This window comes from Pseudomonas sp. NFACC51 (assembly GCF_900103575.1).
Taxonomy (GTDB): domain Bacteria; phylum Pseudomonadota; class Gammaproteobacteria; order Pseudomonadales; family Pseudomonadaceae; genus Aquipseudomonas; species Aquipseudomonas fluorescens_Q.
The window spans coordinates 112,947-167,989 of sequence record NZ_FMXH01000005.1 but is presented as its reverse complement, the minus strand read 5'-3'; the positions used below and the strand labels follow the sequence as shown (position 1 = coordinate 167,989).

General features: G+C 61.6%; 54 protein-coding genes and 2 tRNA genes (2 of these 56 cut by a window edge). 24 read left to right on the top strand and 32 right to left on the bottom strand.

What is annotated here, in order from left to right; translation table 11 throughout:
- The 6 genes from BLT00_RS12465 to recX all read left to right on the top strand — a co-directional run.
- On the top strand, positions 1-861 hold the 3' portion of the coding sequence (locus BLT00_RS12465; protein WP_092144129.1) for a contractile injection system protein, VgrG/Pvc8 family. It extends 156 nt beyond the left edge of the window; the window shows 861 of its 1,017 coding nt (coding positions 157-1,017); its start codon lies off the left edge, out of view; its stop codon occupies positions 859-861.
- A 148-nt stretch (positions 862-1,009) separates the two neighbouring features.
- Positions 1,010-1,573, top strand: coding sequence for a glycoside hydrolase family 19 protein (locus BLT00_RS12460; protein WP_092144131.1), 564 nt, complete (start codon positions 1,010-1,012; stop codon positions 1,571-1,573).
- Positions 1,555-2,091 carry a lysis system i-spanin subunit Rz gene (locus BLT00_RS12455; RefSeq protein WP_092144133.1) on the top strand — a complete coding sequence of 179 codons (537 nt, stop codon included), beginning with the start codon at positions 1,555-1,557 and terminating at the stop codon, positions 2,089-2,091. Before BLT00_RS12460 ends, BLT00_RS12455 begins: the two co-directional genes overlap by 19 nt.
- A 71-nt stretch (positions 2,092-2,162) precedes the next feature.
- Positions 2,163-2,663, top strand: coding sequence for a CinA family protein (locus BLT00_RS12450; protein WP_092144135.1), 501 nt, complete (start codon positions 2,163-2,165; stop codon positions 2,661-2,663).
- A gap of 83 nt (positions 2,664-2,746) precedes the next feature.
- Positions 2,747-3,799: a recombinase RecA gene (recA, locus tag BLT00_RS12445; RefSeq protein WP_003198351.1), complete on the top strand. Its 1,053-nt coding sequence runs from the start codon at positions 2,747-2,749 to the stop codon at positions 3,797-3,799.
- An 8-nt stretch (positions 3,800-3,807) separates the two neighbouring features.
- Positions 3,808-4,275 (top strand): recombination regulator RecX, encoded by a 468-nt coding sequence (gene recX, locus BLT00_RS12440; RefSeq protein ID WP_003198353.1) that lies wholly within the window; start codon positions 3,808-3,810, stop codon positions 4,273-4,275.
- Between the two features lie 46 nt (positions 4,276-4,321).
- Here recX and BLT00_RS12435 read toward each other — a convergent pair whose 3' ends face one another.
- Complete coding sequence (locus tag BLT00_RS12435; RefSeq protein ID WP_063322712.1) at positions 4,322-5,440, bottom strand: LOG family protein; 1,119 nt, start codon at positions 5,438-5,440, stop codon at positions 4,322-4,324.
- A gap of 466 nt (positions 5,441-5,906) precedes the next feature.
- On the opposite strand from BLT00_RS12435, the gene BLT00_RS12430 reads away from it, so the two are divergent.
- On the top strand, positions 5,907-6,101 hold the full coding sequence (locus BLT00_RS12430) for a hypothetical protein (protein WP_063322711.1): 195 nt from the start codon (positions 5,907-5,909) through the stop codon (positions 6,099-6,101).
- Here the strand turns inward: BLT00_RS12430 and BLT00_RS12425 are convergent, their stop codons facing one another.
- Positions 6,102-6,524 carry a quorum-sensing-regulated virulence factor family protein gene (locus tag BLT00_RS12425; RefSeq protein ID WP_003198359.1) on the bottom strand — a complete coding sequence of 141 codons (423 nt, stop codon included), beginning with the start codon at positions 6,522-6,524 and terminating at the stop codon, positions 6,102-6,104.
- A gap of 184 nt (positions 6,525-6,708) precedes the next feature.
- Between BLT00_RS12425 and BLT00_RS12420 the strand changes: the two genes are divergently transcribed.
- From BLT00_RS12420 to BLT00_RS12410, 3 genes are all read left to right on the top strand, one after another.
- Entirely contained in the window at positions 6,709-7,455 is a 747-nt protein-coding gene (locus BLT00_RS12420; protein WP_092144306.1) for a tRNA-uridine aminocarboxypropyltransferase, read from the top strand.
- A gap of 213 nt (positions 7,456-7,668) precedes the next feature.
- A complete protein-coding gene (erdR, locus tag BLT00_RS12415; RefSeq protein WP_003198362.1) occupies positions 7,669-8,322 on the top strand; it encodes a response regulator transcription factor ErdR in 654 nt (217 codons plus the stop codon).
- 72 nt (positions 8,323-8,394) lie between these two features.
- Positions 8,395-8,757 (top strand): diacylglycerol kinase, encoded by a 363-nt coding sequence (locus BLT00_RS12410; RefSeq protein WP_063322710.1) that lies wholly within the window; start codon positions 8,395-8,397, stop codon positions 8,755-8,757.
- Positions 8,758-8,761: 4 nt separating this feature from the next.
- Here the strand turns inward: BLT00_RS12410 and BLT00_RS12405 are convergent, their stop codons facing one another.
- The gene (locus BLT00_RS12405; protein ID WP_063322709.1) at positions 8,762-9,688 is read right to left on the bottom strand and encodes a LysR family transcriptional regulator; all 927 of its coding nucleotides are present in this window, start codon (positions 9,686-9,688) and stop codon (positions 8,762-8,764) included.
- Positions 9,689-9,809: 121 nt separating this feature from the next.
- On the opposite strand from BLT00_RS12405, the gene fpr reads away from it, so the two are divergent.
- Entirely contained in the window at positions 9,810-10,589 is a 780-nt protein-coding gene (gene fpr, locus BLT00_RS12400) for a ferredoxin-NADP reductase (RefSeq protein WP_003198368.1), read from the top strand.
- A gap of 108 nt (positions 10,590-10,697) precedes the next feature.
- Here the strand turns inward: fpr and tsaA are convergent, their stop codons facing one another.
- The 5 genes from tsaA to rimO form a co-directional block, all read right to left on the bottom strand.
- The gene (gene tsaA / locus BLT00_RS12395) at positions 10,698-11,396 is read right to left on the bottom strand and encodes a tRNA (N6-threonylcarbamoyladenosine(37)-N6)-methyltransferase TrmO (protein WP_092144137.1); all 699 of its coding nucleotides are present in this window, start codon (positions 11,394-11,396) and stop codon (positions 10,698-10,700) included.
- A gap of 205 nt (positions 11,397-11,601) precedes the next feature.
- Entirely contained in the window at positions 11,602-12,063 is a 462-nt protein-coding gene (locus tag BLT00_RS12390; protein ID WP_092144139.1) for a YehS family protein, read from the bottom strand.
- 57 nt (positions 12,064-12,120) lie between these two features.
- Positions 12,121-12,831 (bottom strand): rRNA pseudouridine synthase, encoded by a 711-nt coding sequence (locus BLT00_RS12385; RefSeq protein WP_092144141.1) that lies wholly within the window; start codon positions 12,829-12,831, stop codon positions 12,121-12,123.
- A gap of 82 nt (positions 12,832-12,913) precedes the next feature.
- A complete protein-coding gene (locus tag BLT00_RS12380; protein WP_063322705.1) occupies positions 12,914-13,387 on the bottom strand; it encodes a GNAT family N-acetyltransferase in 474 nt (157 codons plus the stop codon).
- A 263-nt stretch (positions 13,388-13,650) separates the two neighbouring features.
- Positions 13,651-14,991: a 30S ribosomal protein S12 methylthiotransferase RimO gene (gene rimO, locus BLT00_RS12370; RefSeq protein ID WP_092144143.1), complete on the bottom strand. Its 1,341-nt coding sequence runs from the start codon at positions 14,989-14,991 to the stop codon at positions 13,651-13,653.
- Positions 14,992-15,328: 337 nt separating this feature from the next.
- Here rimO and BLT00_RS12360 point away from each other — a divergent pair, with 337 nt between their 5' ends.
- A complete protein-coding gene (locus BLT00_RS12360) occupies positions 15,329-17,170 on the top strand; it encodes a potassium transporter Kup (RefSeq protein ID WP_371856941.1) in 1,842 nt (613 codons plus the stop codon).
- A 360-nt stretch (positions 17,171-17,530) separates the two neighbouring features.
- On the opposite strand, the gene BLT00_RS12355 is transcribed toward BLT00_RS12360, so the two are convergent.
- From BLT00_RS12355 to BLT00_RS12340, 4 genes are all read right to left on the bottom strand, one after another.
- Complete coding sequence (locus tag BLT00_RS12355) at positions 17,531-18,820, bottom strand: virulence factor family protein (protein ID WP_092144149.1); 1,290 nt, start codon at positions 18,818-18,820, stop codon at positions 17,531-17,533.
- Complete coding sequence (mprF, locus tag BLT00_RS12350; protein ID WP_092144151.1) at positions 18,820-21,462, bottom strand: bifunctional lysylphosphatidylglycerol flippase/synthetase MprF; 2,643 nt, start codon at positions 21,460-21,462, stop codon at positions 18,820-18,822. The genes BLT00_RS12355 and mprF overlap by 1 nt, the downstream gene beginning before the upstream one ends.
- Positions 21,463-21,615: 153 nt before the next feature.
- Positions 21,616-21,692 (bottom strand) — tRNA-Met (locus tag BLT00_RS12345).
- Between the two features lie 219 nt (positions 21,693-21,911).
- A tRNA-Met gene (locus BLT00_RS12340) sits at positions 21,912-21,988 on the bottom strand.
- 285 nt (positions 21,989-22,273) lie between these two features.
- Here BLT00_RS12340 and dinB point away from each other — a divergent pair.
- Positions 22,274-23,335 (top strand): DNA polymerase IV, encoded by a 1,062-nt coding sequence (gene dinB, locus BLT00_RS12335; protein ID WP_092144154.1) that lies wholly within the window; start codon positions 22,274-22,276, stop codon positions 23,333-23,335.
- A gap of 204 nt (positions 23,336-23,539) precedes the next feature.
- Here dinB and BLT00_RS12330 read toward each other — a convergent pair whose 3' ends face one another.
- The 4 genes from BLT00_RS12330 to BLT00_RS12315 all read right to left on the bottom strand — a co-directional run bounded on the left by BLT00_RS12330 (position 23,540) and on the right by BLT00_RS12315 (position 28,313).
- Positions 23,540-24,493: a hypothetical protein gene (locus tag BLT00_RS12330; protein WP_092144156.1), complete on the bottom strand. Its 954-nt coding sequence runs from the start codon at positions 24,491-24,493 to the stop codon at positions 23,540-23,542.
- A gap of 17 nt (positions 24,494-24,510) precedes the next feature.
- Positions 24,511-26,226: a proline--tRNA ligase gene (locus BLT00_RS12325; RefSeq protein WP_092144158.1), complete on the bottom strand. Its 1,716-nt coding sequence runs from the start codon at positions 26,224-26,226 to the stop codon at positions 24,511-24,513.
- Between the two features lie 129 nt (positions 26,227-26,355).
- The gene (locus tag BLT00_RS12320; RefSeq protein ID WP_092144160.1) at positions 26,356-27,915 is read right to left on the bottom strand and encodes an AmpG family muropeptide MFS transporter; all 1,560 of its coding nucleotides are present in this window, start codon (positions 27,913-27,915) and stop codon (positions 26,356-26,358) included.
- Positions 27,916-27,959: 44 nt separating this feature from the next.
- On the bottom strand, positions 27,960-28,313 hold the full coding sequence (locus BLT00_RS12315; protein WP_063322696.1) for an MGMT family protein: 354 nt from the start codon (positions 28,311-28,313) through the stop codon (positions 27,960-27,962).
- Between the two features lie 157 nt (positions 28,314-28,470).
- On the opposite strand from BLT00_RS12315, the gene BLT00_RS12310 reads away from it, so the two are divergent.
- A complete protein-coding gene (locus BLT00_RS12310; RefSeq protein WP_092144162.1) occupies positions 28,471-29,478 on the top strand; it encodes a DUF481 domain-containing protein in 1,008 nt (335 codons plus the stop codon).
- A gap of 195 nt (positions 29,479-29,673) precedes the next feature.
- On the opposite strand, the gene BLT00_RS12305 is transcribed toward BLT00_RS12310, so the two are convergent.
- Entirely contained in the window at positions 29,674-29,883 is a 210-nt protein-coding gene (locus tag BLT00_RS12305; RefSeq protein ID WP_002554837.1) for a cold-shock protein, read from the bottom strand.
- 354 nt (positions 29,884-30,237) lie between these two features.
- Here BLT00_RS12305 and dcd point away from each other — a divergent pair, with 354 nt between their 5' ends.
- Together dcd and BLT00_RS12295 are read left to right on the top strand one after the other, a co-directional pair.
- Complete coding sequence (dcd, locus tag BLT00_RS12300; RefSeq protein ID WP_003184751.1) at positions 30,238-30,804, top strand: dCTP deaminase; 567 nt, start codon at positions 30,238-30,240, stop codon at positions 30,802-30,804.
- A 102-nt stretch (positions 30,805-30,906) separates the two neighbouring features.
- Positions 30,907-31,113, top strand: a complete 207-nt coding sequence (locus tag BLT00_RS12295) for a hypothetical protein (RefSeq protein WP_003184748.1) — start codon at positions 30,907-30,909, stop codon at positions 31,111-31,113.
- Positions 31,114-31,176: 63 nt separating this feature from the next.
- On the opposite strand, the gene pdeM is transcribed toward BLT00_RS12295, so the two are convergent.
- The 10 genes from pdeM to BLT00_RS12240 form a co-directional block, all read right to left on the bottom strand.
- Positions 31,177-31,833, bottom strand: coding sequence for a ligase-associated DNA damage response endonuclease PdeM (gene pdeM, locus BLT00_RS12290; protein WP_063322694.1), 657 nt, complete (start codon positions 31,831-31,833; stop codon positions 31,177-31,179).
- Positions 31,833-34,319, bottom strand: coding sequence for a ligase-associated DNA damage response DEXH box helicase (locus BLT00_RS12285; RefSeq protein ID WP_092144164.1), 2,487 nt, complete (start codon positions 34,317-34,319; stop codon positions 31,833-31,835). The genes pdeM and BLT00_RS12285 overlap by 1 nt, the downstream gene beginning before the upstream one ends.
- 220 nt (positions 34,320-34,539) lie before the next feature.
- A complete protein-coding gene (locus BLT00_RS12280; protein ID WP_053118987.1) occupies positions 34,540-35,304 on the bottom strand; it encodes an ABC transporter ATP-binding protein in 765 nt (254 codons plus the stop codon).
- Positions 35,305-35,317: 13 nt separating this feature from the next.
- Positions 35,318-36,436 (bottom strand): succinylglutamate desuccinylase/aspartoacylase family protein, encoded by a 1,119-nt coding sequence (locus BLT00_RS12275; RefSeq protein WP_092144166.1) that lies wholly within the window; start codon positions 36,434-36,436, stop codon positions 35,318-35,320.
- Positions 36,437-36,463: 27 nt separating this feature from the next.
- Positions 36,464-37,174: an ABC transporter permease gene (locus BLT00_RS12270; protein WP_092144168.1), complete on the bottom strand. Its 711-nt coding sequence runs from the start codon at positions 37,172-37,174 to the stop codon at positions 36,464-36,466.
- Positions 37,171-37,899 carry an ABC transporter permease gene (locus BLT00_RS12265; protein WP_063322690.1) on the bottom strand — a complete coding sequence of 243 codons (729 nt, stop codon included), beginning with the start codon at positions 37,897-37,899 and terminating at the stop codon, positions 37,171-37,173. The genes BLT00_RS12270 and BLT00_RS12265 overlap by 4 nt, the downstream gene beginning before the upstream one ends.
- 58 nt (positions 37,900-37,957) lie before the next feature.
- On the bottom strand, positions 37,958-38,740 hold the full coding sequence (locus tag BLT00_RS12260) for a transporter substrate-binding domain-containing protein (protein WP_092144170.1): 783 nt from the start codon (positions 38,738-38,740) through the stop codon (positions 37,958-37,960).
- Between the two features lie 360 nt (positions 38,741-39,100).
- Positions 39,101-40,789, bottom strand: a complete 1,689-nt coding sequence (locus BLT00_RS12250) for an ATP-dependent DNA ligase (protein WP_092144173.1) — start codon at positions 40,787-40,789, stop codon at positions 39,101-39,103.
- Positions 40,786-41,817, bottom strand: coding sequence for a ligase-associated DNA damage response exonuclease (locus tag BLT00_RS12245; protein WP_092144175.1), 1,032 nt, complete (start codon positions 41,815-41,817; stop codon positions 40,786-40,788). The genes BLT00_RS12250 and BLT00_RS12245 overlap by 4 nt, the downstream gene beginning before the upstream one ends.
- A 234-nt stretch (positions 41,818-42,051) precedes the next feature.
- Positions 42,052-44,502: a penicillin acylase family protein gene (locus BLT00_RS12240; protein WP_092144177.1), complete on the bottom strand. Its 2,451-nt coding sequence runs from the start codon at positions 44,500-44,502 to the stop codon at positions 42,052-42,054.
- A gap of 205 nt (positions 44,503-44,707) precedes the next feature.
- Here BLT00_RS12240 and BLT00_RS12235 point away from each other — a divergent pair, with 205 nt between their 5' ends.
- Complete coding sequence (locus BLT00_RS12235; RefSeq protein WP_092144179.1) at positions 44,708-45,265, top strand: cysteine hydrolase family protein; 558 nt, start codon at positions 44,708-44,710, stop codon at positions 45,263-45,265.
- A 287-nt stretch (positions 45,266-45,552) separates the two neighbouring features.
- Here BLT00_RS12235 and BLT00_RS12230 read toward each other — a convergent pair whose 3' ends face one another.
- The 4 genes from BLT00_RS12230 to BLT00_RS12215 form a co-directional block, all read right to left on the bottom strand.
- The gene (locus BLT00_RS12230) at positions 45,553-45,756 is read right to left on the bottom strand and encodes an SEC-C metal-binding domain-containing protein (protein WP_003198420.1); all 204 of its coding nucleotides are present in this window, start codon (positions 45,754-45,756) and stop codon (positions 45,553-45,555) included.
- 5 nt (positions 45,757-45,761) lie between these two features.
- On the bottom strand, positions 45,762-46,247 hold the full coding sequence (locus BLT00_RS12225; protein WP_063322685.1) for an LEA/WHy family protein: 486 nt from the start codon (positions 46,245-46,247) through the stop codon (positions 45,762-45,764).
- A gap of 70 nt (positions 46,248-46,317) precedes the next feature.
- Complete coding sequence (locus BLT00_RS12220) at positions 46,318-46,806, bottom strand: YchJ family protein (protein ID WP_063325155.1); 489 nt, start codon at positions 46,804-46,806, stop codon at positions 46,318-46,320.
- Positions 46,807-46,808: 2 nt separating this feature from the next.
- The gene (locus BLT00_RS12215) at positions 46,809-47,306 is read right to left on the bottom strand and encodes a DUF6231 family protein (RefSeq protein ID WP_063322684.1); all 498 of its coding nucleotides are present in this window, start codon (positions 47,304-47,306) and stop codon (positions 46,809-46,811) included.
- A 191-nt stretch (positions 47,307-47,497) separates the two neighbouring features.
- On the opposite strand from BLT00_RS12215, the gene BLT00_RS12210 reads away from it, so the two are divergent.
- From BLT00_RS12210 to BLT00_RS12195, 4 genes are all read left to right on the top strand, one after another.
- Positions 47,498-48,193, top strand: a complete 696-nt coding sequence (locus tag BLT00_RS12210) for a PA1041 family peptidoglycan-binding anchor lipoprotein (RefSeq protein ID WP_063322683.1) — start codon at positions 47,498-47,500, stop codon at positions 48,191-48,193.
- A 90-nt stretch (positions 48,194-48,283) separates the two neighbouring features.
- Positions 48,284-49,009: a PA1041 family peptidoglycan-binding anchor lipoprotein gene (locus BLT00_RS12205; RefSeq protein ID WP_063322682.1), complete on the top strand. Its 726-nt coding sequence runs from the start codon at positions 48,284-48,286 to the stop codon at positions 49,007-49,009.
- A gap of 138 nt (positions 49,010-49,147) precedes the next feature.
- Positions 49,148-49,420, top strand: coding sequence for a DUF1145 domain-containing protein (locus tag BLT00_RS12200; RefSeq protein ID WP_063322681.1), 273 nt, complete (start codon positions 49,148-49,150; stop codon positions 49,418-49,420).
- Positions 49,413-50,171, top strand: coding sequence for a collagen-like triple helix repeat-containing protein (locus BLT00_RS12195; RefSeq protein ID WP_092144181.1), 759 nt, complete (start codon positions 49,413-49,415; stop codon positions 50,169-50,171). The genes BLT00_RS12200 and BLT00_RS12195 overlap by 8 nt, the downstream gene beginning before the upstream one ends.
- 123 nt (positions 50,172-50,294) lie before the next feature.
- Here BLT00_RS12195 and BLT00_RS12190 read toward each other — a convergent pair whose 3' ends face one another.
- On the bottom strand, positions 50,295-50,759 hold the full coding sequence (locus BLT00_RS12190) for a CopD family protein (RefSeq protein ID WP_092144183.1): 465 nt from the start codon (positions 50,757-50,759) through the stop codon (positions 50,295-50,297).
- A 99-nt stretch (positions 50,760-50,858) separates the two neighbouring features.
- On the opposite strand from BLT00_RS12190, the gene dinG reads away from it, so the two are divergent.
- The 3 genes from dinG to BLT00_RS12175 all read left to right on the top strand — a co-directional run.
- A complete protein-coding gene (gene dinG / locus BLT00_RS12185; protein ID WP_063322679.1) occupies positions 50,859-53,003 on the top strand; it encodes an ATP-dependent DNA helicase DinG in 2,145 nt (714 codons plus the stop codon).
- A 271-nt stretch (positions 53,004-53,274) separates the two neighbouring features.
- Positions 53,275-54,420: a serine hydrolase domain-containing protein gene (locus BLT00_RS12180; RefSeq protein WP_072343212.1), complete on the top strand. Its 1,146-nt coding sequence runs from the start codon at positions 53,275-53,277 to the stop codon at positions 54,418-54,420.
- Between the two features lie 116 nt (positions 54,421-54,536).
- Positions 54,537-55,043, top strand: the start of a protein-coding gene (locus tag BLT00_RS12175; RefSeq protein ID WP_092144185.1) for an OmpA family protein. Its footprint extends 606 nt past the window's final position; only the first 507 of its 1,113 coding nucleotides appear in the window; its start codon is at positions 54,537-54,539; its stop codon lies beyond the right edge, outside the window.

The window sequence follows — 55,043 nt, the reverse complement described above, 5'->3', positions numbered from 1 at the left end:
AGCCTGGGCGGGAAAATCGGTTTGCGGGTCGGCTACGTGGAGTCGGGGCTGGTGGACAAGGGCGAGTTCGTCATTACCCGGCGCACGCCGACGCTGTTCCCGTTGCGCCTGACCTTGGTGGCCATGGCCGCGCCGTTCAGTGCGGCGGACCAGACCGGGTTCAAGCAGCGCCGATCCGTCAGCCATGGACCGACGACCCTGGGGGCGCTGTTTCGTCAACTGACGTCCAGGCACGGTTTTTCTCCCCGGGTGGCGCCAGACCTGGCGCTGATCAAGATCGAGCACATCGACCAGTCCAACGAAACCGACATGGGGTTCCTGACGCGCCTGGCCCATCGTTATGACGCCGTCGCCAAGCCGATCAACGAGCTGTATGTGCTGGCGCGGCGCGGCCAGGCGAAGTCGCTGTCGGGCAAGGTCCTGCCCGAGATAAAACTGTCGGTGACGACCAACAATCGTCCTGGCGACCAGGCTTTTATTTCGGCCAAGCTGGATGAAACCGCCCGGGCGAAATACCAAGGCTGCAAGACCCGTTGGTGGGACGCGACGGCCGGCAAGTTGCAGGTCGAAGAGAGCGGCCTCGCGCCGTTCAAGACCCTGCGCCAGCGCTTCCAGAGCGCAGATGACGCCCGCGCTGCCGGTGAAGGCGAGGTGCGCAGGATGATGCGCGAAGCCCTCAAGGTGGCGATCGAGTGCCCTGGCAACCCGGGGCTGTCCGCCGAGGGCATCGTACTGCTGGACGCCACCTGGCCGGATTTCATGCGCGGTCGCTGGTCGATCGACAAGGTCACCGCCAGTGGCGACCGGGAAAAAAGCTATCGCTGCCTGATTGATGCGACCTGCCTGGATGCCAAGGCCTGACGCCATTCCTGTGGGGCTGGTGACTGCACTTTCTCTCGACATGCCTTGGGAGCGTGGCCGTAGGATGAGTGGTTCCCCGCGGCCAGGCATCGTCGCGCCGCCCTGGCTGGCAACGCAACTTCAGTAATGTTTTTTCGAGGGACGGTCTATGGACGTCACCCAAGCACAACTTATCAGCATCATGCCCAACGCCCGCGCCCAAGCGGGCGTTTTTGTTTCAGCCCTTAACATCGCCATGTCCCGCCACCGTATCGTCACGCCTAAACGCATCGCTGCGTTCCTGGCGCAAATCGGCCACGAGTCGGGGCAGCTACGGTATGTGCGCGAGCTGGGCAGCGAAGCCTATCTAAGCAAATACGACACCGGCGCGTTGGCCGTTCGCCTGGGCAACTCGCCCCAGGCTGACGGCGACGGCCAGAAGTATCGCGGCCGAGGACTGATCCAGATTACCGGCCATGACAATTATCGTCGCTGTAGTCTTGGCTTGTTCGGTGATGAACGGCTGCTGGCGCTGCCTGAGCTTCTTGAGCAGCCGCAATGGGCATCCGAATCCTCCGCTTGGTTCTGGGAGCAGAGCGGCTTGAACGAGCTGGCCGATCGTGATCAGTTCAACAGCATCACCCGACGCATCAATGGCGGTTTGAACGGCTTGGAGGATCGCCTGCAACTCTGGGCGCGGGCGAGGGCGGTGTTATGCCAGCCTTTGGCCTGATGCCTTTCTCTACTCGTACCCTGGGTATCATCGTTTTACTGGCATTGTTGGCGGGTGGCCCGGCGATGCTGGCGTGGCGAATCCAGGATTGGCGTTATGGCCAGCAGTTGGCGCAGTTGGCCCAAGCCCAGAGCGAGACGTTGAATCAGATAACCCAAGCGGCCGCGACGCAGCAAAAGACCGAGCAAGACAAACGTCTGGCCCTTGAGCAGCAGCTGTCCGCCAGCGAACAAACCCATTACCGAGCCTTGAGCGATGCCCAACGTGACCAGGATCGCCTGCGCGATCGCCTTGCTACTGCCGATGTCCGGCTGTCAGTCCTCCTCGACGCCAACGATGTTGCCGCCGGTTGTGCAGTGCCTGCCGCCACCGGCGCCGGCGGCCTGGATCATGGCGCCCCACGCGCCCGACTTGACCCGGCGCATGCTCAACGAATTATCGCCATCACCGACGCCGGTGATCGCGGATTGATTGCCTTGCAGGCCTGTCAGGCCTATATCAGAGCGCTGGATCGGTAATCCGCCAAGCCTTGCAAGCTTCTATTGCTCGTGTACGGTAGGCCTCAATTGTGTGGAATCAGGAGAGCACCATGGACGACATCACCGAACTGGCCGCTGAGCTGGGCAGGCGCCTGCAGTTGCTCAATGCCCACGTCACCACGGCTGAGTCCTGCACGGGCGGCGGGATTGCCGAGGCGATTACCCGGATTCCCGGGAGTTCGGCCTGGTTCGAGGCGGGTTACGTCACCTATTCCAATCGCCAGAAGACCCAGCAGTTGGACGTACCGGCCGAGTTGTTCGGCACGGTAGGGGCGGTCAGCCGCGAGGTGGTCGAGGCCATGGTGCGAGGCGCCCAGCATAAAAGCCTGGCGCGTTTTGCCGTGGCGGTCAGCGGTGTAGCGGGGCCGGATGGTGGTTCGCCGAACAAGCCGGTGGGCACGGTGTGGCTGGCCTGGGGCGTTGGCGAAGCGGTGATCAGCGAGCAGCGATTCTTTCCGGGCAACCGCGACGAGGTCCGCCGACAAACGGTGAAGGCCGCGCTAGAGGGGCTGCTGCAACATGCCGCTGTAGAAATCTCAAATCAGGGGTAGGCGATCCTCAATCGCTGTGGAATAATACTGGCTACTTATACAGGTGTTGGCCGTCAGGCCTTATTGATTACGTGAGGACTTTAATGGACGACAACAAGAAGAAAGCCTTGGCTGCGGCCTTGGGTCAGATCGAACGTCAATTCGGCAAGGGTGCCGTAATGCGTATGGGCGATCAGGACCGTCAGGCTATTCCTTCCATCTCCACCGGCTCCCTGGGCCTGGACATCGCGCTTGGCATCGGCGGCCTGCCAAAAGGCCGAATCGTTGAAATCTACGGTCCTGAGTCGTCCGGTAAAACCACCCTGACGCTGTCCGTGATCGCCCAGGCCCAAAAAGCCGGTGCAACCTGCGCCTTCGTCGACGCCGAACACGCCCTGGACCCGGAATACGCCGGCAAACTGGGTGTCAACGTCGACGACCTGCTGGTTTCCCAGCCGGATACCGGCGAACAGGCCCTGGAAATCACCGACATGCTGGTACGTTCCAACGCGGTTGACGTGATCATCGTCGACTCCGTGGCGGCACTGGTACCCAAAGCTGAAATCGAAGGTGAAATGGGCGACATGCACGTGGGCCTCCAGGCTCGCCTGATGTCCCAGGCCCTGCGCAAGATCACCGGTAACATCAAGAACGCCAACTGCCTGGTGATCTTCATCAACCAGATCCGTATGAAGATTGGCGTGATGTTCGGCAGTCCGGAAACCACCACCGGTGGTAACGCGCTGAAGTTCTACGCCTCGGTTCGCCTCGATATCCGCCGTACTGGCGCGGTGAAGGAAGGTGACGAGGTGGTCGGCAGCGAAACCCGCGTCAAGGTCGTGAAGAACAAGGTGGCTTCGCCGTTCCGTCAGGCCGAGTTCCAGATTCTTTACGGCAAGGGCATCTACCTTAATGGCGAGATGATCGACCTGGGTGTGCTGCACGGTTTCGTCGAGAAGTCGGGCGCCTGGTATGCCTACAACGGCACCAAGATCGGTCAGGGCAAGGCCAACTCGGCCAAGTTCCTGGCGGATAACCCGGAAGTCGCCGCTGCTCTCGAGAAGCAATTGCGTGACAAGCTGTTGAGCCCGGTGGCAGACGTCAAGTCCGTGGCTAATCGCGAGACCGCTGACGACCTGGCTGACGCTGACATCTGATCGAATCGATGACCGTCGTCCTCGATACCCTCGTCGCGGTGCGACGAACCGCGATGGACCTGCTCGCCAGGCGCGAGCATGGTCGAGTCGAGCTGACGCGTAAGCTGCGTCAGCGCGGCGCTCCCGATGAGTTGATCGACACAGCCCTCGACCGTTTGACCGAAGAGGGCTTGCTGTCGGAGTCCCGTTACCTGGAAAGCTTTGTCTCTTATCGCGCTCGCTCCGGTTATGGTCCTTTGCGAATTCGTGAGGAACTGGGTCAGCGTGGTTTGCAACGTCCGGATATCGAACTTGCCTTGCGCGAAAGCGGTATCGATTGGCAGGAGCAACTGACGGACACCTGGCGCCGCAAGTTCTCAGGACATTTACCCATCGATGCGCGGGAACGAGCCAAACAAGGGCGTTTCCTGGCGTATCGAGGTTACTCCATGGAAATGATCAACCGCTTGTTCAGCGGTCGCGGTATGGATGACTAAACAAAAACGGCCTGCTATTTCGATAGCAGGCCGTTTTTTTATGGGCTCAGGTTACCTTGATCGGCTCCCATGTGAGGGGGTGGGGTTTTGAGGCGGGCTGGGCCCAGTTTTGCGGCAGGTTGATGTAATCCACCAGTTCCCTCAAGCGACCGTGATCCCGGGCGTTGAAGGCAAACGCCAGTCGGGTCAGATGACTGAACTGGGCTTCGTCGTGCTCTTCACCGCTGTAGTCATGTTGATGAAAACAGTCGTTGAGGCACAAATCGGCGAATTCTCCCTGCATCTGCTGCAACGCCTGTTCGTTTAGCTTGTGATTCATGCGGATCACGAACTGATGCTTGAGCCAGCGACTGGAGTGAAAGTTGCGGTAGAACTGGTTGATTTCTTCCACGGCCTCTTCGGCGTTGTACACCAGGCGCATCAGCTTCATGTCGGTGGGCAGGATGTAGCGGTTTTCCTCCAATTGCTCGCGGATAAAGTTCAGGGCTCCTTGCCAGAACTTGCCCCCTGGCACATCCAGCAGGACCACCGGTACCAAAGGGCTCTTGCCTGTCTGTACCAGCGTCAGGACTTCCAGCGCTTCATCAAGCGTGCCGAAACCGCCGGGGCAGAGCACCAGTGCGTCGGCCTCTTTGACGAAAAACAGTTTACGGGTGAAGAAGAAGTGGAACGGCAGCAGGTTCGGCGTGCCCTCGACGGTCGGGTTTGCGTGTTGCTCGAAAGGCAGGGTGATGTTGAATCCCAGGCTGTGGTCGCGCCCTGCGCCTTCATGGGCGGCGGCCATGATGCCACCGCCGGCGCCGGTGATGACCATCATGTCCGAGCGGGCCAGCGCCGCCCCCAGCTCTCGGGCCAGGCCATACAGCGGATGTTCGATGGGTGTTCGGGCCGAGCCGAAGACCGTGACCTTGCGTCGGCCCTTGAACTGCTCGAGGGTACGGAAGGCGTGTTCCAGTTCCCTCAGGGCTTGTAGTGTGATCTTGGCATTCCAGCGGTTGTGATCTTCCTGGGCCATGCGCAGCACGGTCAGGATCATGTCTCGGTAAATGGGGAGGTTGGGGCTGTTGGGGGAGACCAGGTTGAGTTGCTCTTCGACCTTGCGGGTGAGGTCGTGGCCATGGTTCTCAAAATGACGACTGAGCAGGTCATTCGGTTTGTAAGGCATTCAGCTTCTCCTTCTTAACAGGACCCCGGCCCGGACGAGAGATTCATCGAGGCCACGACACTCCATGTGTCGTTGTCAGCCCAAGCATCGGCCTGGAGGGTGACCTGGCTTGACGCGGTCTGCAGCAAGGCGACCAAGCCATCCAGCGGGTTCTGCTTTTCCCTTTGATAAAAAACAATCACACACCAAGGTGTTGGCCAGGCAGCCTCTTTCTGCCCGATGAAAATACTATGGATACTTTGAATCTAGACCGTCATGCCGATCTTTGCTGCCCTGATCATGGCGCGCAAAAGTGACCGTTGGCAACCGCTGATACATGCCGTGAACGATTGCACCGCTCGTCAGATCGCCGGCCGGGTGCGTGTCGCTCTGATTTACTGATAACAAGCGTGCCAATGCAATTTGACGCCCAGGGTTGGGTGCCACGTGATGGATTGAAGCGAATCGGGGCAGGGAGGCGGGAGAAATGACCAGGGTCACTCTGGAGCTCGACAGGCAGTTGTACTTGATGTTGTTGGAGTCGGCACAGGCCAATCGGGTGAGTCTTGAGGACGAATGCTGTCGTCGGCTGGGAGGGCGAGCATGGCGCTCGCGTTACTTGCAGGCGCTGGTGGCGGAGTTGCGCGCCGACGATGAGCAGCGGCGCGCAAGTTCAGGTTGACTACTTCTTCGTCTTGGCCGGTTTCGGGCAATCCGATTCCTGGAAGCGCTCGGTCGCGACCGGGCGGTTGGTCTTAACCTCGGTGAACTCGTAGCGCATGGTGGCGCCCTTGGCCATCAACTTGCGGAAACCTGGATTGGTGCACACCGTGGAGCCCAACTGGAAATACACAGCCTTGGGGTCTGCGCGCATTTTCTGGGCGTGGCTGCTTTGCACACTGAGATGGTTGATCAGCTCGGTGCCTTCGACGGTATAACCCTGGTCGAGAATGTCTTCGTTGATCGCCCGCGGCGTACCGACGCTGCTTTCCTTGGCGACGTTCTGCAGCATCTTGTTCAGTTCGAGTTCTTTCAGCGAAGCAGCCTGAGCGCTGAAGGACGTCGCCAGCAGAACGGCAACGGTAGGGACGATAAGGCGCAGCATGAAACTCTCCTGGTTCAGTGACTGGTGGTTCGACCGATCACATGACTGTGCGTTCAGTGGCCGGGAATTATAGGGGAGCCAGGGTGGACGGTACAGGCTCGTGCGCTCTGGTAGACTGCCGGCCTTTATTGCCCTGCCGAGTGTTGTTCGTGTCGAGTTTTCCTTTCTGCCGGCGTTGCCCATGATGAATCACGCCCCTAACGCCGTAGCTCGCCTGCGCGACCAACGCATTGATGAAGGGATCAGGCCGATCCAGGCCCGTGGCTGGCGCGCGCCCCGTTGCAGCGCCTGCCGAGTGATCGAGAGCCATTGCCTGTGCGCTTGGCGTCCGAGTGTCGAGACCCGCTCCGGGGTCTGCCTGATCATGACCAACAAGGAAGTGTTCAAACCGAGCAACACTGGTTGGCTGATTGCCGACGTCGTGCGCGACAATCACGCGTTCATCTGGTCGCGCACCGACGTCGACGAGCAACTGCTGGCGCTGCTGAACGATCCGCAATGGCAACCGTACCTGGTGTTTCCGGGCGAATACGTCGAGCCATCACGGGTGACCCATGCGGTTGATCTTGATCATTCCAAGCGCCCGCTGTTCATTCTGCTGGATGCGACCTGGACCGAGGCGCGGAAGATTTTTCGTAAAAGCCCGTATTTCGACCGACTGCCGATCCTGAGCCTGCTGCCTGACAGACTGTCGCGTTACCGCCTGCGCCGTTCGACCCGCAGCGAGCACCTGTGCACCGCCGAAGTGGCGGCATTGTGTCTGGAGCTGGCGGGGGACAGCGATGCTGCTTCGGCCCTGGACGCCTATTTCGATGTGTTCAGCCAGCATTACCTGGGCGCCAAGGGCCAGCAGGAGGTGAACGTCTCGACCCCGGCCCACGCCGAGTTGCAACCCTTTATCCGTACGCCGCAAGCAGTATTGGACCAATAGTGGCGCATACTCGACACTGTGATGGCTGTGCTGCTTGACCACCCCGGCTTCGCTGGGCATGCTTGGCGCCGACCGGGGCGCCGCCAATGTTTGAAACGCCGTGTTTGGCGTTGAATGTGCCCCTGTGGATGCCGCTGCATGGCGGTGTCTTGAGTTGTCTTGGCGAGGCGCGAATGCATCGGGCCTGCCATTAAAAACAGGATCATCTGAAAAATGGCCACATACGAAATCCTGATTGCCGATGACCATCCGCTCTTTCGCAGCGCGTTGCATCAGGCTGTGACCCTGGGCCTCGGCCCAGCTGTCCGGTTGACGGAGGTGGCCAGTATCGCGGAACTGGAGGTCCAGTTGACGGCGAAGGCCGATTGGGACCTGGTGCTGCTAGACCTGAACATGCCCGGTGCCTATGGTTTTTCAGGGCTGGTGCTGTTGCGGGGCCAATACCCGCAGATCCCCGTGGTCATGGTCTCGGCCCAGGAAGAAGCCTCGGTGATGGTCAAGGCCCGGGAGTTCGGCGCCAGCGGATTCATACCCAAGTCCAGTTCCCTTGAGATGATTCAGAAGGCCGTGAAGGCGGTCCTGGACGGCGATGTCTGTTGGCCGCCCCAGGCGTTCGAGGCGGTGAGCGTGTCCGAGGAAGCCAAGGCCGCCAGCGAGGGGCTGGCCAGTCTCACGCCGCAGCAGTTCCGGGTGTTGACCATGGTCTGCGAAGGCTTACTGAACAAACAGATTGCCTACGAACTGAACGTTTCGGAGGCCACCATCAAGGCTCACGTCACGGCGATCTTTCGTAAACTGAACGTGCGCACTCGGACCCAGGCGGCCTTGCTGCTGCAACAACTTGAGTCAATTTCACCGCAGGCTTAGTGTTCCGGTTCACGCTTTTTTGACCGGGTTTGAATTAGCTTCTCCACTCCTTTTCGATCAGTTGCCCACTCTATGTCACCTTTTAAAGGCCAGACCGGCCTGAAACGCATCCTCAACGCCTCCGGCTATTCCTTGGACGGGCTGCGTGCAGCTTTTGTCGGTGAAGCGGCTTTCCGTCAGTTGGTGTTGCTCAATGTCGTGTTGATTCCGTTGTCATTCTTCCTGAACGTCAGTCGTGTCGAGCAGGCGCTACTGATTGCCGTGTGCCTGTTGGCATTGATCGTGGAATTGCTCAACTCGGCGGTGGAGGCGGCCATCGACCGCATCTCCCTGGAACTGCACCCATTGTCAAAAAATGCCAAGGACATGGGCAGCGCGGCCCAGTTAGTCGCCCTGACGATGATCGCGTTGGTGTGGGGCGTGGTGCTGTTGTAACGGTTCAGGCAATGGTCGGCAGCACGATTTCGTCGCTGCGCTGGGCCCCGGCGGTGAAAGCCCGGCACAGCTCGAGGAATTCGCGCATGGCCGAGGTCTGGTACTTCTGTTTATGCCAGATGAAATAAAACTGCCGCGCCAGGTCCATGTCCGGGGTTTCCACTGCGACAAGGCTGCCCCGGCGGAAGGCGTCGCGCAGGGCCAGGCGTGAGATGCAGCCAATGCCCAGGCCGGATTCCACGGCGCGCTTGATGGCTTCGGTGTGTTCCAGCTCCAGGCGGATATTCAGCGCGCTACGGTGATGACGCATGGCCTGGTCGAAGGTCAGGCGTGTGCCGGAACCCTGTTCCCGTAGAATCCACGCCTCATGGGTCAGTTCCTCCATCGTCGCCTGGCCGCGCTTGGCCAGCGGGTGTTGAGGGGCGCAGAACACCACCAGTTCGTCCTCGACCCAGCTCTGCACCTCAATGTCCGGATGGCTGCAGTCACCTTCGATTAGACCCAGATCAATTTCATAGTGAGCAACCTGGTGCACGATATTGGCAGTGTTCTGCACGTGCAGCTTCACCTGGCTTTCTGGATGGCGCTGCATGAAACCGCCGATCAACAAGGTCGCCAGGTAATTGCCGATGGTCAGCGTTGCGCCGACCGCCAGTGAGCCGAAACCGGACTTGCCGTTGAGCAGGTCTTCGATTTCCTTGGCCTGGTCCAGCAGCGCCACTGCCTGGGGCAGCAGTTGTTTGCCCAGGGCATTGAGGCTCAGGCGCTTGCCGGCACGGTCGAACAATTGGCAGCTCGATTGCCGCTCCAGTTCGGTGATGGAGGTGCTGGCCGCCGACTGCGACAGATTGAGTTGGCCCGCAGCGCGAGACACGCTTTCCTGCTGGGCCACGGCGACGAAGACTTGAAGTTGACGGAGAGTAAATCGCATATCGATATAACCGATAACCCTTATCTTAATAATCCATTTAACAGATATTGTCGCCGCCATTAGAATGCGATGCAATTGCGCAGATTATCGGCGCAGGCATTATTCCCAGGAGTCCCCGTACATGAGCAACATGAACCACGAGCGTGTCCTCAGTGTTCATCACTGGAACGACACTCTGTTCAGCTTCAAGTGCACCCGCGATCCGGGCCTGCGCTTCGAGAACGGTCAGTTCGTGATGATCGGCCTGCAACAGCCCAATGGCCGCCCGCTTATGCGCGCTTACTCGATTGCCAGCCCGAACTGGGAAGAGCATCTCGAATTCTTCAGCATCAAGGTGCCTGATGGTCCGCTGACCTCCCAGTTGCAGCACCTGAAGGAAGGCGACGAGATCATCATCAGCAAGAAACCAACCGGCACCCTCGTGCTGGACGATCTCAAGCCTGGCAAGCATTTGTACCTGCTCAGCACCGGTACTGGCCTGGCGCCGTTCATGAGCGTCATCCAGGATCCGGAAACCTATGAGCGCTTCGAAAAAGTGATCCTGTGCCACGGCGTGCGTTACGTCAATGAAGTCGCTTACCGCGAGTTCATCACCGAACACTTGCCGCAGAACGAGTTCTTCGGCGAAGCGCTGCGTGAAAAGCTGATCTACTACCCGACCGTGACGCGCGAGCCGTTCGAGAACGAAGGCCGCCTGACCGACCTGATGCGCAGCGGCAAGCTGTTCCGCGACATCGGCCTGCCACCGATCAACCCGCAGGACGACCGCGCCATGTTGTGCGGCAGCCCGAGCATGCTCGACGAGACCAGCGAAGTGCTCAACAGCTTCGGCCTGACCGTTTCGCCGCGTATGCGCGAGCCGGGTGATTACCTGATCGAGCGGGCGTTTGTAGAGAAGTAAGCTGCAGTCTGTGGAGTGGCTGATGACCGCGACTCGGTCCAACAGTTGTCCACAAAAAAAGCCCGCGCCGCCTGAATAAGGCCGCGCGGGCTTTTTCGTTCCTGGCGATCACTGCTTAGCTGGAATCACTTCCAACACCCGGATCAACCCCGGCTGCGGGTAATGCCAGCGAACGTCCACATCCCAGAACTGCGCACCATATTCCCGCTCCGCTGTAGGAACCTGGTATGCCGGGCGTGGGTCTTGGGCCAGACATTGTTCGATCAGCGCCACCAAGGGCTCTGCCAGGCGCGTGGCGTGATCCTGGGCTTGTAGCAGGGCTGTGTCCGCCCATTGCACGGGGATGAGCTCAGGTGCTGCACTGGCGATGTTGTTGGACGCCGCGCCTATGATGTCGGCGTAAGGCACGTAGGGCTTGATGTCCAGCACCGGCGTGCCGTCCAGCAAGTCGATACCCGAGATCCACAGGCGCCCGGCTTCGACCCGCTCCAGCTTCACCACCGATTGGCCGATGCCATTGGGACGGTGGGTGGCGCGGGTGGCGAACACGCCCATGGACTTGTTACCACCCAGGCGCGGCGGCCTTACTTTCAACCGCGGCTTGTCTTCCAGGGCCTGGTGGAACAGGAACAGCAGCCAGACATGGCTGACCTGCTCCAACCCCTGCACCGCTTCGCCTTGATCGAACGGCGCCACCAGCTCCAGCACTCCGCGCGCGGCGGGGGCCAGTTGCGGTTGGCGGGGAATGGCGAACTTCTCCTTGAAACAGGAGCGGACGAAGCCGATGGGGGAGACGCTGTAGGTCATGGGTTGAAATCGAGGCGAGATGGAGAGGGCATGATAACGCGAGAGCTGAAATCGACACGGTCCTCTGTGGCGAGGGAGCTTGCTCCCGCTGGGCTGCGAAGCGGCCCCCTGGTGCTGTCTGACACACCGCGAGGGGCCGCTGCGCGTCCAGCGGGAGCAAGCTCCCTCGCCACAAAAGCCCCCAGGATTCAGCTGTCCTTCAACGTCAGCCGCGCACGCGCAGCGTCAGCCCCTTGAGGAAGTTGCGCAGCAACTGGTCGCCACATGGGCGGTAGTTGGTATGGCCGAACTTGCGGAACAGCGCGCTCAGTTCCGGCTTGGACACCGGGAACTCGGCGGCCTTGAGGATGGCGTGCATGTCGTCTTCCTTCAGCTCGAAGGCCACCCGCAGCTTCTTGAGGATGATGTTGTTGGTCACCGGGATTTCGATCGGTTGCGGCGGACGGCTTTCGTCCTTGCCGCGCTTGAAGATCACCAGGCCGTCGAGAAAGTGTGCCATGACGTCATCGGGGCAAAACACGAAGCCTTCTTCCTCGTCTTTCTTGAGGTAGCCCGCCAGGTCAGCCAGGGACACGTCCAGGCCGCCCAGCTTGATGATCTCGATGACTTTCTTGTCGCTGATGTCGAGCATGTAGCGCACGCTGCGCAATACGTCGTTGTGAACCATGTGTGCAATCCTGATCAATCGACAGTGGGCGCCCCAGCTCGGTGCGGCGCCGGAAAATTAGAATTTCTCTTTGGTAGCCAGGTAGCGCCACTGGCCCAGCGGCACCTTGCCGATGGACACGCCGCCGATGCGAATGCGGCGGATGGCGATCACCTTGAGGCCGACCGCCTGGCAGAACAGTGCAATCACACCCGGTTGCGGGTTTTTCATGGCAAAGCGCAAGCGGTTCTCGTTTTGCCAGCTGGCCTTGACCGCTGGCAGCTCCTTGCCCTTGTAGGTCAGTCCATGGTTCAAGCGATTGAGGCCATGGGCGACCATCTCGCCTTCGACTTCCACCACGTATTCCTGTTCGATCTTGGCGGCATCGGCGGTGAGTTTGCGCAGGATCTTCCAGTCCTGGGTAAACACCAGCAGCCCACTGGCATTGGCCTGCAGGTCGGCGCTGGCGGTCAGGCGCAGGAAGTGGCCCTTGAGCGGCCGCTTGCCGAAGCGGTGTTCCTCGCTCAGGGTCTGTGGCCCGAGGGAGGCCATCGCGGTGTCCACATCCATGCCCACCGGGGCGTTCAGCAGAAGAGTCACCGGTTCCGGCGCGGTGGCCTTGGCCTCGGGGTCGAGTTCAACTTTCTGGGTGGTGACCTTGAATTGCGGCTCGTCGATCACTTCGCCATCCACGGTGACCCAGCCGCCCTCGATGAACAGCTCAGCCTCCCGACGGGAACAGCCGACGAGTTCGATGAGGCGTTTGGAGAGACGAATCGGGTCAGTCATGACAGGGCCGTAACAAAAAGAGGGTGGGCATTGTACCTGCCTGGCGCCGGTTAATCGCGGGTCCATTTGCCTCATGCCGTTTTTAGCCGCGTCCAGCCTTCAGGTCGGGCTGCTTGTAGCGCATGTGCAACAGCGGGTAGGGTTGGTTCATGCCATCTTTCGCCGAGCGCCCGACCACTTCGAAGCCTTGCTTGAGGTAAAAGCCCAGGGCTTGCGGGTTCTGCTCGTTGACGTCCAGTTGATCGGCGTTCAGCTGTTCCATGGCGTAGTGCAGCAGTTGCTTGCCCAGGCCCTGGCCACGGTGTTGCGGGTCGATGAAGAGCATCTCGATCTTGCCGGCCGCGACGCCGGCGAAACCGGTGATCCGCTGGCGCGAGTCCCGGGTGCAAATGAGCATCACCGCATCCAGGTAACGGGTGAGCACCAGGTTTTTCAGCAGCTCGATGTAGCTGTCCGGCAGGAAGTCGTGGGTGGCTCGTACCGATGCCTCCCACACCTGGGTCAGTTCCTGGTAGTCGCTCGGTTTCGGTGTGTGGATGACCGAATGCTGACGCATGCCCGCCTGTTCCTTGTGCTGGATGTTCGGTGTTTCTCCATACGATAGCCGTAAAAAAGCCCCGCATCTTGTCGCAAGGGCAGGGCTTTTCAGTTTTTTCGAGGTGGCCGAGCAATGGCTGGAGGCACAGAACCTGTGGCGAGGGAGCTTGCTCCCGCTGGGCAGCGCAGCGGCCCCCGGTTTTTTGCGATTGCTGCGCAATCGAGCGGGAGCAAGCTCCCTCGCCACAAAAGCCGGCTCGGCTTGAGCCCAAGAAGCCTGGATCAACCGATCTGCTCAGCCCACAAATCGTACTCGTCGGCATCAGTCACCTTGCACCAGACTTTGTCGCCCGGCTTGAGGTTGCTGCCATTGTCGATGAAGACGTTGCCGTCGATTTCCGGGGCGTCGAAGAAGCAGCGGCCCACGGCGCCTTGTTCGTCCACTTCATCTACCAGCACTTCGATTTCACGGCCGATGCGCATTTGCAGGCGCGCCGAGCTGATGGCCTGTTGGTGCGCCATGAAGCGTTCCCAACGGTCCTGCTTGACGTCGTCCGGCACCACGTCCAGGTCCAGGTCGTTGGCCGGTGCGCCTTCGACGGGGGAATACTGGAAGCAGCCGACGCGGTCGAGCTGGGCTTCGGTCAGCCAGTCCAGCAGGTACTGGAAGTCTTCTTCGGTCTCGCCGGGAAAGCCGACGATGAAGGTCGAGCGGATGATCAGGTCCGGGCAGATTTCGCGCCAGTTCTTGATGCGGGCCAGGGTCTTGTCTTCGAAAGCCGGGCGCTTCATGGCCTTGAGGACTTTCGGGCTGGCGTGCTGGAACGGGATGTCCAGGTACGGCAGGATCTTGCCGGCGGCCATCAGCGGGATCAGTTCGTCGACATGCGGATACGGATAAACGTAATGCAGGCGGACCCAGACACCTAGGGTGCTGAGGGCTTCGCACAGTTCGGTCATGCGGGTTTTCACCGGCGCGCCGTTCCAGAAGCCGGTGCGGTATTTCACGTCGACGCCGTAGGCGCTGGTGTCCTGGGAAATCACCAGCAGCTCTTTGACGCCAGCCTTGACCAGGCGCTGGGCCTCGTCGAGCACATCGCCCACCGGACGGCTCACCAGTTTGCCGCGCATCGACGGGATGATGCAGAAGCTGCAACTGTGGTTGCAGCCTTCGGAAATCTTCAGGTAAGCGTAGTGGCGCGGGGTCAGCTTGATGCCTTGTGGCGGCACCAGGTCGATCAGCGGGTTATGGTCCTGGCGTGGCGGCACTGCGTCGTGCACGGCGTTGACCACCTGCTCGTACTGCTGCGGACCGGTCACGGCCAACACGCTCGGGTGCACACTGCGGATATTGCCTTCTTCCACGCCCATGCAGCCGGTGACGATGACCTTGCCGTTTTCCTTGATGGCTTCGCCGATCACTTCCAGGGATTCGGCCTTGGCCGAGTCGATGAAGCCGCAGGTGTTGACCACCACCACGTCGGCGTCCTGGTAGGTGGACACAACGTCATAGCCTTCCATGCGCAGTTGGGTCAGGATGCGCTCGGAGTCGACCAGAGCCTTCGGGCAACCCAGGGATACGAAGCCAACCTTCGGATTGGCGGGCGCGGTAGTGGTGGACATGTCTAACCTCGGTGTAGGGGGGATCGTCTCTTGCCGAGACAGGGCGCCTGGCGCGCCTCTGATCAAAAAGTGCGCAATTCTATCCATGGTCGACGCACTTGACCAGCTTTATACCGGGAAATACGACGAGTGCTGCGCTATGCTTCGCGCCTTTGCGTTTCTTCGGTTTTTACAGTCAATAAAACATCTGTAACGACATGTAAAAAACAGCGCATGCTGCATCACACAGCATAGTGCTTCGTTGAAGCAGACAGGTCTGGGCAATCAGGAGTGTTGGATGGGTCATGCAAGTAGTCAGGCGGCGGGTGCCGAGCATTCGGCAGCGAAGCCGGTGAGCATGCTGGTCGCGGCGGTCGGAGTGGTTTATGGCGACATCGGCACGAGCCCGTTGTACACCCTCAAGGAAGTGTTTTCCGGTGGCTATGGCGTGCCCGTCAATCACGACGGGGTGCTGGGGATTCTGTCACTGATTTTCTGGTCGCTGATCTGGGTTGTGTCGATCAAGTACATGATGTTCGTCCTGCGCGCCGACAACCAGGGCGAGGGCGGGATCATGGCGCTTACCGCCCTGGCGCGGCGGGCAGCGGCGGGACGGGCGAGGTTGCGCAAATTGCTGGTGGTCTGCGGCTTGATCGGGGCGGCGTTGTTCTACGGCGACAGCATGATCACGCCAGCGATTTCCGTGCTTTCGGCGATCGAAGGTGTTGGCCTGGCGTTCGAGGGCATCGATCATTGGGTCGTGCCACTGTCCTTGGTCGTGCTGGTAGGGCTCTTTATCATCCAGCGCCACGGTACTGCACGGATCGGCATCCTGTTCGGCCCGATCATGGTCACCTGGTTCCTGGTGCTCGGCGCCCTCGGTGTCTACGGCATCAGCCAACACCCGGAAGTGTTGCAGGCGTTGAACCCTGTCTGGGCCGTGCGTTTCTTCGTCGTCCATTCGGGCATGGGCGTGGCGATCCTCGGCGCCGTGGTGCTGGCGCTGACCGGTGCCGAAGCGTTGTACGCCGACATGGGCCACTTTGGCCGCAAGCCGATCGCTCGCGCCTGGTTCATCCTGGTGTTGCCGGCGCTGGTGCTCAACTATTTCGGTCAGGGTGCGTTGTTGCTGGGCGACCCGGAGGCGGCGCGCAACCCGTTCTATCTGCTGGCACCGAGCTGGGCGCTGATCCCGCTGGTGGGCCTGTCGACCCTGGCCACGGTGATCGCTTCGCAAGCGGTGATTTCCGGGGCGTTCTCCCTGACGCGCCAGGCGATCCAGCTCGGTTACATCCCGCGCATGTACATCCAGCACACCTCCAGCGCCGAGCAGGGCCAGATCTATATCGGTGCGGTGAACTGGTCGCTGATGGTCGGCGTGGTACTGCTGGTGCTGGGGTTCGAATCTTCCGGCGCGTTGGCTTCGGCCTATGGCGTGGCGGTGACCGGTACCATGCTGATGACCACGATCCTGGTGTCCGCCGTGATACTGCTGTTGTGGAAGTGGCCGCCGCTGCTGGCTGTTCCGTTGCTCCTCGGTTTCCTTTTGGTGGACGGCCTGTACTTCGCCGCCAACGTGCCGAAAATCATCCAGGGCGGTGCGTTCCCGGTCATCGCCGGTATTGCCTTGTTCGTGCTGATGACCACGTGGAAGCGCGGCAAACAATTGCTGGTGGAGCGCCTGGATGAAGGGGCGCTGCCTCTGCCGATCTTCATCAGCAGCATCCGCGTACAACCCCCTCATCGCGTCCAGGGCACCGCGGTATTCCTGACCGCGCGTTCGGACGCTGTGCCTCACGCCCTATTGCACAATCTATTGCACAACCAGGTGCTGCATGAGCAGGTGGTGCTGCTGACAGTGGTGTACGAAGACATTCCCCGGGTGCCGCCGCAGCGGCGTTTCGAGGTCGATGCCTATGGCGAAGGGTTCTTCCGGGTGATCCTGCACTTTGGTTTTACCGACGAGCCGGACGTCCCGCTGGCGCTCAAGCTCTGCCATTTGGATGACCTGGACTTCAGCCCGATGCGTACCACTTACTTCCTCAGCCGCGAAACGGTCATCGCGTCGAAACTCGAAGGCATGGCCCGCTGGCGCGAGGCGTTGTTCGCCTTCATGTTGAAGAACGCCAACGGCAATCTGCGCTTCTTCAATCTGCCGTTGAACCGGGTGATTGAACTGGGGACGCAGGTGGAGATGTAGCATCAGGAAAACAAAAGCCCTCGTTGCCTTGCGGCGGCGGGGGCTTTTTTGTAGGCGACACAAAAGCTGATGCCAAGGTAATGCTGTCCACTTAAGGCAATCGACAAGCCCGTGGCGAGGGAGCTTGCTCCCGCTGGGCCGCGAAGCGGCGCCAAAACCTGCCAAATGCGGGGAGTCAGGCACACCGCACCCGCCGGTTTTCGACTGCTTCGCAGTCGAGCGGGAGCAAGCTCCCTCGCCACGGGTCCATCATTTTTCTTGAATGAACGGTAATAGCTCCCATAGAGATGGGGCAGTCGAGCACAAAAAAGCCCCGGCAACCTTGAGGCTGCCGGGGCTTTTTGTCAGGCGTGTGTCGACTTACTGTTCGGCGACCTTGTTCTGCCGCTCGTTGATCTCATCGATCAAGCGCTTGGCCAGGGCCGGGTAGTTTTCGTCGAAGTGATGGCCGCCGGGCAGCTTGATGGCTTCACCCACGGCAGTCTTGTCGGTGCAGCCGCTTTCGTCGGCTTCTTCACCGCCGTAGATGCACACCACTTTCTCGGCTGGCAGCTTGGCCATTTCCGGGCCGGTGGCGGCTTCGGTGCCGGCGTTGCCGAGCCAGCCTTCGACTTCGATCTCGAAGCTGCCGGTGCGGGCGAAAGCCAGCAGGATGATCGCATCGACCCGCTGTTGTTCGGTGGCTGGCAGGCGATTGTAGATGGCTGGCAACACGTCGGCACCGAAGGAGTAGCCGGTCAGGATGAAGCGCTTGGTGCCCCAGACCTGACGGTAGTGCTGCATCAGTTCGGTCAGATCCGCCGCGCTTTGCTCCGGGCTCTTGTGCTGCCAGTAGTAGCGCAGGGTGTCGATACCGACCACTGGGTAGCCAATCTTGGCCATTTCATCGGCCACGTCGCGGTCCAGGTCACGCCAGCCGCCGTCTCCGGAGAGAAACAGGGTCACGGTATCCCGCGTCTGGCTGGCTGGGACTTCCACCACCGGGATGCTCAGGCCGCCCTTGGCCTTGTCGGTGCCGACCAGGATCTTGCGCAGTTCGTTGTTCAGGACTTGTGGCAGATTGATGTCGTAGTCGCTGATGCTGGTCTCGGCATTCGACTGATCGCGTACGAAGCCGGCGCTGGTGTCGTCGGGATTATCGTTCCAGGCCACCAGCCAGTGGCCGTGGGCTGCGCTTTTGGGCAGCAAGTGTGTGCAGCCGGGTTTTTCCAGGGCCAGGTCCACCGACACGGCCTTGGCCTTGTCATCCTTCTGCTCGGCCAGCCAGCGCCAGGCCAGCACAGCGCCAGGGCCGATGCCGCTGACCAGCGTGGCTGGCCCTTGGAGCTGCCGCAGACCCGTCTGCAGGGCGCGACCTTGCAACAGGCAGTCCTTGGGCAGGATCACCTGGACGATCTGTGCCGAGCCGCTGCGGCTGAGGGTCGTCAACTGCGTGTCGCTGAGCTTCTGGTCTTCATTGACCGCCACCAGCACCTGGGCGCGCGGCTTGGTGCCGGGGATGACCCGAGTCATCGCGACGCCATCGGTGGGCGCCAGTTGTTCCAGGGTCGGTTGCGGGGCCGGGCGGTTCCAGTACCAGTAACCACCACCGAGAATCACCGCCAGCACCAGCAGGGCGGCCACTACGTATCGCCAGGAGCGTTGCATCATCAGCGTTTCACCAATCCAGTCAGGCCGCCTGCAATCAGGGCGGCGGTATCAGCCAGCGCCACCAGCGGATCGAGTCCGGCGGGCACGGCCATGTAGCGAGGTTCCCAGTCAGGCTGGAATTTGTCTTTGAAGCGGCGCAGCCCCTGGAAGTTATAGAGCTGCTCGCCACGGCGGAACACCATCGAACCCAGGCGTTGGGTCAATGGTGCGCCGCGACGCGGTTGCAGGCCTGACAGCGGGACCATGCCGAGGCTGAAGCGGGCGTAGTCATGATTTTTATAATGCTGGATGAGACCGACCATCATGAATTCCATGGTCAGTTTCGGGGCCTCGGGGTGGGCGCGCATCAGGTCGAGGCTGGCCAGTTCGTGGCTGTGGGTTTCCAGCAGGTTGGCGAACGCCACCGGCCGGCCCTCGAAACGAATCACGGCGATGCGGAAATGCTTGAGGTAGTCATCACTGAAACGGCCCAGGGAGAAACCTTTCTCACGCACGTTCTTGCCGGTCAGCCAGGCATCTGAAATGACCTTGAGCTCATCCATCGGCGCCTGGCCCGGTTCGTGGATCTCCAGCGACAGGCCGTCACGGGTGCCGCGGTTCCAGGTGTAGCGCAAATCCTTCATCTCTTTGCCCTTGGCTTCGAGATCGAAACGCTTGAGGTCGACCCGTGCTTCCTCGCCCAGCTTGATGGCTGTCAGGCCGATGTCCATGTAGTACGGCAGGTTCTCGGCACGTACCTGATAGAACACGGGGCGGGCGTGGTGGATGTCACACAGGTCGCGGAACTGCCAGATCATTTCAGCCCGTTGCTGGGTAGGACCGATCGGATCGTACAACGCCACCAGGCTGCGACCACGGCGGGCATACATCAGGAACGCTTCGTCGTTGGGGTGAAACAGCAAGGCCTTGTCGCCGGTCAGGGCCAGTCCGCCATCAGGTTGCGAGGAGGTCATGAGAATCGTCTTGGCCCGCTCCAGTTCTTCTGTCGTCGGCAAATGGATCACCGGTCGTGCGGTGCGCAGCAACCAGGTCAGGGACACCACCACCAGCAACACCGCGGCCCCCAGCAGGGAGCGCAGGCCGCGAGGGGCGTCGGCATCAAGCGTGAACTGCCACCAGAGTTGATGGCTGTAGGGCACATCCTGGTAAGCAAACAGCAGCAGCCAGATCGACGCGCCCAGCACGCAGATACTGGCGATCAGGAACAGTGGGGAAAAGGGCAGTTCAGTCAGGCGGCTGGGACGATAAAAGGAACGCCGGAACACCGCCAGCAGGGCGGCCGTCAGGGTCAGTAACGTGGCTTCTTCCCAGTCGAAGCCCTTGAGCAGCGAGAGCAGGGCGCCCACCAGGAGCAAGACCGTGGTCAGCATCCAGGCGGCTGACAGGCGACGGCGCAAGCCTTGGGCGAGCAACAGGCACAACACGCCCACCAGGCTGGCGCCGAAGTGCGAAGCGTCGACCAGTCGATGAGGGATCAGGAAGCCGATGTGCTCCAGGCGGGTGTCGATTTCCGGTGTCACCCCGGAAAACAGCAGCACCACGCCCGAAAGAAACACCAGCACCGCCAGGATCGGCGCAGCGAAACCCGATGCCGCCCGCAGGCTCTGGCGCGTCTGGAACAGCCGTTGCGCTTCGTTGATCAGCAACAGTACGCAGGCCACCAGCATCGGCAACAGCACATAGATCAAGCGATACAGCAACAGCGCGGCGGCCAGTGGCGCGGCCCCGAGTTTGTCGGCGAACGCGGCCAGCAGGATCGCTTCGAACACGCCGACACCGCCCGGTACATGGCTGAGCACCCCGGCAGCCAACGCCAGCAGGTACACCAGCAGGAAGGCGCCAAACGGCGGCGCTTCGGGCAGCAACAGATACAACACGGTGGCGGCGGCGGCGACATCCAGCGCGGTGATCACCAGTTGCAGGAAGGTCAGGCGTCGGCCCGGCAGGCGCAGTGTGCGGCGCCCGGCTTTTACCAGCAGGCTGTCACGATGAGGCTGTTCCGGCAGGCGTCTGCGGTAAATGCCGATGGCCAACACGCTGGTGAGCAGCAGCACCGCCACGGAAATGGCCCCCAGCAAAGTCGCAGGCAGGTGCAGCGCGGCGGACGCGGCGGGCAGGTTGCTGAGCGTCGCCAGGGCCGCCAACGGCGGCAACGCGCAGCCCAGGGACAGGCTGGCGAACAGCGTCATGTGGGCGACATCCGAGGCCCCCAGGCCATGACGCGCGTACAGACGGTAGCGAACAGAGCCGCCCGACAGCAGTGACAGGCCAATGGCATTGCCGATGGCGAACGCGGTGAACCCACCCAGGACCATGGTTTGTGGCGGCAGTGTCACCCCGGCATAACGGCTGGCGGACCATTCGTAGCCCAAAAGAATGATGAAGCCGGCTACCGTGGCGGCGATCGCGCCCAGCAGGGCCGGTCGTGGCACTTCCAGAATTGAATCGTGCAGGGCGTAAAGATCGAGCTCGCTCAGCAAGTGGCGACAGGCAATCAAGGCAATCGCAAACAGTAGCAACGTGACCGCGAGACCAATAGGCTGACGGTATTGACTGATCCGATCCAGCCAGCGCAATCGTTCGGCTTTGATCGGTTGTGTTGCAGTAACAGGGTCTTGCGGGTCAGACGAGTGGGCGCGCATCAATCACCTCTTGAGCTATGCGCGACAGGATGGGGGTATCCAGCCAAGTTACCAATCCCCGCGAAGGAAAATAATTACAAAATATTTGTAATGTAGAGCTTTTTCTGCCAGGCACAAAAAAGGCCACTCTTTCGAGCAGCCTTTCTTGATGTTTGGTTGCGGGAGCCGGATTTGAACCGACGACCTTCGGGTTATGAGCCCGACGAGCTACCAGACTGCTCCATCCCGCGTCTGTGTGGCGGCATTCTACAGGCGAACGCCCGAGTGTCAACCGTTAAAAGGTAATGGGCTCAAATAAACGCTCGATCCGCCCTTGTCTTCCTAAATACTCGGAATTTAAAGGAAATTGTCCTACAACTGTTGCATGCAGGCGGCGACTCTCTGACCAGGCAGTCAAAAATGGACACGCACAAAAAAGGCCACTCTTTCGAGTAGCCTTTCTTGATGTTTGGTTGCGGGAGCCGGATTTGAACCGACGACCTTCGGGTTATGAGCCCGACGAGCTACCAGACTGCTCCATCCCGCGTCTGTGTGGCGGCATTCTACAGAGGATCGCGCTGCTGTCAACCCTGGCCTTACAAAAAACTGTTCCGCTTCAAGCGGTTAGCCTTGGAGAAAGGCATTGTGACAGCGCTGTGACGCAGGCCCGGCAAGGGCTGAGCTCTATTGGAGGCTTGGTTGCGATTGATGAAGTAAATTTGTGTGGGCACTTTCGGCTCTCAACGAAGGATCTTTCAAACTACTGGTGCTATATACAGGTGTCGGTGCGATACTGGTGGCCCGATTCGTCGCATACTCTGCTTCTTTATTTATGACGCAACGTAAGATCATTCATGTCGACTGTGACTGTTTCTATGCCGCTATCGAAATGCGCGATGACCCGCGGCTGGCCGGCAAGCCCTTGGCGGTGGGAGGCTCGGCGGATCGGCGGGGCGTGATTGCCACCTGTAACTACGAAGCGCGGGCCTATGGGGTGCGCTCGGCCATGTCCTCCGGCCACGCCTTGAAGCTTTGCCCGGACCTCACCATCGTCAAGCCACGAATGGATGCCTATCGGGAAGCGTCGAAGGAAATTCATACGATTTTCAGCGATTACACTGACCTGATCGAGCCGCTGTCGCTGGACGAGGCCTACCTGGACGTCTCCGCCAGCGCCCATTTCGGTGGCAGCGCCACGCGCATCGCCCAGGACATTCGCCGGCGGGTTTCCAACCAGTTGCACATCACGGTGTCGGCAGGCGTCGCGCCGAACAAGTTCCTGGCCAAGATCGCCAGCGACTGGAAGAAGCCCAACGGGTTGTTCGTCATCACCCCCGACCAAGTCGAGGATTTTGTCTCGGCCCTGCCGGTCAGCAAGCTTCACGGTGTTGGAAAGGTCACCGCCGATAAGCTGAACCGGCTTGGCATCGTCGATTGCCTGCAGTTGCGCCAATGGGACAAGTTGGCGCTGGTGCGCGAATTCGGCAGTTTCGGTGAGCGGCTCTGGAGCCTGGCTCGTGGGATCGATGAGCGGCTGGTGCACAACGACAGCCGACGGCAGTCCATCAGTGTGGAAAATACTTACGATGTAGACCTGCCTGACCTGGTGAGTTGCCTCGACAAACTGCCGGAACTGATGGAAGCCCTCAGCGGACGCATGGCGCGGATCGACAGCAGTTATCGACCGGGCAAGCCGTTCGTCAAAGTGAAATTCCACGACTTCACCCAGACCACACTGGAACAGGCCGGGGCAGGGCGGGACCTGGGCAGCTACCAGTTGCTGTTGACCCAGGCGTTCAACCGGGGCGGCAAGCCGGTGCGGTTATTGGGGATCGGGGTGCGGCTGGAGGATTTGCGCGGTGGGTTTGAGCAGTTGGAGTTGTTTGAGCGGTGAGGCTGTCGGTTGGCTGAATTCCTTGCCTTGCCTTGCCTTGCTCTTGTGGCGAGGGAGCTTGCTCCCGCTGGGCTGCGAAGCGGCCCTTGAATCTGCCGCCTCGGTGTGTCAGGTTCATTGAGTCAACCGCTATTGGGTCTGCTGCGCAGCCCAGCGGGAGCAAGCTCCCTCGCCACAAGAGAGGTTGACCAATCCAAGCTGGACTCAGTTGGCGCCTGGATCCGCCACCAACCGCCCACCATCCTTGGTCAGTGCTTTCAAAAACTCGGTTTGCAACTCCGGATCATTGCGGGTCAGTTCGATCAGGCTCTGTTCCAGTTCGCTGGCCTCTTCTTCAAGCCCCAGCTCCGACAGGCGCTTGACTCGATGCACCCATTGGCTCACCTCGTCATCTTCCAGGTCGTCGTAGATCAACGCGTGGGCTTCCAGCAGCTTGCTGCGCAGGGTGCTGCTGATGCTCAGGGATGAATCGGTGTGCACTTCGTCCTGGGCATCCGTCACGCTGATCTGCAATTTGCCGAATTGGCTCAGGTCCTGCTCGGCGAACGGGCTTTCCAGCAGGTTCAGGCGCAGCACGCCGTTACGGTCGGTGCTCAGCTCGAAGGTTTGCCGGGCGGCCTTGACCTCCACCGGGCGTTCGCTCCAAGGCAGGCTCGAGTGTTCCGTACGCTTGTCGCGCTGGACTTCGTCGATGCCCGCCAGGTTCTGCTGGGCGCGGCCATGGGAGGGGACGTTCATGAACGGGTTGAGCCCGGCGAAGCCATAGCTGATCCAGTCACGGGTCGCCGAGTCCGGCAGGTTGCCAAGGGCGAACACATTGACCACGTTCGCACCGACGCCGGCCACCACGGCCACCGCGCCCAGGGGAATCTCGTAGATCTCCCGCCAGGGTTGGTACGGCGTGTAGCGATCGTAATGACGAGTGACCTCGAACTCGGTGACTTCGAAGGTCTTCTGCTCATTGATGCGCACCCGACGCTGCGGCAGGTCGAGCACCTTGGGTTCGCCCACGTCGATTAGCAGGCTGTGGTCGAGCAATTTGCGCTCGATCCGCTCTTCGTGCTCGCTGCGTTGCGACATTTGGTTGGCACAGCCGCTGACCAGCAGGGCGCCGCACAGGGCGGCGCCACCGAGGCCTAAGGTGTTTCGCTTGAACATGACGTCTCTATCTGGTGTCAGCGGCGGATACGGGCCTGGAGGAACGACAGCACGTCGGCGACCGGCAGCGCTTGCGGCTCGGCTTCGGTGCGGCTCTTGTATTCCAGGTTGCCTTCGGCCAGGCCACGGTCACTGACGACGATCCGGTGGGGGATGCCGATCAGTTCCATGTCCGCGAACTTGATGCCGGGGCTGGTTTTCTTGTCGCGGTCGTCCAGCAGCACTTCAAAGCCGGCGGCCGTCAGTTCGGCGTAGAGCTTGTCGGTGGCTTCGCGCACCAGGTCGGTTTCATAGCGCAGCGGCACCAGGGCAATCTGGAAAGGCGCCAGCGTGTCGCTCCAGATGATGCCTTTCTCGTCGTTGTTCTGCTCGATGGCGGCAGCCACCACGCGGGAAACACCGATGCCGTAGCAACCCATTTCCAGGGTGACCGGCTTGCCGTTCTCGCCCAGTACTTCGCACTTCATCGCCTTGCTGTACTTGTTGCCCAGCTGGAAGATGTGCCCGACTTCGATACCGCGCTTGATTTCCAGGGTGCCCTTGCCGTCCGGGCTCGGGTCGCCGGCCACGACGTTGCGCAGGTCCGCGATGGTAGGAACCGGCAGGTCGCGTTCCCAGTTCACGCCGAAGTAGTGTTTGTCGTCGATGTTGGCGCCGATGGCGAAGTCGCTCATCAATGCCACCGAACGGTCGATGATGATCGGCAGTGGCAGGTTCAATGGGCCGAGGGAGCCGGCGCCGGCGCCAATGGCGTCGCGCAGATCGGCTTCGGTGGCCATGACCAGCGGGCTGGCGACGCCTGGCTGGTTGGCGGCCTTGATTTCGTTCAGCTCGTGGTCGCCACGGACGATCAGGGCAATCAGCTTGCCTTCCTCTTCGGCCCGCACGATCAGGGTCTTGATGGTGCGTTCAATTGGCAGGTCGTAGCCTTCCACCAGTTGGGCAATGGTCTTGGCGTTCGGCGTGTCCACCAGGCGCAGCTCTTCGGTCGGCGCGGCGCGGGAGGTTTCCCGTGGCACGGCTTCGGCTTTCTCGATGTTGGCGGCGTAGTCGGAGCCATTGCTGAAGACGATGTCGTCTTCGCCGGACTCGGCCAGTACGTGGAACTCGTGGGAGCCGGCACCGCCGATGGAGCCGTTGTCGGCTTCAACCGGACGGAATTTCAGGCCCAGGCGGGTGAATACGTTGCAATATGCCTGGTGCATGCGGTCGTAGGTGACTTGCAGCGAGGCCAGGTCGGTATGGAACGAGTAGGCGTCCTTCATGATGAATTCGCGACCGCGCATCAGGCCGAAGCGTGGACGGATTTCGTCACGGAATTTGGTCTGGATCTGATACAGGTTGATCGGCAGTTGCTTGTAGCTGCTCAACTCGTTGCGCATCAGGTCGGTGATCACTTCTTCGTGAGTCGGGCCTGCACAGAAGTCGCGACCGTGACGGTCTTTGATGCGCAGCAGCTCAGGGCCGTATTCTTCCCAGCGCCCCGATTCCTGCCACAGCTCGGCCGGTTGGGTGCCCGGCATCAACACTTCCAGGGAGCCGGCAGCGTCCATCTCTTCGCGAACGATGGCTTCAACCTTGCGCATGACCCGCAGGCCCATTGGCAGCCAGGTGTACAGGCCCGAGGCGAGTTTGCGGATCATGCCGGCACGCAGCATCAACTGATGGCTGATCACGACGGCGTCGGAAGGCGTTTCTTTCTGTGTGGCGAGCAAATATTGACTGGTGCGCATGGTTGGCCGTTGTCGGTTGCTGATGACGAGAAGTGACGGGGCATTGTACGGGCGAGATGCCCTGGCGTACAGGCGCGTGGCCGGTCGCCCGATGCGAACGCCGGTTTCCCCGGCGTTTTCTGACGTTTCCTACGACTCTTCCGCAGGTCGGGTAGGCGTCGGTTCGGCGGTGGGCGTCGAGCCCTGGCGACGGTTCTCCTGGAACCAGTGCAAGGCGATCAGCAGCAGGGTCGGAACGCCCAGCAACGCGGTGATCAGGAAGAAATTGTGATAGCCGAACTTCTCCACCATCACCCCTGAATAACCACCGATCAGGCGCGGCAGCAACAGCATGATCGAGCTGAGCAGGGCGTATTGGGTGGCGGAGAATTTCAGGTTGGTCAGGCTCGACAGGTAGGCGACGAACGCCGAAGTGGCCAGGCCGGAGCTGAAGTTGTCCAGGGAGATAGTGACAATCAGCATCTTCAGGTTGGCGCCCATGTCGGTGAGCATCAGGAAGAGGATGTTGGTGCCCGCCGAGGCGACACCGCCGATGAACAGGATGGGCAGGATGCCGAAACGTACGATCAGCAGGCCGCCCATGCCGGCGCCGACGAGGGTCATGATCAGCCCGAAAATTTTGCTGACGCTGGCGATCTGGTCCTTGGTGAACCCTTGGTCGATGTAGAACACGTTGGCCATGACACCCATGACGGTGTCAGACATGCGATAGGTTGCGATCAGTCCGAGCAGCAGCAGGGCCTGCCAGCGGTAACGCAGAATGAAATCGTTTACCGGCGTCAGCACCGGCGCTAATCCGCGGCGGCCCACGGCCGACAGGCACAGGGCGGTCAGGATGATATAGAGGATGGCCCGCAGGAACGCGCGGTCTTCGAGCAGCAGGTCAAGCAGGCTGACGCCCTCGAACAGCACGCTGGCGAAGTCGGTGTTGTAGAGCTGGGTGAACATCGCCGGGACAGACACCAGCAGCACGATCAGTACGAACACCGACGCCAGTTGATGGGCGAACGAGTAGCGTCCGGCCTGCAGTTGGGTGCGCAGAGGCACCGGCGGTTCGCGCATGAACAGCGAGGTAAGCAACGCCGGGACCATCAATACGCCGAACAGCAGGTAAGTGCCGGCCCAGGCCGAGTGTTTGTAGCTGAAGCCAGTGGAGCCAAACCCTTCGGCGAAAAACAGCGCGCCAGCAGTGGCCAGCAGTGCCGCGATGCGGTAGCCGGACATGTAGCTGGCGGCGAGGGCGGCCTGGCGGGTGTCGTCGGCGATCTCCAGGCGATAGGCGTCGACGGCGATGTCCTGCGTTGCAGAGGCGAAGGCCACGATGACGGCGATGGCGATCAACCATGACAGGTGTTTCTGTGGGTCGCAGAACCCCATGCCGATCAGGCCGAGGATTACCAGGCCTTGGGAGAGCACCAGCCATGAACGCCGACGCCCGAGTTTACCCAGCAACGGCAGGCGCCATTGGTCGAGCAGCGGCGACCAGACCCATTTAAAGGCATACGCCAGGCCGATCAGGCTCGCGTAGCCGATGGTTTCGCGGGCCACACCGGCTTCGCGCAACCAGACCGAAAGTGTGGAAAACACTAGCATGTACGGCAAGCCGGCGGCGAAGCCAAGCAGCAACAGCACGAGCGTCGAGGGACTGGCATAGGCGGCGAGGGCGGCGCGCCAGGTTTTACGGGGCATGGGCTGGAGTCTGCCTCAAAAATTGCGAAAACAAAGCGCGCACTCTAACCGCTGTGCTCTACCGGGCGCCAGCCATGGCGCTGAATATCAACACGATTGTTCAGGACACTGATGCCTTCCATGCGCAGGCGTGCGCGCTGTTCATCCCCTGAGGCGCTGCCCGCCGGTAGGCTGATCCGACCGCCGGCACCCAATACCCGATGCCAGGGCAGCTTCGTGTCGTTCGGCAACTGGCTGAGCGTCCGCCCGACCCAGCGCGCCGCGCGGCCCAGGCCGGCCATTTCAGCCAGTTGGCCATAGGTGACGACCTTGCCCGCCGGCACTTGTGCCAGGGTCAGGTAAAGGGTCGTGCGGCGGATCTGGGCGGCGTTCTCGGTGTCCGTTGGGGTGTCAGTCACGTAAAGGTTCCTGAATGAGGTGTCCGTCTGTAGATTAATTCCTACGAGGCGGGTTGAGAAATGAACTCATCCGCCCTACATGGGTCAGTCCTTGCTGAGGTGTCATCCTGGGGGATAATGCCGCCTTTTCACTGAAAACTTGAGCCCATTATCGCTTATGTTGTCTAGAACCCTGTTGTGCCTAGCTGTTACCAGCGCCTCCATGCCCTTGCTTGCCGATACCGTCTGGTTGAAGAACGGTGACAAGCTGACCGGTAAAATCACCGTTTTCGATGGCGGCAAGTTGCTGATCCAGACTGATTACGCTGGCGCGATTCCCATCGACTGGAAGCAGGTCAAGACCCTCGAAAGCGACCAGCAATTGCTGGTCAAGCAGGATGCCTACACCGGCGAGAAAGCCAAGGCGCTCCAGGCCGCCGAGGATGGCAAGGTCACCTTGGCCAACGGTGATGCGCCCAAGACCGTTGATCTGGCCAGCATCCAGCAGATCCTCAAGCCCAAGCCGGTGGTCGAGGACCTGGTGTGGAAAGGCAACATCGATGCCGCGCTGGATTACCAGCGTGCGGAAAACGATACCGACGATTACGACATCGACTTCAAGACCTCGGCTCGCCACGGCAGATGGCGGCACACCGCCGAGGGTGAATACAACCGTGAGTTCCAGGACGATGTGGTTTCCGCCGATAACTGGCGCCTGGAATATTCCCTCGACCGGTTCCTGACGGACAAATGGTTCTGGCAAGGCCGCCTGAACTACAAGCGTGACAAAGTCGAAGACCTGGCGCGCCAGCGCGTGGTGGGTACCGGTCCGGGTTATCAGTTCTGGGATGACGAGCTGGGCGCGTTCTCGCTGGGTTCGCTGTTGAACCGCACCGACTATGAATACCGCGACGGCGGTAAGGACAACTTCTATTCCGTCGCCATGAAATGGGACTACAACCGCTACCTGATTGGCAAGCGCGTCGAGTTCTTCACCAATGGCGAAGTGGGCAAGCCGCTGTCCGACGTGGCGGATTATGCCTACGACGCCGAGGTGGGGCTGCGCTACAAGGTCACCGATTGGGCGTCGCTCAACCTCAAGGCTGAGAAGGATGTCATCGAGGGCACTGAAGACAGTGACTTGAGCAAGACGCGGTACACGGCAGGGTTTGGCGTGACCTGGTAATTCGGGCTCACCCACACACACCTGTGGGAGCGAGCTTGCTCGCGATAGCGGTCTGTCAGCCAACGTTGATGTTGCTGATCCACCGCTATCGCGAGCAAGCTCGCTCCCACAGTTTTTTTGTGCCCTGGGAAAAACACCCAGGCACAAAAAAGCCCCGCTTTTGAGGGCGGGGCCTTTTACTAAAGCAAGGACAAGTTAGATAACTTGAACTTCTTCAGCTTGCATGCCTTTCTGACCGCGGGTAGCGATGAAAGAAACCTGTTGGCCTTCTTTCAGGCTTTTGAAGCCGTCGGATTGGATAGCTTTGAAGTGAACGAACAGATCGTCACCGGATTGTGGGGTGATGAAGCCGAAGCCTTTTTCATCGTTGAACCACTTAACGGTACCGGTTTGGCGATTAGACATGGTGTAACTCCTTGAACAAAGATAACTGCGACTCAGGAAGAACCCTGGCCGAGACTGAGTGCAAAGAGCAGGAAAAATTCTTGTAGATGGTTGGATCGAAATTCAACATATCGTGTAGAGATTCTCAGTGACACAAGCAGCACAGTGGCGCCACCTTAACCCTTTTTCCAGAATGTGCCAATGGTCTTTGCGAAGGTTTCTCTTATTTGGTGACTGACGGCGCGGGCGATGGCCGGCAGGACCCGGAAATCAAGGCGGATCGGCGAGATTTGCGTGCCGCGCTTTGAACTCGGACCCGTGCCCCAGTAAGATGCCGGACGTATTTTTTCCACCTCGCTATTTCAGGAAACCGCCATGAGCATCAAATCGGACAAGTGGATTCGCCGCATGGCGCAAGAGCACGGCATGATCGAGCCCTTCGTCGAACGCCAGATGCGTGGCGAAGGCGCCGACCGGCTGATCTCCTTCGGTGTCTCCAGCTACGGCTACGACGTGCGCTGCGCCGACGAATTCAAGGTGTTCACCAATATCAACTCGGCCACCGTCGACCCGAAGAACTTCGACGAAAAGAGCTTCGTCGACGTTAAAAGCGACGTTTGCATCATCCCGCCGAACTCCTTCGCCCTGGCCCGTACCGTCGAGTACTTCCGCATCCCGCGCAATGTGCTGACCATCTGCCTGGGCAAGAGCACCTACGCCCGTTGCGGCATCATCGTCAACGTCACGCCGCTGGAACCCGAGTGGGAAGGTCACGTGACCCTGGAGTTCTCCAACACCACGACCTTGCCGGCGAAAATCTACGCCAACGAAGGTGTGGCGCAGATGCTGTTCCTGGAATCCGATGAAGAGTGCGAAGTGTCCTACAAGGATCGTGGCGGCAAATACCAGGGCCAGCGCGGTGTGACCCTGCCGCGTACCTGAATCTGACGAGCTGTTGGAATTCCTGGGCGGGCAGACACTCTATTGCGTGTACTGCCCGTTTTTGTGTGTCAGCGCAGCGGGCCTTCGCTCAGGAGTTGCTCTATGAAGATCGATCCGCGAATCAGTGCCGAACTGGCAAGGCTTGAGCCCAATCAGATCGGCGTCATGGCCTGGTCATTGCTGGCCCATCCTGTCGAAGCGGCGGGCGGCATCCCTGGCCAGCCTGATCCCGACACCCCCAACGAACAACCTACCGAACCCGGCGAGCCTACGCTGCCGGATGAGCCGCCTCCTGCGCCTGTGGCATGACATCAGCTGCAAGTTGCGAGCTGCAAGTTGAGACACCTAGCCTTGGCTTGAAGCTTGAAGCTTTCAACTGACAGGCCATATTTCGTTATCGCCGATGACAAAAATCCTGCAATCGCTGCCCTGCTCGACCCGGTAACCGCCCGTGAACGCACCGAAGGCCGGCAGCAGGCTGATCTCGCTGCCCAGCCGAAAGCAGGCCAGGCGAAGGCGTTGCCGGCCCTTGCCGCTCAGGTGGTAGACCGGGTGCACGTGACCGGCCAGCACATGGCGGCTGGGATGTGGGGCAGGCTCGTGTTGCACGGCGAAAGGGCCCAGAAGCAACGGCTCCGGTACGACGCGAATGTTCAGCGCTGGCGGTGGGTCACCGGCGCGTTTGTCGTGGTTGCCACGAATCAGTGTCATGGCCAGGTGCGGATGTCGCACACGCCAATCGGAAAGTGCCTTCAAGGTGCCGGGCGCATGAGAGCCGGGGCCGTGGAGAAAATCCCCGAGAAAAATCAACTGTCGGCATGGCAGGCTGGCCAGCAATGCATCCAGTACGGCGATGTTGCTGGCGGTGGTGCCGTGGGGCACCGGTTGCCCGAGGCTGCGATAGGCGGCGGCCTTGCCGAAATGAACATCGGCCACCATCAGGGTTTCCTGGGCGGGCCAGTACACGGCTTTTTCCGGGAGCAACCAGAGTTCTTCGCCGGCCAGGCTGACGGGGTAAGGCGCTGGCATCAGGTGTCACCGCGATCGGCAGTCTTTTCCAGTTCGCTGACCATCCGCCGGATGCGGTCGGCGAGCTTTTCCGAACTCATGCTTTCCCGGAATCGCTCCACCAGCAGCGGAAACCCGAGCGGGGTGGGGCGCTTGATCACGTGCAGGTCCAGCTTCAAGGTATTGAGGCGTTGCAAGGTCTGCTCCAGTCGACGGATATCCAATTCTTCGCGCAAGACTTCCTCCCCGGCCTGGGCCAGCAAGAGATTGTCGGCGTCGTATTGCTTGAACACCTGGAAGAACAATCCGCTGGACGCCTGGACTTGCCGGGTGCTTTTCGGCGCGCCGGGATAGCCGGCAAAGACCAGTCCGGCGATCCGGGCGATTTCGCGAAAGCGCCTCAGGGCCAGTTCCCCGGCGTTCAGGCTCGCAAGTACGTCGGTCAGCAGATGATCGACGCTCAGCAGGCCCGGGGTCAGGTATTGCGACCAATCCACTGCCGTGGCGCTGAGCAGTTCCAGGCCGTAATCGTTGACCGCAATGGAAAACGTCAGCGGCTGTTGCTGGCTGACACGCCAGGCCAGCAGGCTGGCCAGGCCCAGATGAACCTGGCGACCGGCAAACGGGTAGAGGAACAGGTGCCAGCCCTCCCGGGACTTGAGGGCTTCGGCCAGCAATGTGCTCTGCGTGGGCAAACCGGACCAGCGTTGTTGAGTCAAGAGCAGGGGCTGCACGGCGTGCATCTCCGGGCCCTCGAAGCGGCCCGCGGCGGCTTCGCTCAACCGGGCCACGACGGCGGCGGCCAATTCGCTGGAGAGCGGCATGCGCCCGCCGTTCCAGCGCGGCACAGCGGCCTTCTTGGCCTGGCTGCGTCGCACGTAGGCGGTCATGTCCTCGACCCGGACCAATTCCAGCAAACGCCCGGCGAACAGGAAACCGTCACCGGGGCGCAGGCGGGCGATGAAGCCTTCCTCTACGCTGCCCAGGGTCTTGCCGCCCCCGCCTTTGCTCCAGAACTTCAATTGCAGGCTGGCATCGCTGACGATGGTGCCGATGCTCATGCGGTGACGCCGGGCCAGGCGTGCGTCAGGCACTCGCCAGATCCCGTGTTCGTCCGGTTCGACGCGTCGATAATCGGGGTAGGCGGTCAATGACAGGCCGCCATGACGCACAAACGCCAGGGCCCAGGCCCATTCGGCCGGGTTGAGGTCGCGGTAGGCCCAGGCACCTCGCACTTCCTCGAACAATTCGGCGGGAACGAAGCCACCACCCAGGGCCATGCTCACCAAGTGCTGCACCAGGACATCCAGCGGCTTGCGGGGCGATTCGCGCGGTTCGATGCGCCGTTGGGCCACGGCGTCCTGCGCGGCGGCGGCCTCGATCAATTCCAGGCTGTGGGTCGGCACCAGCGTCACCCGCGAGGTCCGGCCCGGTGCGTGGCCGGAGCGCCCGGCCCGTTGCATCAGCCGGGCTACGCCCTTGGCCGAGCCAATCTGCAGCACCCGTTCCACTGGCAGGAAGTCCACCCCCAGGTCCAGGCTGGACGTGCAGACCACCGCTTTGAGCTGGCCGTCCTTCAATGCCTGTTCCACCCAATCCCGGGTGTCACGCGACAGCGAGCTATGGTGCAGGGCGATCAACCCGGCCCAATCGGGCCGCGTCTCAAGCAGCGCCTGATACCAGATTTCCGACTGTGCCCGGGTGTTGGTGAAGACCAGGCAGCTGCTGCTGGCGTCGATTTCGGCCACGACCCGGGGCAGCATTTTCAGGCCGATGTGCCCGGCCCAGGGGAAACGTTCGAGGGTCGGGGGTAGCAGTGTGTCGACCCGCAGCGCCTTGCCATCGACTCCCTGCACGCTGATTCCGTTGCCTTGCGGGATCAATACCTGTCCGGCGTGGGCCTGGTTGCCCAGGGTCGCGGACACGCCCCAGACGATGAGTTCGGGATGCCAGTGCCGCAAGCGCGCCAGGGCCAGTTGCAATTGCACGCCACGTTTGTTGCCGAGCAACTCGTGCCATTCATCCACCACGACCATGCGCAGGGTCGAGACGGCGGTATGCGCATCGGCCCGGGCGAGGATCAGGGTCAGGCTTTCGGGGGTGGTGATCAGCGCGGTTGGCAGGCGCCGGCCCTGGCGGGCGCGTTCGTTGGCGCTGGTATCGCCGGTGCGCAGGCCGACACTCCAGGGCACTTGCAGGTCTGCCTGGGGCGCTTCGAGGGCTTTGCCGGTGTCGGCCGCCAATGCGCGCATCGGCGTGATCCACAGGACGGTCAGCGGTTCGGCCGGCGGTTTGCGTTTGCGCGGTTTATCCAGCGGCGGTGCCGGTCGAGCGAAACGGTTGAGGGCGGCTAACCACACGGCATAGGTTTTGCCGGCACCGGTACTGGCATGCAGCAGCCCGGACTCCCCCCGCTTGACCGCGGCCCAGACCTGCTTCTGAAAGACGAACGGCTTCCAGCCGCGGGCATCGAACCACTGTTTCGCGAAATTGTTGGATGTCGCCATGCCTGCCGCGTGCGCCCTGAAAGTCCTTCTTCAGTGACCACGGTGGGAGGTGAAAGGTTTTATGCCCAAGGGGATCGTCTGGCCGGAAGGCTCTTGTGGCGAGGGAGCTTGCTCCCGCTGGGCTGCGAAGCGGCCCTCTGGTTCTGGCTGACACACCGCAGGGGGCCGCTTCGCGCCCCAGCGGGAGCAAGCTCCCTCGCCACGGGGCTTGCCAGGGAGTTTATTTCAGGTTGCCACTGAGAAACTGCTTGAGCCGTTCACTGGTGGGATTGCCCAGCACGTCTTCCGGTGCGCCTTCTTCTTCCACCAGGCCCTGGTGCAGGAACAGCACCTGGTTCGAGACCTTGCGGGCGAAGCTCATTTCGTGGGTCACCATGATCATGGTCCGGCCCTCTTCGGCCAGGCCCTGGATCACCTTCAGCACTTCACCCACCAGCTCCGGATCCAGGGCCGAGGTGGGTTCGTCGAACAGCATCACCTCCGGCTCCATTGCCAGGGCGCGGGCAATGGCCACGCGCTGTTGCTGGCCGCCGGAGAGGAAAGCCGGGTACTGCTCGGCAACCCGCGCCGGCAGGCCGACCTTGTCGAGATAACGACGCGCACGGTCGTCGGCTTCCTGCTTGCTCACGCCCAACACCCGGCGCGGCGCCATGGTGATGTTTTCCAGCACGGTCATGTGGCTCCACAGGTTGAAGTGTTGGAACACCATGGCCAGGCGCGTGCGGATACGTTGCAGTTCGTCGGCGTCGGCCACGTGCATGCCGTGGCGGTCCTTGATCATCTGGATCGGCTGGCCGTCCAGGCTCATGGCGCCGTCGTTGGGTTGTTCCAGGAAGTTGATGCAGCGCAAAAAGGTACTTTTGCCTGAGCCGCTGGCGCCAATGAGGCTGATGACGTCGCCGGTCTTGGCCTTGAGCGAAACGCCCTTGAGCACTTCATGTTCGCCATAGCTTTTATGCAGGCCTTCGATGGTCAGTTTGTACATGGAGCATGCATCCTCAAGGCGAAAGTAGGTAGCCGCTGCGATAGGCTTCGGTGCCGGCGACATGGGCGATCACCATGCCGGCCGTGGCCATGCGGCGCAGCGAACGGGCGTACAGCAGCCCGGCGTTACGGCAATGAACGGGGGTGACGGTGTCGTTGACCGGATCGATGACTTCCGCGATCAACTGCCCTGCCTCCAGGTATTCGCCGGGCAGGGCGCTGTAGACCAGCAACCCACCCACGGGCGTCGCCACCGGCTCGACAGCGGCCAGCGGCGTGGCCGGGTAGGGCAGCTCGGGCATGGGCATCGGTTCGCCGTCGATGGCGCCGAAACGGATCAGGTATTCGATCAAGGCCTGGCAGTCCAGGCTCGCCAGCCCGTGGTTGACATCACCCTGGCCACGCAACTCCACGGTGACCGAAAAACTGCCCAGGGGAATCTCGAAGCGTTCGCCGAAGCGTTCTTTGAGTTGCCACCAGAGCAGGGTGAAGCATTCATCGAACGACTGGCCGCCCGAATCGGTCGCCAGCAGGCAGGCTTCGGCGCCGATGTAGCGGGCCAGCGGTTCGACTTGTGGCCAGGCTTCGGGTGTGGTGTAGAGGTGGGCCACGGCTTCGAAGTCGCAATGCAGGTCCAGCACCATGTCGGCGTCGCAGGCCAGCCGTTGCAGGGCCAGGCGCAGGGATTGCAATTGCGTGCCTGGGGACTGCCGGGCGAGGGCGTCGCGCAGGCGGGTGCGGATCAGCATCAGGTTGTGCTGCGGATCGTCGGTGAGCAGGTCCTGGATTTCGTTGCCGATCTCTTCGCTCAGGTCGACGAAGCGGCGGTTGAAGTTCTGCCCGCTCTCGGTTTCGTAGCGGCCCAGGGGCACGTCCATCAGCACTTGTTCGAGGCCGATGGGGTTGGCGACGGGCACCAGCACGATCTCGTGGCGCAGGTGGCCCGACGCTTCGAGTTCGGCCAGGCGCTGCTTGAGGTGCCAGGCGACCAGCATGCCCGGCAGTTCATCGGCGTGCAGGGACGACTGGATATAGATTTTGCCGACGGCTTTTTCCGGGCCGAAGTGGAAGCTGTGGATCTTGCGTGCGGTCCCCGGTACCGGGGCCAGCAGGTCATGGATCTGGTGGCGCATTTGCGTGTGTGTCCTGGAACGGAAGCCCTAGTGAGTCGGCCCGAGAAAGGCCAACCAGCGGCGTTCGGCGAGGCGGAAGAGGCCCACCAGTGCAAAGGTGACGGTCAGGTAGATCAACGCGGCGATCCCGAACGACTGGAACGTCAGGAACGTCGCCGAGTTGGCGTCCCGGGCCACTTTCAGCACGTCTGGAACGGTAGCGGTGAACGCCACGGTCGTCGAGTGCAGCATCAAGATGACTTCGTTGCTGTAATACGGCAGCGAGCGCCGCAGCGCCGACGGCATGATCACGTAGGTGTACAGCTTCCAACCGGTCAGGCCGTAGGCCTTGGCCGCCTCGACTTCGCCATGGTTCATGCTGCGAATCGCCCCGGCGAAAATTTCCGTGGTGTAGGCGCAGGTGTTCAAGGCGAAGGCCAGGATCGTGCAGTTCATCGCATCGCGAAAGAAACTGTCGAGCAGCGGCTGGGCGCGCACCGCCGCGATGCTGTAGATGCCGGTATAGCAGATCAGCAGTTGGATATAGAGCGGTGTGCCACGGAACAGGTAGGTGTAGAACTGCACCGGCCAGCGGACGTAGAACTTGGGTGAAACCCGGGCGATGGACAGCGGGATCGATACCAGGAAACCGATCAGCAGCGAGGCGCTGAGCAGCCACAGGGTCATGGCCAGGCCCGTGACGTTGACACCATCGCTGTAAAGGAATGGCCGCCAGTATTCTTGCAGAAGTTCGATCATCGCACCGCCTCCCGGGCTCCAGCGGCGTAGCGGCGTTCAAGCCAGCGCAGGATGAAATTGGACGCGCTGGTGATCAGCAGATAAATCAGCGCCGCCAGCACCAGGAAGTAGAACAACTGGTAGGTGCTCTTGCCCGCATCCTGGGCCGCCTTGACCAGGTCGGCCAGGCCGATGATCGACACCAGCGCGGTAGCCTTGAGCATCACCATCCAGTTGTTGCCGATACCCGGCAGGGCAAAGCGCATCATTTGCGGAAACACCACGAAGCGAAAGCGCTGGCCACGCTTGAGGCCATACGCAGTGGCGGCTTCGACCTGGCCTCGGGGGACCGAGAGGATCGCACCGCGAAAGGTTTCGGTGAAGTACGCGCCATAGATGAAGCCCAGGGTGATCACCCCGGCGCCGAATGGGTCGATCTCGATGTATTCCCATTCCATGAAGTCGGTAAGCGAGGTCAGCCAGGTTTGCAGGCTGTAGAAGATCAGCAGCATCAGCACCAGGTCCGGCACGCCGCGGATCAGCGTGGTGTAGAGCTGGGCAGGGATTCGCAGCAGTTTGACGCTGGACAGCTTGGCACTGGCGCCCAGCAGGCCGAGCAAGACGCTCAACAACAAAGACAGGGCCGATAGCTTGATGGTCATCCAGGTGCCTTGCATCAGCAGCGGGCCAAAGCCCTGCAGGCTGAAGGCGGAGAGCCCCAGATTTTGTAGGAGTTGTTCGAACATGGAAGAAAGCCTTTGGCAGGAGAAAAGCGCCCATCCGAGACCGGATGGGCGCAGCGCATTATTTGCCGCTGTACAGATTCAGATCGCCAAAGTGTTTTTTCTGGATCTCGGCGTATTTGCCGTCGTCGTGTAACGCTTTGATACCTTTATCCAAAAGTGCCTTCAGCTCACTGTTACCTTTCTTGATACCAATCGCGGTCTTGGAGGGCAGCAATTCGCTGTCCACTGGCTTGCTGACTTCATAACCTTCGCCTTTTGGCGACTTCAGGAAGCCCAGCTCGGCCTGGAGCATGTCCTGGATCGCCGCGTCGAGGCGACCCGAGGTCAGGTCGGCGTAGACCTGGTCCTGGTTCTGGTAGGCCTGGGTCTTGACGCCGGCCTTGTCCAGCACGGCCTTGGCGTAGGCTTCCTGGATGGTGCCTTGCTCGTAGCCGACGGTCTTGCCTTTGAGCGAGGCAACGTCTTCGCTCAGGCCCGAGCCTTTCTTGAAGACATAGGCCGTTGGGCCGGAGAACAGCTCGCTGGAAAAGTCGATGGCTTTTTCGCGGGCCGGGGTAACGGTCATGGAGGAGATCACGCCGTCGAATTTATTAGCCTTGAGGCCCGGGATCATGCCGTCGAAATCACTTTCGACCCATTTGCATTTGACCTTCAGCTCTGCGCAGATCGCGTTGCCCAGATCGATGTCGAAACCGACCAGGCTGCCGTCGGCGGCTTTGGACTCAAACGGGGCGTAGGAAGGGTCGACACCAAAACGCAGTTCCTTGTATTCCTTGGCCGTGGCGACGCCAGCAGCCATGCACAACGCCAGTGCAGAAAGGGTCAGCAGTGCTTTTTTCATTATTCAATCCCTAAAACCAATATGAGCGCTTGTGGCGCGTAAGTATTGTTACCGGTGAAGGCGAGAACGGTATGACGGCATAAAGGTAGCAATTTCCGAACCAGAGTGCCGAACAAGTGTTTTAAAAGCTTCGGCGACGGGTGACGGAATGCGATGGTGCGCGGGGATGAGCGTACATCAAAAAGTGCACCGGGATGGAGCGCTCTTCGGTGGCGAGGGAGCTTGCTCCCGCTGGGGCGCGAAGCGGCCCCCTGCGGTGTGTCAGTCAGAACCAGGGGGCCGCTTCGCAGCCCAGCGGGAGCAAGCTCCCTCGCCACATGTGTTTGTGCAAACTTGACGACCCCGGACATGCAGAGGGGGCTATTTCAGCAGGTCCTGAAGCGTTGCCAAGGTATCTGCCTCTTCGACGGTTTTGTCCTGGCGCCAACGCAACATCCGTGGAAAGCGCACCGCGATCCCACTCTTGTGGCGATTGGACAGGGCGATGCCTTCGAAACCCAGTTCGAACACCAGGGTGGGCGTGACGCTGCTCACCGGGCCGAACTTCTCCACGGTGGTCTTGCGCACGATGTTGTCGACCTGGCGCATTTCTGCATCGGTCAGCCCTGAATAAGCCTTGGCAAATGGCACCAGTGTGCGCTCGCGACTGTCCGGCGGGTTGTCCCATACGGCGAAGGTGTAGTCGCTGTACAGGCTGGCGCGCCGGCCATGGCCGCGCTGGGCATAGATCAGCACCGCGTCGACGCTGAAGGGGTCGATCTTCCATTTCCACCACACGCCCATGTCCTTGGTACGGCCGACGCCGTACAGCGCGTTGCGGGCCTTGAGCATCATGCCTTCGACACCGAGGCGGCGAGAGCCTTCGCGTTGCCGGGCGAGGTCGAACCAGTCTTGGCCGGTGACCGTTGGCGACGGCAACAATACCGGACTGCGAACACGGGCGATCAGCGCCTCCAGCTGTTCGCGGCGCTCGGCCTGGGGACGGCTGCGCCAGTCCTCGCCTTGCCATTCCAGCAGGTCGTAGGCCATCACCACCACCGGGGCATCGTCGAGGATTTTCTTGCCAAGGGTCTTGCGACCGATGCGCTGTTGCAGCAGAGCGAAGGGTTGCACCGCAGGCTGCAACGGTGCGTCCGGGTCGAAGGCGTCTTCGGTAACCGACTGGGGGGCTTTCCAGACCACAATTTCACCGTCGATCACCGTGCCGTCGGGCAGCGCCTGGGCCAGTGAATGCAGTTCCGGAAATCGCTCAGTGACCAAGTCCTCGCCTCGCGACCAGACCCACAAATGGCCGTCGCGCTTGATCACCTGGGCGCGGATCCCATCCCATTTCCATTCCACCTGCCAGTCGCTGGCGGGCCCCAGCAGCGTGTCGAATTGCTCCACGGGTGCAGACAGCGCATGGGCCAGGAAAAACGGATAAGGCTGGCCGCCGCGCTGGGCATGTTCATCGTCGGATTCGGCCGCGATCAGCTTGAGGTAACTGGCCGCCGTCGGCCGATGGGACAGGTCGGTGTAGCCCACCAGGCGCTGGGCCACCCGTTTGCTGTCCAGCCCGGCCATGCCCGCCAGGGCCCGGGTCACCAGCAGTTTGGATACGCCGACGCGGAAACTGCCGGTGATGAGCTTGATGCAGAGCATCAGGCTGGGCCGGTCGAGTTGCGCCCACAACGCCGGTAAGCGTTGCGCCAATACCTCGGGCGACTCACCGCGCAAGGGCAGCAGTTTCTCCTCGATCCACAGCGCCAGGCCTTCGTCGGAGCTGTGGGGCGATTCGGGTAATACCAGCGAAATGGTTTCGGCCAGGTCGCCCACGGCCTGATAACTTTCTTCGAATAGCCAGAGCGACAACCCGGATATCTGGACCGCCAACTCCCGCAGGATTTTTACCGGCACCAGTTGCCGTGGGCGCCCGCCGGAAAGGAAATACACGGCCCACGCCGCGTCCTGGGGTGGGGCTTTGCTGAAATAGTCCTGCATGGCGGCGAGCTTGGCATTGCTGGAGGTGGTGGCGTCCAGTTCGGCGTACAACTCGGCGAAGGCTTTCATGGCGCCTCCTCCCCGCTGTTGGTGGCCATGGCGAGGTCTTCTTCATCGTCACCGTATTCGGTGCTGAACGCTTGGGCGTCGAGGCCTTGCTCGCAGAGATGGCGCACCAGCACGCTGACCGAACCGTGCGTGACCATCACCCGTTCGGCGCCGGTCTGTTCGATGGCCCAGAGCAGGCCAGGCCAGTCGGCGTGGTCTGACAGCACAAAACCCCGGTCCACGCCACGCCGCCGACGCGTACCGCGCAGGCGCATCCAGCCGCTGGCGAAGGCGTCGCTGTAGTCGCCAAAGCGGCGCATCCAGCTGCTGCCTCCGGCAGAGGGCGGGGCGATGACCAGCGCCTGGCCCATGATCGGGTCGTTCTTCTTGACATCGCCGGCGTAGATCGTTGGCGGGAGATGGACCCCGGCCTCGCGGTAGACCCGATTCAGCGGTTCCACCGCGCCATGGGCCAGGATCGGGCCGAGGCTTTCGTCGATGCCGTGGAGAATTCGCTGAGCCTTGCCGAAGGAATAGCAGAACAACACGCTGGCCCGGCCGGCGGCGATGTTCCCGTGCCACCACTGGTTGATCTCGTCGAAAATCTGCGCCTGGGGCTGCCAGCGGTAGATCGGCAGGCCGAAGGTGGATTCCGTGATGAAGGTATGGCATTTCACCGGCTCGAATGGGGTGCAGGTGCCGTCAGGCTCGACTTTGTAATCCCCCGACGCCACCCAGACCTCGCCTTGATATTCCAGCCGCACCTGGGCCGAGCCCAGCACATGGCCGGCGGGGTGAAAGCTCAAGGTCACGCCATGGTGCGACAGGCGTTCGCCGTAAGGCAGCGTTTGCAGGTTGATGTCCTGGCCCAGGCGTGATCGCAGGATGCCTTCGCCGGGTGCCGCTGCCAGGTAGTGTTGGTTGCCACTGCGGGCATGGTCGCCGTGGGCGTGGGTGATGACCGAGCGTTCCACCGCCCGCCACGGGTCGATGTAGAAATCCCCGGGCGGGCAGTACAAGCCTTCGGGGCGGGCAATGACAAGATCCATGCGGTCACCGGAGCGATGGGCTTGTCAGGTAGAGGCGCAGGCGAGGGGGGAAGTTCTATCGGGTTTAGTGGGGGATGGACTGGACCCGTGGCGAGGGAGCTTGCTCCCGCTCGGCTGCGCAGCAGTCGTAAACCGGCTGATGCGGTCTGCCTGTAGACATGCAGGGGACTGCTTCGCAGCCCAGCGGGAGCAAGCTCCCTCGCCACAAATACTATCTCCAGTCCCGGGCTGCAGTTACTTGCCAGGCACCAGGGTCAACCGCGTCTTGCCATACGCCCGATCGAAGTTCTGTGACTGCAGCGGCAGGCTCTGGTACTGCCCCTTGATCCACGGATCGATGCCATTGGCATAGTTCGGGCTGACCGGGTTGCCAGACTGGCCGGCGCCGTCCTGGATCATCAACGGTTCAGGCTGGCCGAAGTCAACGATAAAGCGCATGGCCGGCGCCAGGGTGGTGGTGAAATCCTGGCCCCAGGCGAACGCCGCCGAGTTGAGCGTGCTGGCGTCGCCACCAGCCGGTAGCGGGCCGCGTACGATCTGGCCGTTGCTGTTTTTCCACGCGTAGCGATGCAACTGGCCCCACTGCCAAGCCTTGTGGTCACCGCCCAACTGGCTGTCACCGGCGTTGATGGTGGCGACCAGGCTGCGGGCGAGGATGACGGCCTTGTCTTCTTTCTGAGGGGTGCGTACATCGTCCCAGAACGGGCTGTCTTCACGTCCCAGCAGATGATCGGCCTGGGCCGAGTAGGACAATTGGCCGTTGGCGACCAGCGCCTTCCACGCCGGGCTGCTGTCCGGGCCCAGTTCGTCGAGGAAAATCTGCTTCATGCTTTCCTGCAGGAACAGCTCATAGATCGCCGCGTCGGCGGAGGTCGGGTTGAGCCGGCCATCGAATGCCATCAAGCGAGTGTAGGCCTCGCGGGCCTTGGCCCGGTCAGCCACCGGCAGGGCTTCGATCGCCTGTTTGAGCGGATGGGTCATGCCCGGTGCTTCGAAGACTTGCTTGAGCTTGGCGGCGAACGTTGTGCCCTGGTCGTATTGCATGGCGGTCAGGCTGCGGGTGTCGTGCTTGCCCGCGCCGGCCAGTTCGGCCATGCGTTCGCCACGCTCCGGTGCGGCCCACGAGTTGGACAGTTGCATGCCGTAGCCGTGGGGGATGACCCGTTGGTTGGCTGTGCCAAGCCAGCCCTGGGGCGGGTCCTGATCGTAGGGGTGCAGCATCGGGTCGGCGTAACCGTCCCAATCGTAGCGACCGTCCCAGCCCGGCGACGGCAACAGACCCTCGCCTTCACGGCGGTTCGGGTAGCGACCGGTGACTTGCCAGCCGACATGGCTGGCGTCGGCAAAGACCAGGTTCACCGCCATGGCGCGGATTTCCCGGCTGGCGTCGGAGGCTTTCTCGACGTTCTGCGCCCGGGACAGGTCGAAGAAGGCATCCAGGGTCTTGTCGTCGCTCAAGCTCGGCGTCTGCAAGGCCAGGCCAAAGCCGTTGGCCATGGCCGGGCCCTGGGCGCTGTTGAGCAACGGGCCGTGGCGGGTTTCGAACACCGCTTCACGAATCGGCCGCTGGCCTTTGATGAAGTAGGTTTCGTTGCGCACGATCGCCGGTTGCCATTTGCCGTTGACCTCGTAGGACAGGCCATTGCCCTGACGGCGGATTTTTTCCAGGAACAGGTCCTGGTTGTCCCCCAGCACGCTGGTCATGCTCCAGGCCACTTTGCCGTTGAACCCGGCCAGGATCATCGGGATGCCCGCCACGGAAACCCCGGCCGCCTGGTACTTGGGCGCACGGATCTGTACCGGGCTCCACAGCCCCGGCATGCCCAGCGGCCCGTGGCTGTCGCTGGCCAGCAGGCTCTTGCCGCTGCGGCTGCGTTGTGGCGCGATGGCCCAGTTGCTTGAAGACGCAGCACCCAACAGGTTCAACCCGGCCAATTGCTGGGTGGCCTTGCTGATTTCGCTCAGGCCCGGGATCTGGCCATTGAGGCGCAGGCCCTGGAGCTTGTCGGCCTCGGCCACGGGGAGTTGCTCGTCCGGATAGGACGGGCTCAGCCAGGCGAGCTTGTCGTTGGTGACGGTCTGGGCCAGCACCAGGCTGGCGATCTCTTCCGGGAGGTTGGCTGACTGGCTGAAATTCAGCAGGCAGAACATCAGCGCCGAGTCTTCCGGTTTCCAGTACTCGGGTTTGTAACCAGTGGCGGCCAGGTCCGACGGCAACTTGTCGCGGTAGCGGAACAGGTAGGCGTTGACGCCGCGGGCATAGACTTCAAAGAAACGCTTGAGCCTTGGCGAAGACGCCTTGTACAGCTCGTCGGCGTTTTTCTTCAGGTTGACGGCGCGCATGTAGCGGTCGACGTCCAGCCGTTCGGCGCCGGACATTTCTGCCAATCGTCCTTGGGCCAGCAGGCGCAGGGTGACCATTTGGGTGATGCGATCGCTGGCGTGGACGTAGCCGAGGGTGAACAGGGCGTCATGGAAGCTGTTGCTTTCGATCAGCGGCATGCCGGTGGCATTGCGCCGGACCGAGACGTTCTGCGCCAGCCCCTTGAGCGGTTGCACACCGGAAGTCGGCGGGACAGTGTCCTGGGCGTTCCAGGTCTGGCATCCGCTCAAACCGAGCACACTGGCCATTGCGGCGGCAACGCCGAGCCGGGGGATAAGGGAAATAGAGGCTGGCGAGGCCATGGCAAAGCTCCTGCGGGAGGGGGTGGCACCAATAAAGGCGCTACGTTAGTGAGCAGGAGGGGGCCGCGCAAGCGGGGGCGAGGGTTATTTGTTGGTTTGGCGATAAAACTCCGGGGCCGGGTCATCGCTTTGCTCGAAGGCTTGCCTATAGGAAAAGGTGATGATCAAGTGTGGAACATTCAAAGACCAAGCAAGAGAAACTGGCATGGAGCTACAGAACGACGCGGCGCTGATTCTCATCGATCAACAAAAAGGCATCCTTCACCCCAGGCTCGGCCCTCGCAACAATCCCGAGGCAGAGCTGCGCATGCTGGAGCTACTGGCTTTATGGCGACGGACGGCGCGTCCGGTGATTCACGTCCACCACCTGTCCCGCTCGCCGGACTCGGTGTTCTGGCCGGGGCAGTCGGGGGTGGAAGTCCAGCCACGGTTCGAGCCGCAGGCAGGGGAACGGTTGGTGCAAAAGCAGGTGCCGGATGCGTTCAGTGGCACCCACCTGGAGCAAGACCTGCGCAACGCCGGAATCAGGCAATTGGTGATCGTCGGGGTGGCAACGCACAACTCGGTGGAGTCCACGGCGCGTACGGCCGGCAACCTGGGATTCGACACGTGGGTGGTCGAAGATGCCTGCTTTACCTTCGACAAGAGCGATTACTTCGGCAACGCCCGTTCGGCTGCCGAGGTGCATGCCATGTCCCTGGGCAATTTGCATGGCGAGTATGCGACGGTGGTCGCTGTGAAGCGGATTCTGCAGGCGGGCTGATAGATCGGTGTTGACAGTGCCGGCCTCATTGTTGGATCGCCGCCCGGAGCAAGCTCCCACAGGGTGTTGAAAGCGGCACGGTCCCGTGGCGAGGGAGCTTGCTCCCGCTGGGGCGCGCAGCGGCCCCAAAAAAGCGATGAGCGCTTCGCACTCAAGCGGGAGCAAGCTCCCTCGCCACAAAAAGCTTCCAAGCCATCACACCCTGGATTGGTTAATGGCAAACTCTGTGGGAGCGAGCTTGCTCGCGATGACGCTCTAACAGGCGAAAAAGTTTTTCGCCCGGACCCTCAAGCCCCGTGGCACTTCTTGAATTTCTTGCCATTGCCGCACGGGCAAGGGTCGTTGCGGCCGACATCCTTCAGGGCGTTGCGCACCGGTTCCTGGTGGGCGTGGCCGCAGTTCGGACCGTGGACATGGCCGTGGTCATGATCGTGATGATGGTCGTGATCGTGGTTGCAATCAGGGCCATGGACGTGGGGTTGTTGGGTCATCGGGGTTACTCCGCAATAAAATCGGCGGCGATTATCACGCCATTACGTTCCAGGTGCACGTAGTGAGCGATGAATAATCCGGTTTCCAGCTCACCTTCCAGACGATAGGGGATCTGTTCCCGGGGTTTCTCCAGCAGCTTCACCACTTCCCGCACCTGTGGCCACAGGTTGGTGCGCACCGGCACCTTGAAGTAGGCGCTGTGCTTGGGACGCACGGTGAACCAGTGCTCATGCTCGCCTTCGGTCAGCAACAGGTCGCCCAGGTGGATGCGGTAGGTCAGGCCGCGAACGGTGAGGTCGCTGTCGCCGGGGTTGTCGACGCGAAAGTGCAGCGTGAACCTCTGTTCCACCAGCCGAGCCCGCACCACCTCGACTTTGACCAGATGTACCTGTGGTTCCGGAGCTTCTTCACCTCGCCAGGATGCACAGCCGCCGAATCCAACGAACAGCAGCAGGCAGGTGATGCGCAGCAAGAATGATGGAGGGGTCATGTCCGTGCCTCTGGTTTATCCCCAGTCTAGCCCTATGGGCCGATGGACGAGCGTCGGACGTTTCCTAAATTCAGCGATTGAAGTAGCCGGCGCAGCACTTCTTGAATTTGTGCCCGCTGCCACACGGACAGCTGTCGTTGCGTCCTGTCTTGACCGGCACGGTCGGATCGATGAAATACCAGCGCCCGTCGTTCTGCACGAACGAGGATTGCTCACGGTGGCTATGCTCGCCCTGGCCGTCGTGCCAGCGTGCCGTGAACGTGACAAAGGCGTGTTCCGGTTGACCACCTAGCACTTCGCTGCTTTCCACTTCCAGCCCCAACCAGGTGCTGTTGGCGCTCCACTCGCTGATCGACTGGCGATCGAGGCCTGGCTGCTGGGCGGGCAGGGTGGTGGCGACCAGATAATCCACCAGGCCCAATACATAGGCGCTATAGCGCGAGCGCATCAAGGCTTCGGCGCAGGGCGCCGGGTGACCGTCGTGGTAATGGCCGCAGCAGGCGTCCAGTGGATTGCCACTGCCGCAGGGGCAGATGGGCGTGTGTGGGCTTGTGTTCACGGTTACCACCAATATTTTCCAAAATTTTCCGGGTTGGCCCAAAAGCGCGAGTTGAGCCAGTCGGGGACTTGTTTGTATTCAAGCAGATCGTAGGTAAACAGGGTCAGCACCTGATCTTCGCGCTGGAATCGCTCGCTGGCTTGCAGGGCCAGTGAAAAAAAGTCTGTCTCTTGCCAGCCGCAGGCGTTGAGATCTGCCAGCACGGCAATGCGACTGGCATTGAGATTGCGGATGCCACCCAACAGGTTCAGACCTTCGCGCTTGGGCAAATGCTCCAGGCAATCGAGCGCCAGGGCCAGGTCAAAACGCCGCGCCGCCACGTCCGCCGGCAGCGCGCCGGGGCCGGCGTGGACCACTTCGGTGCCGGGATGGGCCTGCTGGAATGCTTCAAGCGCTGGAAAGCCGCTGGCACCGATCAGCAGCAGTTTTTGCGGGGCATAACGGTCAAGCACGGCCGCCAGGGCTTGCTGGGGCGTACGCGCAGAAATGGCAACAGTCATCGAAGCTCCTCAGTCAGAACCACCACGATAGCCTGCCCGGACATCGTGGCCTAGAGCGGTTTGTCCCTGAACGTGCGGAATCTTCGTAAACACGGGGCGAAAACCCGCGATTGCTCAGGCTGGCGCAGATTCGAAGACGGGTCTTTACTCCCCTGAATCGGCGACAAGCCGATCCCTCAAGGAGAAACCCGATGAGCATAGTTCGGACAGCGTTACCCCTGGTTCTGCTAACCAGTGTGTTGACTGGTTGCGCAGGTTTGCAGAAAACCGACTGGCCGACCTGTGCGGCCGTCGGCGGTGCGATCGGTGCGGGATTAGGCGCCATAGAAAGCACTTCCTGGGCTGGCGGCGGCGCGCTGTACGTTGGCGGCATGGCGGCAGCTTATTGCTGGGTGCACGGCGACGGCGACGAAGATGGCGATGGCGTGCCGGACAGCCGCGACAAGTGCCCGGGCACACCGAAGGGTGTGCAGGTCGATGCCGACGGTTGCCCACCACCTGCACCACCGCCAATGGCTGAAGAGCCTCCAGTGGTCAAGGAAGAAACCATCGTGATCCGCGACGTGCACTTTGAGTTCAACAAAGCCACGCTGACCCCAGCCGACAAGGATGTGCTGAGCACGGTCGCCACCCGACTGAAACAGGAAACGTCCACCGCGCAACTGCGGGTCACCGGCCATACGGACAGTGTCGGCAGCGATGCCTATAACCAACGGTTGTCGGAGAAACGGGCCAACTCGGTGGTGCAATACCTGGTCGAAAACGGCGTACCGCGTGCCAGTTTCGTCTCGGTGTCCGGCGCCGGTGAGAGTCAGCCGGTGGCCGATAACAAGACCGCCGACGGCCGCGCGATGAACCGTCGCACGGAAATCAAGATAAGCCGCTGAAACCCTTGCGAATCGCGGCTTGTAGAGTTGCGGATGCGGGTCTTTACTCCTGTGTGACCGGTATGGGCCGGTGACACAGGAGCCTTCACCATGAACGTTCTAATCAGGGCCGCCTTACCGGTACTGCTGGCGAGCAGTCTGTTGTCCGGTTGCGCCACTCACAGCGATGGCAGCGCACCTCTCAATCAACGCACCTGGCCAATCTGTAGCCTGATCGGCGGCTTGGTTGGCGGCGGGTTGGGGGCCATTGAAAGCAGTGGCTGGGCCGCCGGTGGCGCCGCACTGGGATTGCTGGGCGGTGGTCTGATCTGCTACGCCCAGGATGGCGATGAAGACGACGACGGGGTGTTCGACCGCCGCGACCGTTGTCCCGATACGCCGGCCAATACCCCCGTCGAGCATCACGGTTGCCCGCTGCCGCAATACCCGGCCAGCGCCCCGCCGGTCGAACCGCAAGCGCCGGCGAGCGAGGTCATCACCCTCAACGACGCCGGCAAGGTACTGTTCGATTTCGACAAATCCGACCTCACGGCAGACGCTCGAAGCCAACTCGATGGGCTGATGGGCAAACTCAGCCATGCCAATGTCGCCAGCATCCGGGTGGTGGGTCACACCGACAGTGTCGGCACTGATGCCTATAACCAAGGGCTGTCCGAACGTCGGGCCAGCAGCGTCGTGGAGTATTTGCTGACCCAGGGGCTGGCCCCCGACAAACTCACCAGCGAAGGCAAGGGCGAAAGCGAGCCGGTGGCTGACAATGAGACTGACGAAGGGCGGGCACAGAACCGTCGGGTTGAGCTGCATATCCAGCGTTGAAGCTCGGACCAGGGCTGCCGGGTCGTCGGGAAGGCGATCCGGGGCTCGGGTCAGATTAAATTTGCCTGGCCCTCTGGCTTATCCTGCGCGCAAGCCGTTACTGTGCGCGCAAAGAATAATTCCCGATCAGGGGGGCGTATGAAGGTGTTTTGGGGGCTGGGGCGCTTGCTGACCCTGCTGTTCTGGCTGGTGGTGCTGGTCAATCTGGTCGTGCCGTTCGTCCATCCGCTGCATCTGCTGGTCAATGTCGCCGGCGCGTTTTTGCTGGTGCTCCATTTGCTGGAACTGCTGTTATTCCGGGCCAGTTTCCGTGGCCGCCCCGCGCCTGGCCGTGATCGCCTCAGAGTGCTGTTGTTCGGTATCTTCCATTTGCAAACCCTCCCGACCGCGCCAGAGGCTTCCCATGCGTAAATTGTGTCTGCTCGCCGCACTCGTATGCCCGTGGGCTTCGGCCCAGGTGGTCCAGGTAGAAAGCCATTCGTTGATGCGCCTGCCAAACACCACCAGCACTCTGGTCCTCGAGCGACTGGACGTGGCCGACTACGGCACGCTGTTGGTGCCTTCCAATGTCACTGAACTGACTATCGACCAATTGCACCTGGGGCGTGAAGCACGGATCGCCATCGTGCCGGCGCAGCAGGCATTGGAAATGAAAGTGGCCCGGGCTGAGCTGGCCGAGGGCAGCCAGATCACTTCACGCGGCGCACCGGGTACCTACACCAGGGCCGCGCGGTCGGGGCGCGATCTCAACCTGCGTTTCAATGCCTTGAATGCGCCGCTGTTGTCGGTGGATGCCCGCGGTGGAACCGGTGCGCCGGGTTTCGTCGGTCTTGACGGTGCCAATGGCCAGGCGCCGGGTTGCACCTGGGGTTCGGCCGGTCGCGGGGCCGACGGCAGCAATGGCAGCGATGGCCAGCCGGGTGCGGCCGGTGCGCTGGTACGCCTTGAGCTGCCTCGCGCCTATCCTGCCGAGCAGATAAAAGTGACGGTGGACGGCGGTGCCGGTGGCGCGGCGGGGCGCGGCGGCAAGCCCGGGGCCGGTGGCAAGGCCAAGGGCTGTCTGGTCTATACGGCTGACGGCGGCAAAAGCGGTCGTCCTGGCGCCGATGGCCTGCCAGGGCCTGCCGGAGCGGCGGGGACGGTGACGGTGCAGCGGTTCTGAAGAAAATCTGATCTGAACCTGTGGGAGCGAGCTTGCTCGCGATGGCGTTGTGTCAGTCGATGAAGTAGTGCTGATACACCGTCATCGCGAGCAAGGTCGCTCCCACAGGGTTTTATGTGATGTTCAGAACATTGGCCGCGCCGCGCCAATCGCCACCACCAGCAACCCGATCAACAAATTGATCCCCACCAACCGCCGGATCTTCCCCAGCACCGCCGCACCCGTCGGCCAGTCCTGCGCCGTCACGGCGTTGCGCAATGCGGGCAGCTGCAAGCCCTGGATGCGGATAAACAGCGCCGTCATCACCACATACAACCCCATCATCACCTGCACGTAACGCGGCGCGGTTTCGAAACCGGCGAAGCGCACATGGATCAGGCCTACACCGCTGATCGGTAAAAGCACCACCGCCACCCAGACCCAGACAAAAAAACGCTGAAACACTTCTACCCACAACTTTAGCCGGGCAGGGCCCTCAAGCGCCGTCATTGCGGCCGGGCGCAGGATCATCCAGGCGAAAAACATGCCGCCGACCCAGACCAGGGCCGCCAGTAAATGCAGGGTGTAGACGAGGGCAAAGGATGTCATTGGGTTACTCCGTTCTGCGCAGGATTCATTCGCGGGGTATGATAGCCGCCGATCCGAACCACTGAAAATTTATCCAGCGTTTTTTGCGCCCGACCATTCATGATCAGCACCGAACTCAAAACCACGATCCAGGGCGCCTATTCGCGTTTTCTCGAAGCCAAGAGCCTCAAGCCGCGATATGGCCAGCGCCTGATGATTGCCGAAGTGGCAAAAGTCCTGGGTGACATCGATACCGACGACGAAGGCCGGCGCAGTGGCGAGCCCGCCGTCGTGGCGGTGGAGGCCGGCACCGGTACCGGCAAGACCGTGGCCTACAGCCTGGCGGCGATTCCCACTGCCAAGGCCGCCGGCAAACGCCTGGTGATCGCCACGGCCACCGTCGCCCTGCAGGAGCAGATCGTCTACAAGGACCTGCCCGACCTGATGCGCAACAGCGGGCTGAACTTCACGTTCGCGCTGGCCAAGGGCCGTGGGCGCTACATGTGCCTGTCCAAGCTCGACATGTTGCTCCAGGAAGGCCACGCGCAGACCGCCACGGCCCAGTTGTTCGAAGAAGAAGGCTTCAAGATCGAAGTCGATGAGGCCAGCCAGAAGCTGTTCACCAGCATGATCGAGAAGCTGGCCGGCAACAAATGGGACGGCGACCGCGACAGTTGGTCCACCGCCCTGGAAGACGCCGACTGGTCCCGCCTGACGACCGACCATAGCCAGTGCACCAACCGGCATTGCCCGAACTTCGGCCAGTGCGCCTTCTACAAGGCCCGCGAAGGCATGGGCAAGGTCGATGTCATCGTCACCAACCACGACATGGTGCTGGCCGACCTGGCCCTGGGCGGTGGTGCGGTGCTGCCGGACCCGCGCGACACGATCTACGTGTTCGACGAAGGCCATCACCTGCCGGACAAGGCCATCGGTCACTTCGCCCATTACACCCGGCTGCGTTCCACTGCCGACTGGCTGGAAACCACCGCCAAGAACCTCACCAAACTGTTGGCCCAGCATCCATTGCCGGGTGACCTGGGCAAGTTCATCGAGCAAGTGCCGGAGTTGGCGCGGGAAATCAAGACGAACCAGCAGTTCATGTTCACCGCTTGCGAGCAGGTGGCCGATTTCAAGCCCGGCGAAGACGTCGAGGGCCGCGAACGGCCACGTCATCGCTTCGTCGGCGGAGTGATTCCTGAACACATGCGCGAAATGGGCATCGAGCTCAAGAAAGGTTTCGCACGCCTGACCGACCTGTTCACGCGCCTGACCGACCTGCTCAAGGAAGGCATGGACGGCGAGGTCAACATCGGAATCGCCAGCAACCAGGCCGAGGAGTGGTACCCGCTGTTTGGCAGCCTGTTGTCCCGCTCGCAAGGCAACTGGGAACTGTGGACGGCCTTCACCGCTGAAGACCCGGAAGACAACCCGCCAATGGCGCGCTGGCTGACCCTGGCCGAAAGCGGTTCGCTGTTCGACATCGAGGTCAATGCCAGCCCGATCCTGGCGGCGGAAATGCTGCGGCGCAACTTGTGGAACGTGGCCTATGGCGCGCTGGTGACGTCCGCCACGCTGACCGCCCTGGGCACGTTCGACCGCTTCCGCATGCGCGCCGGCCTGCCGAAGAAAGCCGTGACCGCCGTGGTCCCGAGCCCCTTCCACCACGCCGATGCCGGCGTGCTGCGGGTGCCGGACCTCAAGGCCGACCCACGGGATGCCGCCGCCCACACCGCGGCGATCATCCGCGACCTGCCGGAACTGGTGGAAGGCTCACGGGGCACCCTGGTGCTGTTTTCCTCGCGCAAACAGATGCAGGACGTGTTCGACGGCCTTGACCGTGACTGGCGCAAACAGGTGTTCATCCAGGGCAACCTGTCGAAGCAGGAAACCCTGAACAAGCACAAGGCCCGGGTCGATGGCGGGGATTCCAGCGTGCTGTTCGGCCTGGCGAGTTTTGCCGAAGGCGTGGACTTGCCGGGTGCCTATTGCGAGCACGTGGTGATCGCCAAGATCCCGTTCTCGGTTCCCGACGACCCGGTGGAAGCCGCACTGGCCGAGTGGATCGAAGCCCGTGGCGGCAACCCGTTCATGGAAATCTCCGTGCCGGACGCTTCGCTGAAGCTGGTCCAGGCGTGTGGTCGGTTGCTGCGCACCGAAGAAGACCGCGGCACCATCACCTTGCTCGACCGCAGGCTGGTCACCCAGCGCTATGGCAAGGCGATCCTCAACGCGCTGCCGCCGTTTCGGCGGGAGATTTCCTGACAAAGCGGGTTCTTCTGGTGATGGACGCTGTTGTGGCGAGGGAGCTTGCTCCCGCTGGGTTGCGTAGCAGCCCCAAGAAGGCTGGTCGCGATCAATCTGGCACACCGCAACGGCGGGTTTTGGGGTTGCTGCGCAACCCAGCGGGAGCAAGCTCCCTCGCCACAGGGGCCGGTTTCAGGTTAACCAGCCGTCCCATGGCGGTTCCCAAAATCCCCAATGGCTGAAACAATGCCAGCCACTCTAAAAAGTCTTTGTTTCAAAGGAGTTGCGGGTGCAGATTCAAGGCCATTATGAACTTCAGTTCGAGGCGGTGCGTGAAGCGTTCGCGGCGCTGTTCGATAATCCCCAGGAGCGCGGCGCGGCGTTGTGCATTCAGGTGGGTGGTCGCACGGTGATCGATCTGTGGGCCGGTACCGCCGACAAGGATGGCCATGAGACCTGGCACAGCGACACCATCGCCAACCTGTTTTCCTGCACCAAAACGTTCACCGCCGTCACCGCCCTGCAACTGGTGGCCGAAGGCAAGTTGCAGCTGGATGCCCCGGTCGCCCGCTATTGGCCCGAGTTTGCCGCCGCCGGCAAGCAATCCATTACCCTGCGCCAGTTGCTCTGCCATCAGGCCGGGTTGCCGGCGCTACGTGAATTGCTGCCGCCCGAAGCGCTTTATGACTGGCAAGCCATGATCGATGCCCTGGCCGCCGAAACACCTTGGTGGACGCCGGGCGAGGGTCATGGTTATGCCGCGATCACCTACGGCTGGCTGGTTGGCGAGCTGTTGCGCAGGGCCGATGGGCGTGGCCCGGGGGAGTCCATCGTGGCCCGTGTGGCCAAGCCGTTGGGCCTGGATTTTCACGTTGGCCTGGCCGACGAGGAGTTTCATCGCGTGGCCCACATCGCCCGTGGCAAAGGCAACGTCGGCGATGCCGCGGCCCAACGCCTGCTGCAGGTGACGATGCGCGAGCCCACGGCCATGACCACCCGGGCCTTCACCAATCCGCCGTCGATCATGACCAGTACCAACAAACCGGAGTGGCGGCGCATGCAGCAACCGGCGGCCAACGGCCACGGTAACGCCCGCAGCCTGGCCGGGTTCTATGGGGGGCTGCTGGATGGCAGCCTGCTGGAAGGTGAAATGCTCGACGAACTGACTCGCCAGCACAGCTTCGGCGAGGACAAGACTTTGTTGACCCAGACCCGTTTCGGCCTGGGTTGCATGCTCGACCAGCCGGATGTACCGAATGCGACCTATGGCCTTGGCCCACGGGCGTTCGGTCATCCGGGGGCCGGTGGCTCCATGGGGTTCGCCGACCCGGAGCATGATGTGGCTTTTGGCTTCGTGACCAACACGCTCGGGCCTTACGTATTGATGGACCCGCGCGCGCAGAACCTTGCGAGGGTCCTTGCCACTTGTCTATAAACGCCATTGAAGGCGGCGGGCACCGGAACCTCGTGGCCTTTTCAGATTCCAAGCGACTGTTTATGCGGCCAAAACATGGCCTTTATTTTCCATTTACATCATTTTGTGGATATCCAATGTCATCGAATAAAACCCTCGCTCTGGCGCTGTGCTTCGCTATCACTGGTTGCGCACAAACCCCACAAAATGATGCCGAGGGCAGCAGCGGCTGGTGGCCGTTCGGCTCTTCCGACAAGGTGGCGGCCAAGGACACGGCGCCAGCGGCGCCTCTGAAACCGGCTGCCGTCGCACCGCAAGCCAAGGCCGAGAGCGCCACCCACTGGTGGTGGCCGTTCGCTTCCGATGATGCTGCCGACGTTGCGAAGAAAGATGACGTCAAACCCCAGGACAAACCTGAAGCCAAGGCACCGGCCCTTGCCAAGGCCGAAGCCGAAAGCAACGGCAAGTGGTGGTGGCCGTTTGGCGGCAAGGATCAGGAGACCGCCAAGGCGGTGCCGATGCCCGATCCTAAAGTCACCCAGGCCTGGCTCGACGACTACGAGCCGAAGCTGCGCACAGCCATCCAGGACAGCAAGCTCCAACTCGAGCGCCGCGACAACGTGCTGGTGGTCACCGCGCCCGTG

Bases quoted from the DNA above. Each gene is read 5' to 3' on its own strand.
- BLT00_RS12385 (WP_092144141.1), bottom strand. From the start codon at position 12,831: ATGACTGACCCGATTCGTCTCTCCAAACGCCTCATCGAACTCGTCGGC.
- BLT00_RS12450 (WP_092144135.1), top strand. From the start codon at position 2,163: ATGGACGACATCACCGAACTGGCCGCTGAGCTGGGCAGGCGCCTGCAG.
- BLT00_RS12435 (WP_063322712.1), bottom strand. From the start codon at position 5,440: ATGCCTTACAAACCGAATGACCTGCTCAGTCGTCATTTTGAGAACCAT.
- BLT00_RS12250 (WP_092144173.1), bottom strand. From the start codon at position 40,789: ATGAAAGCCTTCGCCGAGTTGTACGCCGAACTGGACGCCACCACCTCC.
- BLT00_RS12360 (WP_371856941.1), top strand. From the start codon at position 15,329: ATGCTGGTCGCGGCGGTCGGAGTGGTTTATGGCGACATCGGCACGAGC.
- BLT00_RS12405 (WP_063322709.1), bottom strand. From the start codon at position 9,688: ATGCGATTTACTCTCCGTCAACTTCAAGTCTTCGTCGCCGTGGCCCAG.
- BLT00_RS12420 (WP_092144306.1), top strand. From the start codon at position 6,709: ATGAATCACGCCCCTAACGCCGTAGCTCGCCTGCGCGACCAACGCATT.
- BLT00_RS12265 (WP_063322690.1), bottom strand. From the start codon at position 37,899: ATGTTCGAACAACTCCTACAAAATCTGGGGCTCTCCGCCTTCAGCCTG.
- BLT00_RS12195 (WP_092144181.1), top strand. From the start codon at position 49,413: ATGCGTAAATTGTGTCTGCTCGCCGCACTCGTATGCCCGTGGGCTTCG.
- fpr (WP_003198368.1), top strand. From the start codon at position 9,810: ATGAGCAACATGAACCACGAGCGTGTCCTCAGTGTTCATCACTGGAAC.
- BLT00_RS12235 (WP_092144179.1), top strand. From the start codon at position 44,708: ATGGAGCTACAGAACGACGCGGCGCTGATTCTCATCGATCAACAAAAA.
- BLT00_RS12355 (WP_092144149.1), bottom strand. From the start codon at position 18,820: ATGATGCAACGCTCCTGGCGATACGTAGTGGCCGCCCTGCTGGTGCTG.
- BLT00_RS12390 (WP_092144139.1), bottom strand. From the start codon at position 12,063: ATGGTTCACAACGACGTATTGCGCAGCGTGCGCTACATGCTCGACATC.
- BLT00_RS12410 (WP_063322710.1), top strand. From the start codon at position 8,395: ATGTCACCTTTTAAAGGCCAGACCGGCCTGAAACGCATCCTCAACGCC.
- erdR (WP_003198362.1), top strand. From the start codon at position 7,669: ATGGCCACATACGAAATCCTGATTGCCGATGACCATCCGCTCTTTCGC.
- BLT00_RS12430 (WP_063322711.1), top strand. From the start codon at position 5,907: ATGACCAGGGTCACTCTGGAGCTCGACAGGCAGTTGTACTTGATGTTG.
- BLT00_RS12260 (WP_092144170.1), bottom strand. From the start codon at position 38,740: ATGAAAAAAGCACTGCTGACCCTTTCTGCACTGGCGTTGTGCATGGCT.
- BLT00_RS12325 (WP_092144158.1), bottom strand. From the start codon at position 26,226: ATGCGCACCAGTCAATATTTGCTCGCCACACAGAAAGAAACGCCTTCC.
- BLT00_RS12330 (WP_092144156.1), bottom strand. From the start codon at position 24,493: ATGTTCAAGCGAAACACCTTAGGCCTCGGTGGCGCCGCCCTGTGCGGC.
- BLT00_RS12275 (WP_092144166.1), bottom strand. From the start codon at position 36,436: ATGCGCCACCAGATCCATGACCTGCTGGCCCCGGTACCGGGGACCGCA.
- BLT00_RS12200 (WP_063322681.1), top strand. From the start codon at position 49,148: ATGAAGGTGTTTTGGGGGCTGGGGCGCTTGCTGACCCTGCTGTTCTGG.
- BLT00_RS12210 (WP_063322683.1), top strand. From the start codon at position 47,498: ATGAGCATAGTTCGGACAGCGTTACCCCTGGTTCTGCTAACCAGTGTG.
- rimO (WP_092144143.1), bottom strand. From the start codon at position 14,991: ATGTCCACCACTACCGCGCCCGCCAATCCGAAGGTTGGCTTCGTATCC.
- dcd (WP_003184751.1), top strand. From the start codon at position 30,238: ATGAGCATCAAATCGGACAAGTGGATTCGCCGCATGGCGCAAGAGCAC.
- dinB (WP_092144154.1), top strand. From the start codon at position 22,274: ATGACGCAACGTAAGATCATTCATGTCGACTGTGACTGTTTCTATGCC.
- BLT00_RS12205 (WP_063322682.1), top strand. From the start codon at position 48,284: ATGAACGTTCTAATCAGGGCCGCCTTACCGGTACTGCTGGCGAGCAGT.
- BLT00_RS12240 (WP_092144177.1), bottom strand. From the start codon at position 44,502: ATGGCCTCGCCAGCCTCTATTTCCCTTATCCCCCGGCTCGGCGTTGCC.
- BLT00_RS12320 (WP_092144160.1), bottom strand. From the start codon at position 27,915: ATGCCCCGTAAAACCTGGCGCGCCGCCCTCGCCGCCTATGCCAGTCCC.
- BLT00_RS12380 (WP_063322705.1), bottom strand. From the start codon at position 13,387: ATGCGTCAGCATTCGGTCATCCACACACCGAAACCGAGCGACTACCAG.
- BLT00_RS12310 (WP_092144162.1), top strand. From the start codon at position 28,471: ATGTTGTCTAGAACCCTGTTGTGCCTAGCTGTTACCAGCGCCTCCATG.
- mprF (WP_092144151.1), bottom strand. From the start codon at position 21,462: ATGCGCGCCCACTCGTCTGACCCGCAAGACCCTGTTACTGCAACACAA.
- dinG (WP_063322679.1), top strand. From the start codon at position 50,859: ATGATCAGCACCGAACTCAAAACCACGATCCAGGGCGCCTATTCGCGT.
- pdeM (WP_063322694.1), bottom strand. From the start codon at position 31,833: ATGCCAGCGCCTTACCCCGTCAGCCTGGCCGGCGAAGAACTCTGGTTG.
- BLT00_RS12285 (WP_092144164.1), bottom strand. From the start codon at position 34,319: ATGGCGACATCCAACAATTTCGCGAAACAGTGGTTCGATGCCCGCGGC.
- recA (WP_003198351.1), top strand. From the start codon at position 2,747: ATGGACGACAACAAGAAGAAAGCCTTGGCTGCGGCCTTGGGTCAGATC.
- BLT00_RS12245 (WP_092144175.1), bottom strand. From the start codon at position 41,817: ATGGATCTTGTCATTGCCCGCCCCGAAGGCTTGTACTGCCCGCCCGGG.
- BLT00_RS12190 (WP_092144183.1), bottom strand. From the start codon at position 50,759: ATGACATCCTTTGCCCTCGTCTACACCCTGCATTTACTGGCGGCCCTG.
- BLT00_RS12295 (WP_003184748.1), top strand. From the start codon at position 30,907: ATGAAGATCGATCCGCGAATCAGTGCCGAACTGGCAAGGCTTGAGCCC.
- BLT00_RS12425 (WP_003198359.1), bottom strand. From the start codon at position 6,524: ATGCTGCGCCTTATCGTCCCTACCGTTGCCGTTCTGCTGGCGACGTCC.
- tsaA (WP_092144137.1), bottom strand. From the start codon at position 11,396: ATGACCTACAGCGTCTCCCCCATCGGCTTCGTCCGCTCCTGTTTCAAG.
- BLT00_RS12225 (WP_063322685.1), bottom strand. From the start codon at position 46,247: ATGACCCCTCCATCATTCTTGCTGCGCATCACCTGCCTGCTGCTGTTC.
- recX (WP_003198353.1), top strand. From the start codon at position 3,808: ATGACCGTCGTCCTCGATACCCTCGTCGCGGTGCGACGAACCGCGATG.
- BLT00_RS12280 (WP_053118987.1), bottom strand. From the start codon at position 35,304: ATGTACAAACTGACCATCGAAGGCCTGCATAAAAGCTATGGCGAACAT.
- BLT00_RS12455 (WP_092144133.1), top strand. From the start codon at position 1,555: ATGCCAGCCTTTGGCCTGATGCCTTTCTCTACTCGTACCCTGGGTATC.
- BLT00_RS12305 (WP_002554837.1), bottom strand. From the start codon at position 29,883: ATGTCTAATCGCCAAACCGGTACCGTTAAGTGGTTCAACGATGAAAAA.
- BLT00_RS12230 (WP_003198420.1), bottom strand. From the start codon at position 45,756: ATGACCCAACAACCCCACGTCCATGGCCCTGATTGCAACCACGATCAC.
- BLT00_RS12460 (WP_092144131.1), top strand. From the start codon at position 1,010: ATGGACGTCACCCAAGCACAACTTATCAGCATCATGCCCAACGCCCGC.
- BLT00_RS12215 (WP_063322684.1), bottom strand. From the start codon at position 47,306: ATGACTGTTGCCATTTCTGCGCGTACGCCCCAGCAAGCCCTGGCGGCC.
- BLT00_RS12270 (WP_092144168.1), bottom strand. From the start codon at position 37,174: ATGATCGAACTTCTGCAAGAATACTGGCGGCCATTCCTTTACAGCGAT.